General features: G+C 66.0%; 50 protein-coding genes and 1 tRNA gene. 19 read left to right on the forward strand and 32 right to left on the reverse strand.

Annotated elements, in window-relative coordinates:
* From rpoD to J0I42_RS19865, 4 genes are all read left to right on the forward strand, one after another.
* Positions 1–1,104, forward strand: a 1,104-nt coding sequence (gene rpoD / locus J0I42_RS19850; protein ID WP_291657353.1) for an RNA polymerase sigma factor RpoD, incomplete at its 5' end; no start/stop codon positions are given.
* A gap of 206 nt (positions 1,105–1,310) precedes the next feature.
* A complete protein-coding gene (locus J0I42_RS19855) occupies positions 1,311–1,871 on the forward strand; it encodes a hypothetical protein (protein ID WP_291657355.1) in 561 nt (186 codons plus the stop codon).
* A gap of 88 nt (positions 1,872–1,959) precedes the next feature.
* A complete protein-coding gene (locus J0I42_RS19860) occupies positions 1,960–2,571 on the forward strand; it encodes a LysE family translocator (protein WP_291657357.1) in 612 nt (203 codons plus the stop codon).
* A complete protein-coding gene (locus J0I42_RS19865; RefSeq protein WP_291657359.1) occupies positions 2,571–2,996 on the forward strand; it encodes a secondary thiamine-phosphate synthase enzyme YjbQ in 426 nt (141 codons plus the stop codon). The genes J0I42_RS19860 and J0I42_RS19865 overlap by 1 nt, the downstream gene beginning before the upstream one ends.
* Before the next feature lie 4 nt (positions 2,997–3,000).
* Here the strand turns inward: J0I42_RS19865 and J0I42_RS19870 are convergent, their stop codons facing one another.
* Positions 3,001–3,252 (reverse strand): DUF2798 domain-containing protein, encoded by a 252-nt coding sequence (locus J0I42_RS19870; RefSeq protein WP_291657361.1) that lies wholly within the window; start codon positions 3,250–3,252, stop codon positions 3,001–3,003.
* 236 nt (positions 3,253–3,488) lie between these two features.
* Here J0I42_RS19870 and J0I42_RS19875 point away from each other — a divergent pair, with 236 nt between their 5' ends.
* Both J0I42_RS19875 and J0I42_RS19880 read left to right on the forward strand, forming a co-directional pair.
* Positions 3,489–3,776 (forward strand): HlyU family transcriptional regulator, encoded by a 288-nt coding sequence (locus J0I42_RS19875; protein WP_291657363.1) that lies wholly within the window; start codon positions 3,489–3,491, stop codon positions 3,774–3,776.
* Between the two features lie 128 nt (positions 3,777–3,904).
* Positions 3,905–5,140, forward strand: a complete 1,236-nt coding sequence (locus J0I42_RS19880; RefSeq protein ID WP_291657365.1) for an MFS transporter — start codon at positions 3,905–3,907, stop codon at positions 5,138–5,140.
* Here the strand turns inward: J0I42_RS19880 and J0I42_RS19885 are convergent.
* Complete coding sequence (locus J0I42_RS19885; RefSeq protein WP_291657367.1) at positions 5,125–5,562, reverse strand: VOC family protein; 438 nt, start codon at positions 5,560–5,562, stop codon at positions 5,125–5,127. The genes J0I42_RS19880 and J0I42_RS19885 overlap by 16 nt on opposite strands.
* A 134-nt stretch (positions 5,563–5,696) precedes the next feature.
* Between J0I42_RS19885 and J0I42_RS19890 the strand changes: the two genes are divergently transcribed.
* From J0I42_RS19890 to J0I42_RS19900, 3 genes are all read left to right on the forward strand, one after another.
* Entirely contained in the window at positions 5,697–6,104 is a 408-nt protein-coding gene (locus J0I42_RS19890; protein WP_291657369.1) for an acyl-CoA thioesterase, read from the forward strand.
* Between the two features lie 314 nt (positions 6,105–6,418).
* On the forward strand, positions 6,419–8,827 hold the full coding sequence (locus J0I42_RS19895) for a methyl-accepting chemotaxis protein (protein ID WP_291657371.1): 2,409 nt from the start codon (positions 6,419–6,421) through the stop codon (positions 8,825–8,827).
* A 123-nt stretch (positions 8,828–8,950) separates the two neighbouring features.
* Positions 8,951–9,026: transfer RNA gene (locus tag J0I42_RS19900), tRNA-Ile, on the forward strand.
* Positions 9,027–9,448: 422 nt separating this feature from the next.
* Here the strand turns inward: J0I42_RS19900 and J0I42_RS19905 are convergent.
* The 3 genes from J0I42_RS19905 to J0I42_RS19915 form a co-directional block, all read right to left on the reverse strand.
* Positions 9,449–9,730 carry a hypothetical protein gene (locus J0I42_RS19905; RefSeq protein ID WP_291657373.1) on the reverse strand — a complete coding sequence of 94 codons (282 nt, stop codon included), beginning with the start codon at positions 9,728–9,730 and terminating at the stop codon, positions 9,449–9,451.
* 253 nt (positions 9,731–9,983) lie between these two features.
* Positions 9,984–10,937 (reverse strand): polysaccharide deacetylase family protein, encoded by a 954-nt coding sequence (locus J0I42_RS19910; protein WP_291657375.1) that lies wholly within the window; start codon positions 10,935–10,937, stop codon positions 9,984–9,986.
* Positions 10,934–12,226 (reverse strand): glycosyltransferase family 4 protein, encoded by a 1,293-nt coding sequence (locus tag J0I42_RS19915; protein ID WP_291657378.1) that lies wholly within the window; start codon positions 12,224–12,226, stop codon positions 10,934–10,936. The genes J0I42_RS19910 and J0I42_RS19915 overlap by 4 nt, the downstream gene beginning before the upstream one ends.
* Positions 12,227–12,310: 84 nt before the next feature.
* On the opposite strand from J0I42_RS19915, the gene J0I42_RS19920 reads away from it, so the two are divergent.
* On the forward strand, positions 12,311–15,154 hold the full coding sequence (locus J0I42_RS19920) for a phosphotransferase (protein WP_291657380.1): 2,844 nt from the start codon (positions 12,311–12,313) through the stop codon (positions 15,152–15,154).
* A gap of 77 nt (positions 15,155–15,231) precedes the next feature.
* Here J0I42_RS19920 and J0I42_RS19925 read toward each other — a convergent pair whose 3' ends face one another.
* The 6 genes from J0I42_RS19925 to J0I42_RS19950 form a co-directional block, all read right to left on the reverse strand.
* On the reverse strand, positions 15,232–16,179 hold the full coding sequence (locus tag J0I42_RS19925; RefSeq protein WP_291657382.1) for a glycosyltransferase family 2 protein: 948 nt from the start codon (positions 16,177–16,179) through the stop codon (positions 15,232–15,234).
* 62 nt (positions 16,180–16,241) lie between these two features.
* Positions 16,242–17,012: a hypothetical protein gene (locus J0I42_RS19930; RefSeq protein WP_291657383.1), complete on the reverse strand. Its 771-nt coding sequence runs from the start codon at positions 17,010–17,012 to the stop codon at positions 16,242–16,244.
* 7 nt (positions 17,013–17,019) lie between these two features.
* Entirely contained in the window at positions 17,020–18,996 is a 1,977-nt protein-coding gene (locus J0I42_RS19935) for a hypothetical protein (RefSeq protein WP_291657384.1), read from the reverse strand.
* Positions 18,980–20,065, reverse strand: a complete 1,086-nt coding sequence (locus tag J0I42_RS19940) for a glycosyltransferase family 4 protein (RefSeq protein WP_291657385.1) — start codon at positions 20,063–20,065, stop codon at positions 18,980–18,982. Before J0I42_RS19940 ends, J0I42_RS19935 begins: the two co-directional genes overlap by 17 nt.
* A gap of 28 nt (positions 20,066–20,093) precedes the next feature.
* The gene (locus J0I42_RS19945; RefSeq protein ID WP_291657386.1) at positions 20,094–20,870 is read right to left on the reverse strand and encodes a glycosyltransferase family 2 protein; all 777 of its coding nucleotides are present in this window, start codon (positions 20,868–20,870) and stop codon (positions 20,094–20,096) included.
* A gap of 85 nt (positions 20,871–20,955) precedes the next feature.
* Positions 20,956–22,335, reverse strand: a complete 1,380-nt coding sequence (locus tag J0I42_RS19950; protein ID WP_291657387.1) for a polysaccharide biosynthesis/export family protein — start codon at positions 22,333–22,335, stop codon at positions 20,956–20,958.
* A gap of 124 nt (positions 22,336–22,459) precedes the next feature.
* Between J0I42_RS19950 and J0I42_RS19955 the strand changes: the two genes are divergently transcribed.
* Positions 22,460–23,692: a glycoside hydrolase 5 family protein gene (locus tag J0I42_RS19955; RefSeq protein WP_291657388.1), complete on the forward strand. Its 1,233-nt coding sequence runs from the start codon at positions 22,460–22,462 to the stop codon at positions 23,690–23,692.
* Positions 23,693–23,779: 87 nt separating this feature from the next.
* Here J0I42_RS19955 and J0I42_RS19960 read toward each other — a convergent pair whose 3' ends face one another.
* Entirely contained in the window at positions 23,780–23,950 is a 171-nt protein-coding gene (locus tag J0I42_RS19960) for a hypothetical protein (RefSeq protein ID WP_291657389.1), read from the reverse strand.
* Positions 23,951–24,049: 99 nt separating this feature from the next.
* On the opposite strand from J0I42_RS19960, the gene J0I42_RS19965 reads away from it, so the two are divergent.
* Complete coding sequence (locus J0I42_RS19965) at positions 24,050–24,412, forward strand: hypothetical protein (RefSeq protein WP_291657390.1); 363 nt, start codon at positions 24,050–24,052, stop codon at positions 24,410–24,412.
* 9 nt (positions 24,413–24,421) lie between these two features.
* On the opposite strand, the gene J0I42_RS19970 is transcribed toward J0I42_RS19965, so the two are convergent.
* Complete coding sequence (locus J0I42_RS19970) at positions 24,422–25,123, reverse strand: metallophosphoesterase family protein (RefSeq protein WP_291657391.1); 702 nt, start codon at positions 25,121–25,123, stop codon at positions 24,422–24,424.
* 103 nt (positions 25,124–25,226) lie between these two features.
* Positions 25,227–25,850 (reverse strand): FMN-binding negative transcriptional regulator, encoded by a 624-nt coding sequence (locus tag J0I42_RS19975; RefSeq protein WP_291657392.1) that lies wholly within the window; start codon positions 25,848–25,850, stop codon positions 25,227–25,229.
* A gap of 75 nt (positions 25,851–25,925) precedes the next feature.
* On the opposite strand from J0I42_RS19975, the gene pdxR reads away from it, so the two are divergent.
* Positions 25,926–27,353, forward strand: a complete 1,428-nt coding sequence (gene pdxR / locus J0I42_RS19980) for a MocR-like pyridoxine biosynthesis transcription factor PdxR (RefSeq protein ID WP_291657393.1) — start codon at positions 25,926–25,928, stop codon at positions 27,351–27,353.
* Between the two features lie 3 nt (positions 27,354–27,356).
* Here the strand turns inward: pdxR and J0I42_RS19985 are convergent, their stop codons facing one another.
* Together J0I42_RS19985 and J0I42_RS19990 are read right to left on the reverse strand one after the other, a co-directional pair.
* Positions 27,357–27,983, reverse strand: a complete 627-nt coding sequence (locus J0I42_RS19985; protein WP_291657394.1) for a TetR/AcrR family transcriptional regulator — start codon at positions 27,981–27,983, stop codon at positions 27,357–27,359.
* Between the two features lie 5 nt (positions 27,984–27,988).
* Positions 27,989–29,182 carry a CaiB/BaiF CoA transferase family protein gene (locus J0I42_RS19990; protein WP_291657395.1) on the reverse strand — a complete coding sequence of 398 codons (1,194 nt, stop codon included), beginning with the start codon at positions 29,180–29,182 and terminating at the stop codon, positions 27,989–27,991.
* Between the two features lie 112 nt (positions 29,183–29,294).
* On the opposite strand from J0I42_RS19990, the gene J0I42_RS19995 reads away from it, so the two are divergent.
* Entirely contained in the window at positions 29,295–30,446 is a 1,152-nt protein-coding gene (locus J0I42_RS19995) for an acyl-CoA dehydrogenase family protein (RefSeq protein ID WP_291657396.1), read from the forward strand.
* Between the two features lie 9 nt (positions 30,447–30,455).
* Here J0I42_RS19995 and J0I42_RS20000 read toward each other — a convergent pair whose 3' ends face one another.
* Positions 30,456–31,151: a GntR family transcriptional regulator gene (locus J0I42_RS20000; protein WP_291657397.1), complete on the reverse strand. Its 696-nt coding sequence runs from the start codon at positions 31,149–31,151 to the stop codon at positions 30,456–30,458.
* 214 nt (positions 31,152–31,365) lie between these two features.
* Here J0I42_RS20000 and J0I42_RS20005 point away from each other — a divergent pair, with 214 nt between their 5' ends.
* Complete coding sequence (locus J0I42_RS20005) at positions 31,366–32,364, forward strand: glycosylasparaginase (RefSeq protein WP_291657398.1); 999 nt, start codon at positions 31,366–31,368, stop codon at positions 32,362–32,364.
* 31 nt (positions 32,365–32,395) lie between these two features.
* The gene (locus J0I42_RS20010) at positions 32,396–33,418 is read left to right on the forward strand and encodes an amino acid ABC transporter substrate-binding protein (RefSeq protein WP_291657399.1); all 1,023 of its coding nucleotides are present in this window, start codon (positions 32,396–32,398) and stop codon (positions 33,416–33,418) included.
* Positions 33,419–33,484: 66 nt separating this feature from the next.
* On the opposite strand, the gene J0I42_RS20015 is transcribed toward J0I42_RS20010, so the two are convergent.
* The 4 genes from J0I42_RS20015 to J0I42_RS20030 form a co-directional block, all read right to left on the reverse strand.
* Positions 33,485–34,357, reverse strand: coding sequence for an ABC transporter permease (locus J0I42_RS20015; protein ID WP_291657400.1), 873 nt, complete (start codon positions 34,355–34,357; stop codon positions 33,485–33,487).
* Positions 34,357–35,274, reverse strand: a complete 918-nt coding sequence (locus J0I42_RS20020) for an ABC transporter permease (RefSeq protein ID WP_291657401.1) — start codon at positions 35,272–35,274, stop codon at positions 34,357–34,359. Before J0I42_RS20020 ends, J0I42_RS20015 begins: the two co-directional genes overlap by 1 nt.
* 94 nt (positions 35,275–35,368) lie before the next feature.
* Positions 35,369–36,892, reverse strand: a complete 1,524-nt coding sequence (locus J0I42_RS20025; protein ID WP_291657402.1) for an ABC transporter substrate-binding protein — start codon at positions 36,890–36,892, stop codon at positions 35,369–35,371.
* Positions 36,893–36,971: 79 nt separating this feature from the next.
* A complete protein-coding gene (locus tag J0I42_RS20030; protein ID WP_291657403.1) occupies positions 36,972–37,646 on the reverse strand; it encodes an RraA family protein in 675 nt (224 codons plus the stop codon).
* 150 nt (positions 37,647–37,796) lie between these two features.
* On the opposite strand from J0I42_RS20030, the gene J0I42_RS20035 reads away from it, so the two are divergent.
* On the forward strand, positions 37,797–38,777 hold the full coding sequence (locus tag J0I42_RS20035; protein WP_291657404.1) for a LysR family transcriptional regulator: 981 nt from the start codon (positions 37,797–37,799) through the stop codon (positions 38,775–38,777).
* On the opposite strand, the gene J0I42_RS20040 is transcribed toward J0I42_RS20035, so the two are convergent.
* From J0I42_RS20040 to J0I42_RS20075, 8 genes are all read right to left on the reverse strand, one after another.
* Entirely contained in the window at positions 38,755–39,999 is a 1,245-nt protein-coding gene (locus J0I42_RS20040) for a Zn-dependent hydrolase (RefSeq protein ID WP_291657406.1), read from the reverse strand. The two genes, J0I42_RS20035 and J0I42_RS20040, sit on opposite strands and share 23 nt — an antisense overlap.
* Before the next feature lie 225 nt (positions 40,000–40,224).
* Positions 40,225–41,244 (reverse strand): GGDEF domain-containing response regulator, encoded by a 1,020-nt coding sequence (locus J0I42_RS20045; protein WP_291657408.1) that lies wholly within the window; start codon positions 41,242–41,244, stop codon positions 40,225–40,227.
* Positions 41,245–41,254: 10 nt separating this feature from the next.
* Positions 41,255–42,277: a chemotaxis response regulator protein-glutamate methylesterase gene (cheB, locus tag J0I42_RS20050; protein WP_291657410.1), complete on the reverse strand. Its 1,023-nt coding sequence runs from the start codon at positions 42,275–42,277 to the stop codon at positions 41,255–41,257.
* A gap of 22 nt (positions 42,278–42,299) precedes the next feature.
* Positions 42,300–44,570: a hybrid sensor histidine kinase/response regulator gene (locus tag J0I42_RS20055; RefSeq protein WP_291657412.1), complete on the reverse strand. Its 2,271-nt coding sequence runs from the start codon at positions 44,568–44,570 to the stop codon at positions 42,300–42,302.
* Positions 44,567–45,262 (reverse strand): chemotaxis protein CheW, encoded by a 696-nt coding sequence (locus J0I42_RS20060; protein ID WP_291657413.1) that lies wholly within the window; start codon positions 45,260–45,262, stop codon positions 44,567–44,569. Before J0I42_RS20060 ends, J0I42_RS20055 begins: the two co-directional genes overlap by 4 nt.
* Entirely contained in the window at positions 45,262–46,539 is a 1,278-nt protein-coding gene (locus tag J0I42_RS20065; protein ID WP_291657415.1) for a CheR family methyltransferase, read from the reverse strand. The genes J0I42_RS20060 and J0I42_RS20065 overlap by 1 nt, the downstream gene beginning before the upstream one ends.
* Positions 46,539–47,003, reverse strand: a complete 465-nt coding sequence (locus J0I42_RS20070) for a chemotaxis protein CheW (RefSeq protein WP_291657417.1) — start codon at positions 47,001–47,003, stop codon at positions 46,539–46,541. The genes J0I42_RS20065 and J0I42_RS20070 overlap by 1 nt, the downstream gene beginning before the upstream one ends.
* 27 nt (positions 47,004–47,030) lie before the next feature.
* Entirely contained in the window at positions 47,031–48,668 is a 1,638-nt protein-coding gene (locus J0I42_RS20075; RefSeq protein WP_291657419.1) for a methyl-accepting chemotaxis protein, read from the reverse strand.
* A gap of 501 nt (positions 48,669–49,169) precedes the next feature.
* Between J0I42_RS20075 and J0I42_RS20080 the strand changes: the two genes are divergently transcribed.
* The gene (locus J0I42_RS20080; protein ID WP_291657420.1) at positions 49,170–50,657 is read left to right on the forward strand and encodes a M81 family metallopeptidase; all 1,488 of its coding nucleotides are present in this window, start codon (positions 49,170–49,172) and stop codon (positions 50,655–50,657) included.
* Between the two features lie 20 nt (positions 50,658–50,677).
* On the opposite strand, the gene J0I42_RS20085 is transcribed toward J0I42_RS20080, so the two are convergent.
* On the reverse strand, positions 50,678–52,843 hold the full coding sequence (locus J0I42_RS20085; protein WP_465247702.1) for a TRAP transporter permease: 2,166 nt from the start codon (positions 52,841–52,843) through the stop codon (positions 50,678–50,680).
* A 233-nt stretch (positions 52,844–53,076) separates the two neighbouring features.
* On the reverse strand, positions 53,077–54,051 hold the full coding sequence (locus J0I42_RS20090; protein ID WP_291657443.1) for a TAXI family TRAP transporter solute-binding subunit: 975 nt from the start codon (positions 54,049–54,051) through the stop codon (positions 53,077–53,079).
* A 259-nt stretch (positions 54,052–54,310) separates the two neighbouring features.
* On the opposite strand from J0I42_RS20090, the gene J0I42_RS20095 reads away from it, so the two are divergent.
* Entirely contained in the window at positions 54,311–55,534 is a 1,224-nt protein-coding gene (locus J0I42_RS20095) for an MFS transporter (RefSeq protein WP_291657423.1), read from the forward strand.
* Positions 55,535–55,574: 40 nt separating this feature from the next.
* Here J0I42_RS20095 and J0I42_RS20100 read toward each other — a convergent pair whose 3' ends face one another.
* On the reverse strand, positions 55,575–56,321 hold the full coding sequence (locus J0I42_RS20100) for a superoxide dismutase (protein WP_291657424.1): 747 nt from the start codon (positions 56,319–56,321) through the stop codon (positions 55,575–55,577).

Genomic DNA, 56,321 nt, shown 5'->3' on the forward strand with positions numbered 1-56,321 from the left:
AAGCTCAAGGACGACATCATCACCGCGGTGAAGTCGCTCTCGCTCAACAACAACCGCATCGAGGCGCTGGTCGAGCAGCTCTACGACATCAACAAGCGCCTGATCGGCCATGAGACGCGCCTGCTGCGCCTCGCCGAGAGCTATGGCGTGGCGCGCGACGACTTCCTCAAGCAGCATGTCGGCGGCGAGCTCGACCCGAAATGGGTCCTGCGCGTCTCCAAGCTCGGCTCGCGCGGCTGGAAGGAGTTCGTCGCGGCGGAACTTGAGCGGATCAAGCAGCTGCGTGAGGAGGTGCATACGCTCGCCTCCGAAACCGGCCTGGAGATCCAGGAATTCCGCAAGATCGTGTTGATGGTCCAGAAGGGCGAGCGCGAGGCCCGGCAGGCCAAGAAGGAGATGATCGAGGCGAACCTGCGCCTCGTGATCTCGATCGCCAAGAAGTATACGAACCGCGGCCTGCAGTTCCTCGACCTGATCCAGGAAGGCAATATCGGCCTGATGAAGGCGGTCGACAAGTTCGAGTACCGTCGCGGCTACAAGTTCTCGACCTACGCGACCTGGTGGATCCGGCAGGCGATCACCCGCTCGATCGCCGACCAGGCCCGCACGATCCGCATTCCGGTCCACATGATCGAGACGATCAACAAGATCGTGCGGACCTCGCGCCAGATGCTGCACGAGATCGGCCGCGAGCCGACTCCGGAGGAACTGGCCGAGAAGCTGGCCATGCCGCTGGAGAAGGTGCGCAAGGTCCTGAAGATCGCCAAGGAGCCGATCTCGCTGGAAACCCCGATCGGCGACGAGGAGGATTCGCATCTCGGCGACTTCATCGAGGACAAGAACGCGATCCTGCCGATCGACGCCGCGATCCAGTCGAACCTGCGTGAGACGACGACCCGCGTGCTGGCCTCGCTCACGCCGCGCGAGGAGCGTGTGCTGCGCATGCGCTTCGGCATCGGCATGAACACCGACCACACCCTCGAAGAGGTCGGCCAGCAGTTCAGCGTCACCCGCGAGCGCATCCGCCAGATCGAGGCGAAGGCGCTGCGCAAGCTGAAGCACCCGAGCCGCTCGCGGAAGCTCAGGAGCTTCCTTGATAACTGACGGCTACGCCGCTTCCCGCGGCACAAGCAAGGCCCGCTTCCGCGCTGCGGAGGCGGGCTTTTCTTTGGCGCTCTCCCATCGGCCAGCCGATCTCCTCCTGCGAATGAAGGATGCTGTCGCGTCCGTGGCTGGTCAGTCTGCGGCCGCTCGATGATCGGGCAGGCGGGTCGATCATCGAGCGGCCGCCTTGTCCCAGGAGGCCGCCCATGCTCCCGTTCACCTATGACACCCTCGCCGAGCGCTTCGCCACCGTGCGCCCCTGGGCGAAGAGCGCGGTCGGCGATGCCACCAATCGCTGCGCCATCTGCATGGGCTATACGATGCGGATAACCCCTTCCGGGGACGACGCAACGATCCAGACCATCATGAACGACGAACTCGGGACCTCCTTCCGGGGCGCACGGGCGCTTGCGGGGGGGCCGCAATCCGGTGTTCTGCGCGGTTCGGGCGAGCCGTTGCGGGGGCTCAGCCAGATGCTCTTCATCCGGGCCGCGGAACTGCTGCCGCGCATCCGGAATGCATATGGCAAGCCCGATATCGAAGGCATCTGCAAGGATGTCACGCCCAAGGTGCTCGGCCGCAAGGGCGTGCTCTATCTGGAGAACTGCTACCAGACGACCGGGGACAAGCGGTTGTCCTTCCTGTTCATGCAATGGACCACCGGCGACCACTGGGACCTGTTCGACGGCACCAACATCGTCGCGCAGGAGGCGAAATTGGCCGGCAACAACCATGCCGGGCAGCTCTATTTCTGGCAGGCGCGCTGATGCCCAGGGTGTCGGGACAGGCTGATATCGGGCCTTGATCTTCCCGCGGGAAAGAGGCCTTCTGCGCGCCCAGCCTTTTGGAGGCGCCATGTCCCCTGAATTCCTGCTGACCTCGCTGATCATCGTGGCGTCGCCGGGAACCGGCGCGATCTACACCATCGCCGCCGGGCTGACGCGCGGTTCGCGGGCGAGCGTGCTCGCCGCCTTCGCCTGCACGCTCGGGATCGTACCGCATCTGCTCGCGGCGATGATGGGGATCGCGGCGCTGCTGCATGCCAGCGCGCTCGCCTTCGCCATCGTGAAATATGCCGGCGTCGCCTATCTGCTCTATATGGCCTGGCAGACGCTCAGGGAGCATGGCGCGCTCAAGGTCGAGACCAAGGCCGATGCGCGCTCGGCCTGGCTGGTGCTGCGTGACGGGCTTGCGCTCAATCTGCTCAACCCCAAGCTCTCGATCTTCTTCGTCGCCTTCCTGCCGCAGTTCATCGCGGCCGACGAGGCGGGCCCGATGGCGCAGATGCTGGAACTCTCCGGCGTGTTCATGGCCATGACCTTCATCGTCTTCGCGCTCTACGGGCTCTTCGCCGCGGCGATGCGCGACAAGGTCATCAGCCGCCCGGCCGTGATGGCCTGGCTGCGCCGGAGCTTCGCCGCCGCTTTCGTCGCGCTCGGCGCCAAGCTCGCGCTGACCGAGCGCTGATGGCGCGGCAGACGATCCTGAGCGTCGAGACGCGCGGGCCGGGTGTTTACGAGTTCACCGACCGCGTCGCCGCCTTCGTGAAGGCAAGCGGCGAGATGAGCGGCTTGCTGACGGTGTTCGTGCGGCACACCTCCTGCTCGCTGCTGATCCAGGAGAATGCCGACCCTGACGTGCGGCATGACCTCGATGCGTTCTTCCGCAGGCTGGTGCCGTCGGCCGACGATCCGGCGATGGCCTATCTCGTCCATCGCGACGAGGGGCCCGACGACATGCCGGCCCATATCAAGGCGGCGCTGACGCCCGTCTCGTTGTCGATCCCGGTGATGGACGGGCGCCTCGCGCTCGGCACCTGGCAGGGCATCTATCTGTTCGAGCACCGCCAGAGGCCGCATCGGCGCGAGGTCGCCCTCCACCTTTCCGCGTGAAGGATCAGGCCGGGGGCGCGACGACGAGTGCGACGAGGCGCCGGACGACCGGCAGGACGAGGAGCAGCGTCGGGAAGGCGACAAGCCAGGACAGGGCCCAGGCGCCGGGCCAGGTCTGGAGGAACGCGGCGTTGAAGCCGAGCGCCTTCACGGTCGAGATGCCGGAGACGACGAAGGTCATCAGCACGGACAGAAAGAACGGCATCACCACGCCGGCGTAGCGGGCAGGGAGGCGCGGGTAGGCAGAGCTTGTCATGTACAGGCTTTCGCAAGGGGCAGGCCGTTCGGACGCATCCGATACGGCTCATGCCGGATGGATGCGCTGCCTGACGTGAGACGCTTACGAACGGGTCGGAAAGCCCGATCGCGGCTCCATAGGGAAAGCCTCGGCTGCTGCCAAGCGATTTCTGGAGCATTCGCCGGTTGGCAGCGGCGGTCGTCGGGGCTACTTGTCCCGCATAGCCCTGACGCCCGGTTCGAGGAGCGCCCGCCATGTCCTTCCTGAAATCGCTGTTCGGCGGCCGCAAGCCGGCCGGGGAGAAGTCCGCCGGCCCGGTCAAGAGCATCGAGCACAACGGCTTCACCATCCATGCCACGCCCTATCAGGAAGCCGGTCAGTACCAGCTCTGCGGCGTCATCGAGAAGATCGTCGACGGCCAGACGAAGAGCTATCGCTTCATCCGGGCAGACCGTTTCCCGGGGCAGACGGAGGCCGCCGATTTCACCCTGGTGAAAGGCCAGCAGATCGTCGACATGGAAGGCGATCGCATCTTCCGCTGAACGGCTGAAACCAGGCGCCTGCCGCTGGCGCGCGGCAGGGCTGTCCCGCATGCGCTTGCCCGGCGGATTCCAGGCGCTAAAGCTGCCCGGAGAAGAGCCATCTCCGACGATGTGGCCGCTGAGGAAGCATGTCCCAGGACGCCGACCGCTATCAACCCGATTCTTCCTATGCCTGGCTGAGGCTCGCCGTCGCGCTGGTGATCGGCACGATCGCCTGTGTCGGCTCCTGGTCGGTCGTCGTCGTGCTGCCGACGATGCAGGGCGAGTTCGACACGCTGCGAGCGGGTGCATCGCTGCCTTATACCCTGGCCATGCTCGGCTTCGGCGCCGGCAATATCGTGATGGGCCGGATCGCCGATCGCTACGGCATCATGGTTCCAATCGTGATGGGGGCTGTTCTGCTCGCGGCGGGCTATGCCGCCGCGGCGATGTCGCAGTCGCTCTGGCAGTTCGCGCTGGCGCATGGGCTGCTGATCGGCATGGGCAGCGCCGCCGGCTTCTCGCCGCTGATCTCGGATCTGTCGCACTGGTTCCGCAAGCATCGTGGCCTCGCCGTCGTCTGCGGAGCTTCGGGCAGCTATCTCGCCGGGGTGTTCTGGCCTCAGGCCATCACCTGGGGCATGGCGAACCATGGCTGGCGCGCGACCCATTTCGGCATCGCGATCGTTTCGCTTCTGGTGATGCTGCCGCTGGCGCCGTTCTTCCGGCGCCAGCCGAGCGCGGCGACGTTTGCCGCGGCCGAGGCGAGCAGCGCCGGCGCGCGTGGCGATCTCGGCCTCAGCGCCGGCCAGCTTCAGTTCCTGCTCTGCGTCGCCGGCTTTGCCTGCTGCGTCGCCATGGCCATGCCGCAGGTCCATATCGTCGCCTATTGCGGCGATCTCGGCTATGGCGTGGCGCGCGGCGCCGAGATGCTCTCGCTGATGATGCTGCTCGGCATCATCAGCCGCATCGGCTCGGGCTTCGTCTCGGACCGGATCGGCGGCGCGGCGACGCTGGCGCTGGGCTCGCTGATGCAGGGCGTGGCGCTGTTCCTCTATCTCTGGTTCGACGGTTTGCAGTCGCTCTATGTCGTGAGCGGCATCTTCGGCCTGTTCCAGGGCGGCATCGTGCCGATGTATGCCGTCGTGATCCGCGAATACCTGCCAGCCAAGCAGGCAGGCATCCGGATCGGGCTGGTGATGTCGGTGACCGTGCTCGGCATGGCCTTCGGCGGCTATCTTTCCGGCGTGATTTTCGATTATTTCAGCTCGTACCGGATGGCCTTCCTCAATGGACTTGCCTGGAACCTCGTCAATCTGAGCATCGTCTGCTGGCTGATGATGCGGGCGCGGCGGTCGATGCCGCCGGTTCAGGTCGCGGGCTGAGCAGGCCGATAGGTGCCGAAGCACCAGACATGGCCCTCCGGGTCCCGGCAGATGAAGTCGCGGCTGCCATAAGGCTGGTCGGTCGGTTCCATGCAGATCTCGGCGCCGGCCTTGCGGGCGCGCTCGCAACGCGCGTCGATCTCGTCGGTGGCGATATAGGGCGAGGCGGTGGTGCCGCCGAGTTCGGCGGGGCGTGAGACCAGCTTGCCGAATTCGTTGCCCTCGGAGGAGCCGAGCATGATGAAGCTCGCGCCCATCCGCAGTTCGCCATGGAGCAACGTCCTGCCGTCCTCGGAGTAAAAGGCGGCGTGCTTTTCGAAGCCGAAGGCCTCGATCAGCCAGTCATACATCCGCGGCGCATCGGCGTAGCGCAGCGAGATGATGATCATGGGCTCGGGTTTGGGCGTGTCGGCGCTGGACATGGTGTCGATCCCTGTTCGCGAGGCTTCCGGATATTGTCGGCGACGTGGCAGGCAATGCAAAGCGCCGCTTGCGCGGCTGCCGTAGCGCCAGCATCATCGGCCAAGCGGATTCTCCGCCTGCCTGAAGGACGCCCATGACTTCTGCCGCCGACGGACCCGAGGACGCCCCGCGCGGGATGCTGACCGTGCGCACGATCGCCATGCCGGGCGACACCAACGCCAATGGCGACATCTTCGGTGGCTGGGTCATGTCGCGGATGGATCAGGCCGGCGGGATCGCGGGCGTCGACCGGGCGCAGGGACGCGTGGTCACGATCGCGGTCGACGCGATGACCTTCTTCCGGCCGGTCAAGGTCGGCGATGTCCTCTCCGTCTATACCGAGATCGAAACCATCGGGCGGACCTCGATGAAGATCCATGTCGAGGCCTGGGCCAAGCGCTTCCGTACCACGCTGCACGAGAAGGTCACCGACGCCACCTTCACCTTCGTCGCGATCGACGAGGAGGGGCGCCCGCGGCCGGTGCCGAAGCTCGAAGGTTAACCGAACTTAACCTCCTCTAACGCCTCATGAATCCCTCGGCTGTCGGAGTGATTCAAAAGAATCCACTTTTAAGCGTTCTTTAAGCGCATTCGGAGGATGCTGCGCTCCAGATCGGGGATACACCCCGGCCGGGGGACTTCCATGGCCTTTTTACGCCGCATGCGGATCCAGCCGCCTGGCTTGCACGCCGGGGGTGGGAGGGGATTCCCGCGACTGCCGGATGATCCGGGCTGCCTCAGGGTGAATCTGAGCGGGTCGCTCTTCCTGTTTCCCGAACTCCCCTCCAGCGTTGCGTGAATCCGGAGTACGACGTCATGACGAAAGCCAAGCCCGCGCGTAAGGGCAAGCCGTTGCGGATCGGTATCGCGCCTCGCATCTATGCCGCCCTCGGCGTGATGACGGCCTTGACCATCGTCTCGTCCTCGGTCGCGTGGTTCTCCTATAACAGTGTCGATCAGACGGTGGACGACCTGGTCGGGCAGAAGATGCCCGTGGTCGAGCTCGCGCTCGAACTCTCGCAGGCGGCGACGCAGTCGACCGCGCTTGCGGCCCGCTTCAGCGAGATCTCGACCCTTCAGCAGCGCGCGGCCCTGACCGGTGAGCTCGATGGCGTCGAAGCGCGCCAACTGGAATTGCTCCGGCGGATCGCCGAGCAGGGCAAGGTCGACAAGTCCAAGCCGCAATCGGCGATCGACGACCTGGCCCGCCAGATCAACGACATCAACGATCTGACGGGAGAGCGGCTGCGCAACGCCGCCGACACCTCCGCGGCGCTGGCCGCCCTGTCCAAGGCCCGCGAGGGTTTCAGCGCCATGGCCGATTTCGAAACGGCCGATGCCCAGTTCAACGTCAAGATGAACATCACCAGCGCGGCGCAGCTCACGGGTGCCGAGTTCGACGCCGCGTTGTCCAAGGTGCTGGATAAGGATCTCTCGTCGCTCCAGACTGCCCAGTCGCTCCAGCTCCAGATCAGCGAGACGGTCGGCCTGCTGCGCGAGATTTCCCAGGTCGACAGCGCCGAGAAGCTTGAATTCGCCAAGTCGCGCCTCAAGGCACAGCTCGGCCAGGTCCGCGGCCTGGTGATGGCGGCGGACATGCTCCAGGCCAACCCGGCGCGTGGCCAGGCGGTCAATGCCGTTACCGATCTCGGCGAGGGCGCCGGTGGTCTGGTCGCCATCCGCGAGCGCGATCTCGCGACGCAGGCCGCTATCGCGGCCGGACTGAAGAATCTCGACCAGGCGGCGGAGAAGGTTCGCCGCGAGGTCGGCGAGCTGGTGGCTTCGGCGCGCAGTGGCGCGATCGCCGGCCGTGACTCGACCAAGACCATGATCGAACGCAGCGAGCTGACGCTGGCGGCGATCGGCATCGCCTCGCTGCTGGTCGCGCTGGCGCTCTCCTTCTTCTTCGTTCGCCCGATGATCGTCGGCCGCCTCAACCGGCTCTGGGCTGCGACCAAGGCGATCGCCGACGGTGCGCTGGAGACCGTCGTCGACACCAAGGGGAATGACGAGATCTCCGATATCTCGAAGAGCGTCCTGCTCTTCCGCGACAATGCGGTGGCGCTGCGTGCCGCCGAACTCGCCAAGGTCGAGGACGAGGCGCGGGCGCAGGAGCAGCGCCGCGAGATGATGCGCGAGCTGGGCGAGGCCTTCGGTGTCGTCGTCGCGGCTGCCGCTGCCGGCGACTTCACCCAGCGCGTCGCGGCGCAGTTCGCCGATCCCGAGCTCAATGCGCTCGCCGGCTCGGTCAACACGCTGCTGGAGACGGTCCAGACAGGCCTGTTGGAAACCTGTGACGTGCTGGCGGAGCTGTCCGCCGGCCATCTCTCGACCCGGATCGAGGGGATGTATCAGGGCGCCTTCGCCGAGCTCAAGGACGGCACCAACGCGCTGGCCGACGAGTTCGAGAGCACGCTTGCCCGCCTCGCCGAGACGGTTTCGGCCGTCCGCAGCGCGACCAGCGAGATCCTCGACGGCGTGACCGATCTCGCCGAGCGCACCAGCGAGGAGAGCAACGCGGTCTCGATGGCGACCAACCAGCTCGGCGCCTTCGCCGGCACGGTGAAGAAGACCGCGAGCGAGGCCGCGCAGGCGACCGGAATGGCGCAAGGCGCGGAAGAACGCGCACAGCAGGGCGAGAAGGTTGTGGCCTCGGCGCTCGAAGCGATGCAGCGCATTCGCCAGTCCTCGAGCAAGATTTCCGAGGTCATCGCGATGATCGACGAGATCGCCTTCCAGACCAACCTGCTGGCGCTGAATGCTGCGGTCGAAGCGGCGCGTGCCGGCGATGCCGGCAAGGGCTTCGCGGTGGTCGCGACCGAGGTTCGCAGCCTGGCCAAGCGCTCGGCGGACGCCTCGAACGACGTGAAGAAGCTGGTCGAGGCGGCGCATGGCGACGTCAAGGTCGGTGTCGGCCTGGTCGAGGAGACCTCGGCGATGTTCGGTGCGATCGTCTCCTCCGTGAACGAGCTGACGGGCCTGATGAACGGCATCTCGCAGACCGCCCGCAGCCAGGCGAGCGACGTCTCGGCGATCAACACCGAGATCGACGGGATTGGCACGATGGCACACCAGAATGCTGCGCTGGTCGAGGAGACCAACGCCGCGCTCGCGCTCACCGACGAGCAGACCCGGGCGCTGACCGAGCATATCGGCCGCTTCACCTTCCGCCAGGGCCATGCCGCGGAAGAGCATGGCGAGCGCAGGCACGCAGCCGCGGCCTGAGGGGAAAGACGGGGCCGCCGCGCCCCCTCGAATCGAAAGGGCCTCCCGGCTTGCCGGGAGGCCCTTTCGATTCCCGCTTCATGTGCCTTGCTAGCCGGGCAGCGGCGATGCTAGGCGAGGAGCGGGCCGGTAGCTCAATGGTTAGAGCTCGCTGCTCATAACAGCGCCGGTGCCGGTTCGAGTCCGGCCCGGCCCACCATTCCTGGAATGCTTGATCACGCACCCGAGATAATCGGGGTGGTTCATCGAGTCGCTTTCTTCGACGCCTGATTCTCCTCCCTGCCAGAGGATGGATTTCAGGGGGGGACCAATTCTGCGGAGGAAGCGCTTCATCGACCAGATCTGCGACGCCGACGACGATGCTCCGCGGCCTGCGACCTCAGCCCTCGGCAGTTCGAGGATCAACATGCCCGGCTCACGATCAAAACCGTAGCCCGATCCCTCTCTACTCCCAGGGGCGCACTCCATCTGCCCATCCGATCCGAGCAGCCCCACGGCTCGACGCCGCCATCAGAGGCAGATCCACCGCTGCGCCGTCCGCAGCTATCCCGATGCTGCTGCCTCGCAGGGGCGGGCGCGCGCCGCAGCAGTTTAGAACGTCGCACGGCCCCCCCCGGAGACCTACTCCTTCGGGGGATATCTTGCGGGCGGCAGGCCACCGTGCTCCAGCCGCCGATGGTAGTCCTCGGAGGTTGCAACGTAGTCGTCGAGAAACGACTGCAGCCGAACCCGCTTGTTCCCCAGTTCGAGCTGCTGCTGTTCGTCGCTGGTTTCGAGCCCGACCAACTGGGCGTCGAGCAGGGCGATCTGGTTCTCGATCGCTGCAATTACGGCTTCGGTCGTCTTGCGATCAAAAGCGGGGGCGGAGGCACCTCCCGGAAACGCGTCCTTGGGGCTTGGCATGAGCTTGGATTCCCATGTTTCTAACATATGACGTCCGATCGCTGCGTAACAGGGGCCCTGGGGAGCGGTCTTGCTCGCCGGACGAAACGCAGGGGCCACGCCCCGACCTGCACGCCAACTCATCCGCGGATAACGCTATCCGAGAGACGTTTCAAATCAACGGGCGACGTTCTCAAGATCAGAGCTACTGCAGCGAGATGGCTGCAACTGGGCAAGACGAGGGGAGTACGCGGACAGGGAGACTGGTAGCAGATCAGAGCGACAGACGCATGGCAAAGTCATCCGCCTGCCAGTTTCCCACATAATAGCGCGGCAGCGTCAGCGGGTGCTCGCTCGCTCTCACCTTGCGCTTCTCGGTCGTCACGGCCGCGGAAATCCCAGCGGATGCCGCCGCGTGAACGGCCCTGGGATCATGATGGCCATAGGGATAGGCGAAGCTCGTCGGAGCTTCCCCTGTCAGGGCAGCGCAGGCGCGGCAGCTCTCCGCGATCTCGGCGTGCTGCGCCGCAGCGGGGAGCGCGGTCAGCGAGGCATGGCTGACCGTATGGGCGCCAATGTCGAACATGCCCTTTCTATGCCACTGCAGAATCTCCTCCGGCGTCATCAGGCGGTCGCTCGAAATATCTTCCCGGCCGCCGCGGATCTGACGCGCCAGATCCTCCACGACCGCGTCGCGCGCAGCGGAGACCAGGGGGCGCACCGCTTCCGAGATCCAGCCGTAGGCTCTTGCTCTCGAGCGGGCGCTGCCCTGTTCGATCGCGATTCGATGGCGACGCCCGGGCAGAGCCACCTCGATCTCGGCCGGCAGCGTCTCGCTGGCGAGAAGAAGACGGGCGAGGACGTCCCACCACATATTCGTGACGGTTCCGATCGTCCCGGTGGCCAGGAAAATCGTTGCCGGGCAATCAAGCCTGGCGAGCACGGGCAGGCCGTTGTGGAGCACATCCGCATAACCGTCGTCGAAAGTAATGACAGCCGTCCCGTCGACCGGCAGGCCACGGGCGCGGCGCTCGGCAAGCCAGCCGAGAGGCACGATGGTTCGCCGCGCTTTCAACGCCTCGATCTGCTGCGCGAGGTTATCGGCGGTAACGGCCAATTGCGCGGGATCGCAGGGCGGCGCCCCGACCCGGTGGTACATCAGGATGATCGGCCCATCCCGCGGCGCCAGCAGGCGCTTCAGCAGGTTCGAGGCGCGCTGGACGATCATGCCCGGCCGACGGCTGCCTGCCGCCTGTCCGCGAGGAGATCGTCATAGACTTTTTCGATGCGACCGATGACGGATGCTGCCTGGAACAGCGGCGCGCGGCGGGCGCTGCCTTCTGACAGACGCTGCCGCAGCCCGGCATCGCCTATGACATCGGTCAGCGCTGCGGCGAGCGCCGCGACATCGCCGGGCGGGAACAGCAGGCCGGAGACGCCAGACTCGACCAAGTCGGTGTTCCCGCCGATCGCCGAAGCGAGGACCGGCTTGCCGAAGCTCATGGCCTCGATGATCACGGTTGCGCAGGCCTCGCGCAGCACCGATGGCACGACCCCGACCAGGCAGCGCTGCCATGCGGCGAGCACGTCCTCATGCGGCCAGCTCTCGAACAGGTGAACGCCGGGCGGGAGCTCCGCCGGCGTATCCGGCAGCCGCCGCCCGATCAGGACGAGCGGCGGGGGCGCGCGCAGGTTGCGGTAGGCGTCGAGCAGGGTGCCGACCCCCTTCAGCAGCATCAGGTCACCGACGAAGAGAATGAAGGGCTGCTGCGGCAGAAGACGGGTCCGCTCATTGGGAGCGGGCGAAGCCTCCAGGTGATCCGGCACGAAATTCGGGATCACCTGATGCCGCAACCCGGCCAGGCGGTTGTCGCGTGCGACCGCCTGGCTGACGGCGATGAAGACGTCGATCGCACGCCTTCCGAAGGGCCGCATCGCCGAGAGCCCCGCATAGGTCACGACCCCCTTCAGCGCGCCGTAGTGATCGCTCGCGCAGGGCAGGCACTTTCCCAAACCCGGTCCCGTGCACGGGGTATAGGCGCGCATCAGATTTTTCTTCGCGCAGATCAGGCTGTAATCGTGCAGCGTCAGCACGAGCGGGATGCGGAACAGAGCCTTCAGCGGCAGGCACGCATATACCATCCAGTTATGCGCATGTATGATGTCGGGCCGGACCTCATCCACCAGCTGTTTCATTGCCAACGAGAGTTCCGGGTCGGGAAGAGGCGGGGCATGCGTGCGTTGGCTGTCAGCGTGAAGTCCCGACATGCGCCGAATGGTCGCGGGCAGCCGCCTAATCTTGACGCTTCCGTTGTTGTCCCGAGCGGGAAATCCGTTCTGCGCGAGTGTCGCCACCGTCACATCATGGCCGCGCGCCGTCAGACCATGGGCAAGATTTCTGACATGGCGCTCTTCACCGCCGATGATCGGCGGATAGAACTGCGTTGCGAGGAGAACGCGCATGGCTCCTCCGGTTTGACCGGCATGGATGCAGCGAATGCTGAGCGCGAGACCCACAGCCGATTCAACCGTATCACATGGTTGCTTCAAATGTCGGTATAAAAAGCTAAGGTAACTGGAGTTCTCTGAAGAGAGGCCCCTATGCGCGAGGCAGGGACAGGTGTCTTCATCACTCGTCTGCTTCACCGCGCCTATGGCAGCCTGAGATCTGATCTCTTCGCGCAGGGCTATGTCCTCGTCGCCAACCAGCTTCTGTCCGCGGCGCTCGGCCTCGTCTACTGGGCCGTTGCGGCGCGGTTGTTCGCCCCGCCGGAGATCGGCCTCGCCTCCTCGACGATCTCCGGGATCATGCTGCTCGGCATGGTCTCTGAACTGGGCATCAAGGCAGCGCTGACCCGCTATACCGCCCAGGTCGGCGCATCGTTCCGCGGCTTCGTGATCGCCTGCTACAGCCTGAACGTCTTGGCCGGCATTGCTGTCTGGGCCGTGCTCTCGATCTCGGGGCTGATCACCTACATGATCCCCCATATCGGCGAGAACCGGCTTCCGCTTCTCGCCGCCATCGTCATCTCGACGCTCTTCTACGTCCAGGATGGTGTTCTCGCCGCCTGGCGGAAGACCTGGATCGTCCTGATCGAGGGCCTGCTCTACAATCTGGTCAAGCTCGTCCTGCTGCTTGCTCTGGCCCGGTTCGGCGCCAACGACCCCATCGTGCTGTCATGGTTCGCGCCGATGCCCTTCTTCCTGGCAGCGGTCAGCCTGATCGTGTTCAATCGTTCCCTGCATCAGCGCGCGATCGACAGCCATGATCGCGAGAGCGCGGCCGACTACCGGGAACTCGTCTCCGTCGTTGGGTACGACTATATTGGCGGCCTCCTCAATGAGGCCTCGATCCGGCTTCTTCCCCTGATCGTCTTCAACGACCTGGGCGGCGCCGCAGCGGCGTTCTTCTTCCAGGCCTGGCTGATCGCCAACACGATCCGGCTGGCATCGGGTAGTCTGACGACGTCCTTCACCGTGGTCGTCGCTGCTTCCCCGCAAACTCTCGCGCGCAATGGCCGGCGCGCGCTGGTCCACCTCCTGCTTCTTGTCGTTGCGGCGGTGGCCGGGCTTATCCTGACGGCGCCGTTTCTGCTGTCGATACTCGGCAAGGCCTATATCGAGAACAGTGTGGGGATACTGCGCCTGCTCGCCCTCTCCTCGATCCCGATGGCCGTCAATCTCTGGTTCATCGCCTATGCCCGCCTCCGCGGCTGGGGGCGTTCGATCATGATCAACTATGCCATCCAGGGCATCGTGACCGTGGCGGCGACCTTGCTTCTGGCTCCTCACTTCGGCCTGGAAGGCGTCGGGTTCGGCTGCATCCTGGGACAGCTGGCAGCGATGCTCCAGACGGTCGGAGCACTGAGGGAAGTGTTCGATGCCGGGCCGACGAGCTCGTCCGGCTTCAGCAACGCCTCGCAGTTGCTGCGGCAGGTCGATTGGCGCTTCCTGACCGAGAGACCCTGGCCGGCTCGCGCAGCCTGTGTTGATCCGGAGGTCGGAGAGGCTCTGAAACGCTGCGGAGCCGATGTCGTGCCGCTCGGCAGCGCCGGCGCTCAGTGCGAACTGGCTTTCGTCGGCGATCTGTCCGCTGCGACACTTGCCGCTGCCTCCTCGTCGCTGGCTTCACACGGGGCGCTGTTCTGCAGAACCCGCTTCGTGCCGGTGTCGCTGGCGCGGCGGCGCCTGCGACGGGCCGGCTTTCTCCTGCAGGGCGTCTATGTCGGTATCCCTTCGGTCCGCCGTCCCCGCTTCTTCCTCTCGATCCCGCCGCGCCGACAAGTGGTCGATTTCCTGGTCGCCCGCGCATTGGGGGAGCCGTCCTGGCCAACGCATCTGCTCTCGCGGCCGCTGGGTTGGCTGCTCCGCATGCTGGGCGCGGCGGGCGCCCTGCCGTCTGTCGGCCTTGTCGCCATCCGAGGGACGCGGGACGAGGCCGACGCCGACGCGACGGTCCGCTATTGCGAGCTCGGACTGGAGGGCCTCGTGACGACACCCGGCCAGCAGGCCATGAGTGCCGTCTGCGCGTTTCGGTGGAGCGAAGCGCAGGAGGACTTGCCGCACATGGTGGTCAAGCGCGCACGCACCCAACAGGGAGAGGCTCTGCTCGAGCGCCGCGCCGACATCCTCACACGCCTCGCCGAGCTTGACCTCGATACTGCGGCCGAGGTGCCGCGCCTCGCATTCCTCCAGCGGGTAAGAGGATCGCTCAAGCTCGGGGAGAGCTTCGTCAGCGGGCGGGAGCTGTCGCCGGGGACGATCGGTGAGTTTGCGGAACTCGCTGAGCGGATCACCGACTTCGCCATCCGACTCGGCAGGGCAACATTGGCACCGCCGGCGGCGCGCAAACTGTCGCCCGTTTGCCTCGTCGATCACCTCGAACGACAAGGCCTGTGCGAGCCGCAGATGGCGCAGATCGCCAGGTTGAGGCTGGCCGCAGTTGAAACGCTCCCCTGCGTGCTCACGCATAACGATCTGACACCCTGGAACGCCGTCACGAACGGGAAAAGACTCGGTATCATCGACTGGGGGGAGGCCGATGAGGCAGGCGTCCCCGGGGTCGACCTCGTCTGCATGCTGTTCCATCTCGCGTTCCGGAGCATTGCGGCCGACGAGCGGCAGGCGATGGCTCCGGCTTACCGCTCACTGCTCGACCAGCCGTCGAGCGAAGGGGAGATCATCCGCGCCTGCCTCATGCGCTATGTCGAGGCTCTGGGCATCGATCCTGCCACGCTGCCGCTCATCCGCCTGCTGACCTGGCTCTATCACGCGGAAAGCGAACTCGCCTATGTCGAGCAGGAGTTCGGCCTGTCCGCCATCGGCAAGCTGAAGGAAGGCAGTGCGATGCTCGGCCTGCTTCAGGTCGAATTGTCTCCTGTCGGCGAAGGCGAGAGAGCGGGTGTGCCCGGTGCCGGGCAAGGGAGGGCGACCTCGTCGGACTGACGCTGCGCGGCCGGCATTTCGGGCCAGCGCGGCCTCCAGCCTCGATCTTCCGACAAGCAGATGCAAACCTGCGGAATCTACGCGTTCCCCTCGAAAGACGGGGTGGTCTCCCGCCGCGCTGCCGGAACAACCCTGGCTCCCGCATAGCCCAGCGTCGCGGCCGCGAGGCCGAGCATGATTGCTGCGGCACGACCCAGCGCGCCTCCATCCAGACGTGTCAGGCCAGTCAGCAGGGCCTGTGCGGCAGAAGGGATGAGGCTGCTCAGCACATAGCTGCGTTCTGTCTCGAATGCGGCGCCTGATCGCATCAGGGCGCGCAGTCGGCCCTTTGACAGACCTTCGGCATAGCAGCGGATCAGGAAATATCGCCAGGTCAGCCGCGCTGCCGGCACCTTGTGATCGACCAGAGCACCTTCGTCGCGCACGAAACCCTGTCCCGGAAAGCGTTCCAGGGCGCGGATGCAGAGCTCGGTCTCTTCGCAGCTGACGGGGATCCGGCCTTTCCCCCTGCCAAGTACCTGCGAGAAGGTTCCGCAGACGACGAACACCTCGCGGCGAAACAGACAGGCCGCGCCGGTGACGTTGCGGACATTGACGATGCGCCCCGCCGCCGGCTCGTGCGTGCAACCCACCGTCCAGAGATAGGCGTCAGGGAACCAGCGCGGACGCCGGCCGATCCAGTCGGGCCGGATATTGGCCGTCGCGCCGAGCGTTCCCGGTTGTCGTGCTGCCGCCGCCAGCCTTGCGATGACGTCCGGTGCGATCACCGCGTCGTCATCGATGAAGGCGACGAACGCGCCGGTCGATTCCGCTATCCCCGTATTCCGTGCGGTGGAGAGGCCCTGTCCGAGTTTGTTGGGGACCACGTTCACCCCGGCGAAGCGAGCCCGGGCCCGTTCCAGCAAGGCGTCGTTGTTGTCGATCACCAGGGTGATCTCGCCAGGCTCGGGTCTTTGCGCCAGGAGCGAGCCGATCGTTTCGCACAGATCGTTCCAGCGCGCCTCGGAATAGGCGCAGACCACCACGGAGATGCTTTCCGCGGCCATGCCACCTAATCGCTCGGACTGGGGCCGCGTCCTGTCTTTGCTCATTCGTCCGGCTCCTTCTCGATCCGGCCTGCTGCCAAGACGTCACCGATCGTGACATGGGTGCGCCGCAGGACGCGGTTCTCGGTGTCGAAAAGCAGGGCTTCGATGCGTTCGGGCGCCTGTTCTGGCGTGGGCGGGATGATGAAGCTGCGCGTGACCGTCTGCCCTGGCTTCAGGATCATCGGGGTTCCGACATGGATCAGTCTCCGCTCGCCGCGGATCTCGAGTCTCACGACACGCTCCTGCAGGTCGCCGTTATGGAGTCCGACACGCAACTCCGCGGCGTCGTTCCTCAGACGCATCCAGAGCTCCAGGACCTCGAACGGGCGATAGAAGTGCTCCTGCCATGCGGCGAGGCCGACCGAGCCGATGGTCAGGACGAGCGCCAGAACGAAGCCGCTCAGGGCGATCACGTCGATATGGGGGCGGTAGGAAAGGAGCCGAAGCCGCTTCGCCGACCCTGCCGGCGCAAGCCACGCGAGCAGCGCCATCGCGCCGCCGGTCGCGATCAGCCAGCCCGTTTCGTCAAGCGCTCCGAACGGATTGAGGGCGAAGCCGCAGGCGATCAGGATCGTCCAGCTCAGCGCGATGGAGAAAAGCAGTATCTCGAGACCGCGCAACTCGATGCGGAGCGCCCTGAGCAGCAGCCATCCCGGGAAAAAGGACAAAACAGGAATAACCAGCAAGGCGCTCAGCGGCGCGAGCGGCTTGTTCTGCGCGCATAGCCAGACGGCTCCCGCCCACAGCAGCACGAGCCCGATCCGCTTCACTGCGGCGCTATTTCCGGATCTTGCTGACATCGTACACCAGGATCGCTCCGGCATCGAGGACGCGGTCGATCTCGTTGGAATGGTCGAATTTCGTCAGATCGCGTTGCCGAGGCGGCAGATCCTCGTTCTGCTGGAGGTCTCCCGGCTCGTAATAGTGCCCAACCTTTGGCGCGGCCGAGGGCAGGCGGCGGTCGACAAGGATGAAGTTCACGAAGCCGTTCGAGATGATGTTGCGCTCGTAGTAGCCGAACCTGTCGCCGAAATAGAGATCTGCAGTGGCGGGATCGCCGTTCAACGTGGAAAGCACGATCTGTCGCCCGAAGGTGCTCGCGAAGATCGCATTGGTCCTGTCGGCAACGAAACGGTTGCCCTCTCCCAGGACCTCCCGGGACCATTCAGCGACGGCCAGCCCCAGGGGTTCCATCGAGAGCCCGTCGCCGGCCACCTGATAGCCCGAGCGCAGCGCCGCGCCCCAGCCGTTGAACATTCCGCCGACGATGGTGAGGGAAAGGACCGTCGCCAGACCAATTCTGCCGGCGCGTTCCGGGAGGCGCTGGTGCCAGAAATGAGTGACGCTCAGTCCGCAGACGAAGGCCGCGCCGATCATCGCGAAAGTGCCGAGCCGATTGCCAACCTCCCAGCCCGCGCTGGTGAGCTTGAAGATCACGGTTGCGGGGAAACTGGCACCCAACAGGGCAAGGAGCACGACGGCGCTAGACGGCCAAGTCCGGAAGCGCCGCCCGGTCTCGGCTGTGCCAGGACGCCGGAAGGTCAGTGCGCGGAAGAAGCCGAAGAGCAGGCCGATGCCGATCACCAGGATCGACATGATCCCGATCACGCGCAGGACCAGCGGTGCCTGAACGCCGTCCACCCCGATGAAAAGCTGGCGGCCGGAATGTGTACCGGAGAGAAGCGCCTTCAGGTCGCCGAAGGCCGTCAGCAGATGCGGGCCGACATAATCGCCCATCGGGGCGGACACGATCAGCTTCCAGAGCGGCGGCATGATGCATGCGGCGGCTGCGACGAGAAGAGCCAGCGCGCGCGGCTGGCCGGGAACAGGGCGCAGTACCATCAACAAGACCGCGCCCGTGACCAGTGCCGCGGTCAGGTAGGAGGTCAGGTGATGGGTGATCGAGATGGCCGGAAGCAGCAGCAGCGCGAGAGCCGCCAGCCGGCGTCGCTCATACGGCGTCGCGCTCTCCAGGCGCAAAGTGCAGTAGAGAACCAGCAGGAAGAAAGCGAAAGCGAGCGTCTCATAGGCGTATTGGCCATGGAAGCTGACGAAGCTGGTGCTGCTCATCGTCACCAGGACGCCGATGGTGGCGAGCCGGCTCGACCCGGACACGGCTTCGAACAGAAGAAAGCATGTGGCGACCGAGACGAAGCGGATCAGGGCGACCAGAATGATCGCGACCGGAAATATGCCCAGTCCGGTCAGCGCGGCCATGGATACCGTCACCAGTTCGAGCCCGGGATAAAGCGGGCTGACGGGCAACAGCGGATTGTTCGCGAACAGGGCGTGCAATTCGAAGATATCGAGCGCCGTCCGAAAATGCAGGTACTCGTCGAAACCGGCAAAGATCGTCGGGGAGTAGATGATCTTCAGCAGGTGCAGCGATTGGCCGAGAACAATCAGGTTGATCAATCGCTCGAGCCGCCCGCTCTCAGGTCGCAGTGCCGCATAGGTACAGGTCAACACCAGGGCGAGCGATGCCGACCAGAATACCGGGGCAGCATGCTCGCTGCCCGCGCGGCCCAGCCCCTGGCCCACCGCGATCAGGACGAGGCTGAAACCGGCCAGAACGGCGGTGCCGGCAAGCCGGCGCCAGTTCGGCGGAGCGCTCGTCTCGTCGTCGGCTTGTGCGGGCGCGCGCCCGATCAACGTCCAGATCGCGGACCAGAGGCGACCAAGCGTCCCCTGCACGGACTCGCGCCGGAGATCAGGCGCCGCCGTCCGGTCCTGACGCTCAGCCGCGAACAGCATCGCTGTAGACCTCGAGCAGCGCGGCAACGGCCTCGTCCCAGCTCGGAAGCGTCACCTGCGGCATCGGCGGGGCGGCAAGCCGCTCCAGAACGGCCCGGGCGATGGCGTTCCCGTCGGCGGCCGGCGGCACCGTTGCCAGCCAGCCGAGGTCGGCTAGTTCGGCAAAGCCTGAATCATAGGTGGTCAGCACCTTGCGCCCGAGGCCGAGCGCTTCCATCACCGCAACGGGATGAGCCTCGTAGTCGCTCAGAAGCACGAACAGACCGCATGTCGCCAGGTGCCGGGCGAGCCCGATCCGGTCGCGCGGGTCCCAGGCGAAGATCCTGACCGCCTGGCCGAGGCCCGCCTGGTCCACCATCCGCTTCAGCTCGTGCTCGAACGGGCCGGCGCCGATGATGTCGAGCCGCGCATTCGGTCGCTGGCGCAGGATTTCCGGCATTGCGGCGATGACGCGGTGATGCCCCTTGTAGCGTTCGAGCCGCCCTAAGGAGATGATCAGGTTCGGGTTCTCCTGCACGGGCTCGGCCACGCCCTGGGGGAGCTCCGCTCCGTTGCGGATCATCCGGAAGCGGGTGGAGGGAATGGCCATGCCGTCGCTGAACCGGGTGACCTCCGATCGCGATACCCCGATCAGGGCATCCGCCCGACGTGCCAGCGGAGCGAGCAGCCGCCACTGGAACCGACGGATCGCATTTCGAAACGGCGAGGAATGGCCGCCGCTGTGGAAGGTGAGGACATAGGTCTGCCGCGACATCAGCGCCGCCAGCATCGCGAAGAGCGGCACGAACGTATGGTAGCCTTGGACGTGGACCACATCCCAGCGCCTGCTCAAGATCGTCTTGAGGATGCCCGGCGCGATGTACCAGTCCCGCGATCGGGGCCAGGCCCGGACGCGGATCACTTCGATTCCTCCGGCGCTGTCGTGAGCAGGCAGGCGGCCCGAGCGATCCGTCGTCAGCACCATCACCTGGTGCCCAGCTTCGATCAGGCGCTGGGACACCTCGTGAATATGGGTCTCGATTCCGCCCATCTCCGGGAAGAAGCGAGCCCAGACCATCAGAATGTTCATGGCTGCGGCTCCGAGCTGCGAGGCTCCGTCAGCCCAGGCGCAGCGAGTGCTCGCGCAGGATCGTCTTCAGCACGCGCCAGCCGTCGGAGACCGCATGGAGATTGCTCACGCCGAAAATCCGGTTCGCCTCGAAGCTCGGTACTTCCGAGATCTTCAGCCGCGATCTCAGGGCGCGCACATTGAGATGCGTCTCGACTTCGAAGCCGTTGGTGGTCGGGCGCAACAGGTCGAGATGCCTGCGCCAGAAGGCGAGGTATCCGTAGCAGAGATCACTGAAATGGCTGCCGAACAGGAGGCGTACCAGCATGGTCAGCCCCCAATTGCCCGCCATCCGGATCAGGGACATGTCGTCGGTGCCGCCGCCCTGGATGAAGCGCGAGCCCTTGACCATGTCAGCGCCGGCGATCAGCCCGCCGACGAAAAGGCTGATCTCTGCCGGGTCCATCGAGCCGTCGGCGTCGAGAATCACGATGATATCGCAGGTCGCCGCGTCGAACCCGGCCCGCAGCGCGGCGCCCTTCCCGGGTGTCTCGTCGAGGACGATCTTGACGCCGGGGTAGAGCTGTCTGGCAACTTCGACCGTCCGGTCGCTGGAACGGCCGTCGACAACGATCACCTCGTCGACCCAGGGCGGAATGCGCGGAAGTACGAATGGCAGGTTGCGCTCTTCATTCAGCGTCGGGATGACAACGGAGACCGTCGGCAGGTTATCGAAACCGAAATGCAGGGCGACGCTCTTCTGTCGCGTGGCGCTTTCGGCGCCACGTTCAAAAGGGATTGCGGATTTTTCCACGAGAGCTGCCATGATACGCTCCAACTTTACTGAATAATTGCCGCATCATTCCGAGCGCGACCAAGAGGGGCCGCGCGAATACCAAGATTTCAGGCTGCTATTGGTTCGCGGCTGTCAGGCGCCCGCGATTGACGTCTATCCGGATGAGATCACCGGGTTTTACGATGGTGGCCGTTGTCGCCGATATGGTCCTCCAATAGGTTCCGCTCCGCCTGACGATCTCGAAATCCAGCGATGCTAAGGCTGCCGAATCCGGCTCGATTTCCGGGGCCAGCAAGGTCACGACCGCTTCCGAGGAATTCAGGGCCGCGGCTGCGTCGGCGCTTTCCTGCAAGCGCTGAGCAAGCAAGCGGTCGATCTCCATCTTCGTCTCCAGATCGAAGCGCGACTGATCGATCTGTGCCGATGCGACCCGCAGCTTGGCTTCGGTGACGAGACCCGCGGCCGCCAGCTTGCGCTCACGCGCGTCGCTCAATTGAACGCTGGCCTCGAGGAAGACGGGCCTGCCTATCGCGTTCCGGTCAGCCAGGAGCTTGAGCGCACGCACCCGCTCCTCTCGCTGCTCCACTGCTGCATCCGAGGCCTCCAGGCGCTCGCGGGACAGCACGAGGGCTTCCTTCGCGGCCTCCATCCCAGCCTCCAGCGCCGCCTTGCGCTCGAGATAGGCTTGGCGGATATGCCTGCGCCCGGCGCCGACCTCGGCGATCAGCGCCGGGGAGAAATTCGCCAGCCCTTGCAGGCTCTCGGCATCGCCGAGCCCGTCCCGCTCGGCGCGCAGGAGCTGCGCTTCGATATGGAGGCGCTGGAAACGCTCTTTCGCCGCAGGCAGCTTGGCCTGTTCCTTCGCGTATTCGACGCGCGTCCAATTGTCGTCCGTACGGCGCAAGCCACCCGCAAGCGCAAGCACATGCAGGATGGACATGCCGTCCGTGTACTTGAACATGCCCGGCTGGCGGACGGGACCGACGATCGACACCGCCGGGCGCTCGACCAGCGCCTGGGTCACACGCGCCGGGCGCGCGACCATCGCCTGGAAGGCGGTCGCAATCGCTTCGGCGACCATGGCTCCCGTTTGTCCTTCCGCCGGGACATTCCCGAGCAGCGGCACGGGAAGGGTTCCGTCCGGTTGGACGACGAATTCCCCGGTCAGATCCTGCCTCGGGTAGAAACTCTGGTCGGGGCGACCGACACGCTTGCGTGCCGCCCATTTGTCGTCGTCCTGCTCGACGCGCTCGAAGACGCTGATCCTGAGCCTGTCGCCGACGACGAGCGTCGTGCTGTCGGCCTGGTTCGGCGTTTCCGGCTGTGCAGTAGCGGTATCCTGGGCAATCGCGGCGGGAAAAAAACTGGCGTCGCATAACGTCACGGCGGCAAACGCCACGCCGGCGGCTATGAGACTGGGTCGGCAGAGCTGAGGCATGGGCAACCCCCTGCATAATATTAACGCAACGTTAATATCGGGGCTCTGGGCTGTCAAAATATTTTTATATACGGTAACTGATATTTGCTTTTGAGTTGCCTGAAGGCCTGTCCGAGGATTATCATCTGGCCGGAATGATTTACTTTTGTATCATGGTGGTATGTTACGAAAGGCATGTATTATGTCGATCGAATTAAGTAATAAATTCTTTGACAAGAATGTAATTTCTGTATTCTATGTAAATATTAGAAAATTCATATTCGTTTTTATTGCAAGTTTTTTGGGATTAAATGTTATATCATTTAATTCTATAGCTAAAACTGAAGAGTTGGAATTTGTAAAAACATCGGGAGATAAGTTTTTAAGCAACGGAAAGGAATTTAGAATAGCCGGCGTAAGCAATCATTACCTTGCGTTTGGGAGCGAGCAGGAGGTAAGGGCTGTTCTTGATGACGCCGTTGCAATGGGCGCCAACGTGGTCAGGACGTTCCTGCAACCGGTTATTGGCTCGCTCGACGATACGGTTCCAACGATCTGGGATTTCAAAAGCACGCAGGATGCGAGCAATCTGGGCGTGAAGGGGGCCTATCTCCTCTATTTCGACCCGGCCAGCAAGGGGATGGCGATCAATGCTGAGGGTTTCCGGAAAATCGATTTCGTGATCGCCGAGGCCTCGAAGCGTCATCTCAAACTTGTGATCTCCTTCCTCGATTTCTGGGCTTACACGGGCGGCGCCCAACAGATGCGGGCCTGGTACGGCAGCACCGACAAGAACGCATTCTTCTTCACCGATCCGCGTACCAAGGCCGATTATCGGGCTTGGGTGTATTATGTCGTCAACCGCCGCAACGTGCTCACCGGACGCGTCTACAAGGACGATCCGACAATCATGGCGTGGGAGCTGATGAACGAGCCGAGCGCCAAGCCGGACGAGCTGCGCGAGCCCTGGATCGCCGAGATGGCTGCCTTCGTGAAGACCGTCGCGCCCAACCAGTTGCTGACTTCGGGGCACGCCAACATCAGGCAGAAGATGTCTGATATCCGCCTCAAGAATATCGATTACGGAACCTGGCATGGATATCCGATATTCTATAATCAGACGGTTGCTGAATTCCGCGATCAGATCGTCGAATACTGCGCGATTGCCAAAGCAGCGAACAAGCCTGCAATTTTAGGAGAATTCGGCTGGGCGCGGAGCAATCCCGACCAGGTGGCAGTCTATGACAATTGGCTGAAGACCCTGGATGCTCAGGAGGGGTGTGCCGGCTGGATCGTTTGGCGGCTGGTGTCGCGACAGGACCATGGCCGTTTTCCCAAAGACGAGCATGACCAATTCGACATCCGCAACGATGGCTCGCCGATGTGGAACTTGATGCGCATGGCGACAGCGCGCACCTTGCGCAAATCGGAGTGAGCTGAGGCCAAAAGCCAGCGAGACTGCTCAAGCACCATTGCAGCTTCGAACAGAAGGATGCAGCGTCGCGGCACTGGTCCGGCCCGCTCATTTCGGCGTGGCTTTCGCGGTTTGCAGCGATCGAGCCGTGATCTTGGCGATGCCGGCGGGACGGGTGGGCCGCGCCGATGTCAGGAGAGAAACGGCGCCCAGGCTGATGGCCTCCATTGCTCCGCGCGCTCGATCCTGAAGGCCGGAGCCGTCGCGCAGGCGATCCACGCCACAACATCTCCTCAAAATGACCAGAGCGGCTTCAGCCTGAGACCGCATTTCGGCTGTCCTATGGCTGCTCTTCGCCAACAGACAGGAGGATGCTCCATGCGAAAGGCCATGATCGCCATCGGTACCGCGCTGCTCGTCTCGGGCAGCGCCATGGCGCAAGCGCCGACTACGCCGACCCCGCCAGCTCAATCCGAGCCCTCCGACAACGGAAAGGCAGGGACGATCAAGTCGGTCAGCGTCATCGACATGGATGCCTTGCCGGCGGCCGCCCAGGAGCAGGTGACGCAGCGGTCGAAGGCACAGCCAGCCGGTCAGATTCAACGAATCCAGGCCACGATCGAGAACGAGCCGAAGCTGAAATCAGCTCTTGCCACGAAGGGCTTCACCTCCCGTGACGTCGTGCTCGCCTCGCTCGACGATGACGGCGAACTGACCATCGTCGCCAAGCGGGCTTCGTAAGTCGGCCGCTTAGCCCTCCCGGAGGATGCGGATGAGTTCCGCCTCGACTTCCGGGGGGTGGTCGAGCTTCTTGAGCTTCGCAACCGTCGTTTCGATCGGATAGTCGTAACTGCGGAGCTCGATGGCGCCATCCTGCCAGATTGCGTAGCTCGGCCGCGGCTTGCCGCGGCGCGGCTGGCCGATGCTGCCGGGATTGACGACCGTCTTGTTGCCGATCTCGCGGATGAAGGGCGTATGCGTGTGCCCGACGAGCAGGACGTCGGCATCGACGCTGTCCAGTTCGGCCGCCCAACCGTCCGCATCCGCCAGCAGATAGCCGTAATGCGGATCCGACGGGGTCGCATGCACGAGCTGGAAGCGCGTGCCGCCGCGCTCGACCCGGGCGGTCAGCGGCAAGTCGCGCAGATAAAGCTTCTGCTCGTCGCTCAGCTCGGCGGAGGTATGGCGGCGCGTCGCTTCGGCCATGGCACGGAAGGCGGGCGTCCAGCGGCTGTCGTCATCGAAGCCGACGGCGTGGTCGTGATTGCCCTGGATCGCGATATCGGCCCTATCGCGGAGGACTTCGACCACTTCCCGCGGCTGCGGCCCGAAATTGACCTGATCGCCAAGCACCCACAGCTCGTCGAAATTTTCGGAACGCGCTTCGTGCTCGAAGAACAGCTTGAGCGCATCGAGATTGCCGTGGATGTCGGAGATGATCGCGATTTTCATGGAGCCGGCTCGTCAAGGCTGTTGCGGATCGTCCATGCCCGCAAGGACCATCCATCATCCCTGCTTAGGCTGGGCAGCTCGCGAACGCGAGCCTTCGCCGGGTTCAGACTGGAATCAACGTCGCGACTTGGCGGTCCGTCGGCCGCTCGCTTTCGGCGAGACCGGTGGCCACCCCGGCGCGATCAGCCGCGCTGCGGTTCTGGCTGAGCTTGCGCTTGCCTTCGAGCGACGCGATCGGCATGCGCAGGCCGACGATGCCGCGCAATTGCGCCTGGATGAACTCGGCCGGCGCATCGGAGACGGCCCAGGGCGTGGCGCGCTCGCCCTCGTGCAGGTCGGTGAGCCGGGTTACCGCATCGAGCAGCCGGGCGGGGTCGTCGAAGAATTCGACCGGGCCGGAAGCGTGGACCGTCACGTAGTTCCAGGTTGGCACGACCTTGCCGGTCTCCTGCTTCACCGCATACCAGCTCGGCGTCACATAGGCGTCCGGACCTGCGAAGATGGCGAGGCCATTGCCAACGGCAGGCACGCGCCATTGCGGGTTCGCCCTGGCGACATGGCCGTAGAGCACGCCATGCTCGCCCTCCCTTTCATCGATGAAGAGCGGGAGCGGCGTCGCCAGCGGACCTTCCGCTGTCGCGGTGATGAAGGTTGCCAGCCGTGCGGCGCGGATCGTCGCCAGCAGGCTCGTCCTGTCCTCGTCGCGAAAGGCCGGTGGGGTGTACATGCGGGAACTCCTTGTGCGGCCGTCGTCATGCCCGCAATCTGGACCGATCGGAATATCCAGTTCCAGGGGTTTTGAGTGGTCCAGTTGGAAGAGCAGGGGATCGCACGCCGGATCATCGCCGCGATCAAGCGGCGCATCCATGGCGGGGAGTATCGCCCCGGCGACCGCCTGCCGTCGAGCCGGGCGCTCGCGGCCGAATGGGGCGTGTCGCGCACCACGGTCACGGCCGCCTATGCGCAGTTGATCGCGGAGGGCTATCTGCTCAATCGCCCCGGCGCGCGGGCCGTCGTTGCCCATGGCCTTGCCACGATGCCGGCCCCCAAGGTTGCCGCGCCCAAAGGCACGAGGGTCTTGTCCGATTTTGCCGAGCGTCTGCTGTCCTTGCCCGCGCCGGCCCGGTTCCAGACCTATCGCGTCGCTGATCTGCGCTATGGCGACCTGAGCGGCGCGGATTTTCCGATGCTGGCCTGGCGCCGTGCGCTCAACCGGGCGAGCCTGCGACGAGCCGAGCGATTGCGTTACAGCGACCCGCAGGGCTCAGCTCCGCTTCGCGAGGCCTTGCAGAGCTATCTGTGGCGGTCCCGCGGGATCAGTTGCGCGCCGGAGCAGATCGTCGTCGTCAACGGTTCGCAGCAGGGGCTCGATCTCTGCGCCCGGCTGCTGCTGAATCCCGGCGATCGCTTCATCATGGAAGATCCGGGCTATGTGCTGGCGCGGCATGCCTTCGCGGCCTCCGGTGGCGTGATCGTGCCCGTTGCCGTCGATCGCGAGGGCATCCCGACGGAGGGACTCCCGGTGGCGCGGCTGGCCTATGTCACGCCGTCCCATCAGTATCCGCTGGGCAGCGTACTTTCGGCGGCAAGGCGGCGGAGCTTGCTCGACTGGGCTGCGAAAGCCGGGGCCGTGATCGTCGAGGACGATTATGACGGCGAATATCGGCATGGCGTCGCGCCGATCCCGCCTCTGCAGGCTTCTGCGCCCGACAGGGTCATCTATCTCGGCACCGTCTCGAAGACGCTCTCGCCGACATTACGATTAGGTTATCTTGTCGTGCCGTCTGATCTCGGCCATGCCTTCGCGGAGGCCAAGCGCCTGACCGACCGGCACACCCCCTTGCTGGAGCAGGAGGCCTTGGCCGAATTTCTGTCGAGCGGTGGCTACGAGCGCCATATCCGCAGCATCCGCCGGCGCAACGCGGAGCGCCGGGCGGCGCTGCTGCAAGCTCTGGCGGCCGAATGCGGCTCCCGCCTGACCGTGACCGGCGCGGATACGGGCCTTCATGTCGTCGCCTGGCTGAACGGCGTCCCGGCGGAGCGGGAGGCGGCCATCGTCGAGGCGGCTCGCGAGCTTGGGGTCGGCCTCTACCCGATCGGGCCACTCTACGCGTCGGGGATGGAGCGGCCGGCCGATGCCGGTTTCGTCATCGGCTACGCGGCGCACGAGGTCGAGGTGATCCGGCGCGGCGTCGCCGGGTTGGCCAAGGTGTTTGCGGCCGCAGGCTGACGGTCAGCCGCGCAGGCCGCCGAGCATCAGGTCGTAATAGTCCTGCGCGAAGGCGGCAGCGCGGCGGCCCTTGCCCGGCTTGAACCAGCGCACCATCCAGTTGAGCATGGAGAGGACGGCGCGGCTGGTCGTGTCGATGTCGACCTGCCGGAAGGCGCCTTGGGCAATGCCTTCGGCGATGACACGCCTCAAGGCGCGCTCGTGCTCGTCGCGCAGCTTCTGCGCCTCGGCGAGCATCACGACATTCTCCATGCCGCCATAGCCGACGAGCATGGTGAGGAAGCCATCATAGTGGTCCTCGAAGAAATCGGCATGGGCGGTCATGAAGCGGGCCAGCGCCTCTTCCGGCCCGGAGGTTGCGGCTGTGGCCTGCGAGACATGGCGGCGCAGCCCTTCCAGGGTGCGCACGATGATCGCCTCGTAGATCTCCTGCTTGTTGGGGAAGTAGTGGTAGATCGCTGCCTTGGTGACGCCAACAGAGGCCGCGAGCTCGCCAAGCGACGTACCGTCATAGCCGTCGCGGGCAAAGAGGCGGGCGGCGTCGTCGAGGATGCGGTCGCGCGCATTCGCGATGGTGGGCGGACGCCCCTGGCGCTTCGGTTTCGCTTCGATGCTGCCGGACGCCGCCATGGGTCTCAGCCGATCGCGCCGGCAGCGCGCAGGCGCTCGATCTGCTCAGGCCCCAAGCCGAGATGCTCGGCCAGGACCGCATCGGTATGCTCCCCGACCGCGGGTGGCGGCGTCGGCTTGCGCGAGGGGCTCGCGGACAGGCGCAACGGGCTGCGCACCGAGCGGAAGGTGCCGATCATCGGCGCCGGCACCGAGACGACGCTCTGGCGCAACTCCGCGATGTCGCTCGTCAGAGCCTGCCCGACGCTGCGGACGTCACCGGCAGGGACACCGGCCGCGCGCAGGTCGGCCAGCACGTCGGTCAGGTTCAGGCCCGCGAAATGCGCTTCGAGCAGGGGGAGAAGCGTCTCGCGATGCTCGGTGCGCTTGCGGTTGGTCGCATAGCGCGGGTCGTCGGACAGATTCGTCAGGCCGAGCACCCGGCAGAAGCGGCGGAACTGCTCGTCATTGCCGACCGCGATGGCGATCCGGCCGCCGATGCAGGCGAAAATCTGGTAGGGCGCGATGCTGGGATGGGCATTGCCGTAGCGCCCCGGTTCCTTGCCGGTGTTGAGATGGCCCGAGGCGATATTCGCGAGGAAGAACAGGGCGCTGTCGTTGAGCCCGATGTCGAGCCACTGTCCCTCGCCGGTGCGCTCGCGCATATAGAGGGCGGCGAGCACCGCCTGCACCGCGTTCATGCCGGTGACGAGGTCGATGAAGGCGACGCCCAGCCGCATCGGCTCGCCGTTGCGCTCGCCGGTGATCGCCATGAAGCCGGATTCGGCCTGGATGATGAAGTCGTAGCCGGGGCGATCCTCCTGCGCGTGGCCGCGGCCATAGCCGGAGATCGAGCAGACGATCAGGCGCGGGTTTATCGCCTTGAGATCCTCATAGGTTAGCTTGAACTTGCGCAGCGAGGCCGGCCGGAAATTCTCGACGAGGATATCGGCCTGCTTGGCGAGCGCGACGATGATCTCGCGCCCTTCTGCGGAGCCGATATCGACGGCGAGGCTCTTCTTGTTGCGATTGGCGCCGAGATAATAGGTCGAGATGCCCTCGACCGAGGGCGGCATCCAGCCGCGCGTGTCGTCGCCGGCGCCGGGCTGCTCGATCTTCCAGATCTCGGCGCCGAGATCGCCGAGCGTCATGGTCGCCCAGGGGCCGGCGAGGACACGGGTGAGATCGAGGACCTTGATGCCGTCCAGTGCCGCGCCCATCGCCTGCCGCCTCGTGCTCTCGATATTTACTTACCGGCTGGAAGGTATTTAACTGCCGCGCCTTGTCAAGGAAGCCCCCAGGTGCCGGGCGAGGCAAGCGAGGGAGATGGCGATGGCTTTGGACAGCGAGACGATGCAGGGATTGCTGGACAGTGTGACGCGCTTCGTCCGCGAGCGCCTGCGGCCCCTGGAGCATCAGGTCGCGCAGGAGGATCGCATTCCCCCCGAGATTCGTCGGGAGATCGCCGATATGGGCCTGTTTGGCCTCTCGATCCCGGACGAATATGGCGGCCTCGGACTGACGATGGAGGAGGAGGTCCGCGTCGCCTTCGAGCTGGGCCGGACCTCGCCGGCTTTCCGTTCGCTGATCGGGACCAATAACGGCATCGGCTCTCAAGGGCTGATCATGGATGGTACGGAAGAGCAGAAGCAGCGCTACCTGCCGCGACTGGCCTCGGGCGAGTTGATCAGCTCCTTTGCCCTGACGGAGCCGGAGGCGGGCTCGGATGCCGCCTCGCTGAAGACCTCTGCGCGAAAGGTCGAGGGCGGCTATGTCCTCAACGGCACCAAGCGCTTCATCACCAATGCCCCGCATGCCGGGTTGTTCACGGTGTTTGCGCGCACCGATCCATCGCAGCCCGGGGCGAAGGGCGTTTCGGCCTTTCTCATCGAGGCGGGTACGCCGGGGCTCTCGCTCGGGCCGGTCGACAGGAAGATGGGCCAGAGCGGTGCGCATACCTGCGACGTGATCTTCGAGGATTGTCGCGTCCCGGCCGACGCCCTGCTCGGCGGGCGCGAGGGGCAGGGTTTCCGCACGGCGATGAAGGTGCTCGATCGCGGGCGCCTCCATATCTCGGCGGTCTGCGTGGCGATGGCCGAGCGCGTAATCGAGGACAGCCTGCGCTACGCCGTCGAGCGCAAGCAGTTCGGCCAGCCGATCGCCGAGTTCCAGCTCGTGCAGGCGATGCTCGCCGACAGCCGGACGGAGGCCTATGCGGCGCGCTGCATGGTGCTGGAGACGGCGCGGGCCAAGGACCGGGCTGAGGATGTCGCGACCGACGCCGCCTGCTGCAAGCTCTTCGCCAGCGAGATGGTCGGGCGGGTGGTCGACCGGGCCGTGCAGATCCATGGCGGGGCCGGCTATATCGCCGACCACGGCATCGAGCGCTTCTACCGGGACGCGCGCCTCTTCCGGATCTACGAGGGCACCTCGCAGATCCAGCAGATCGTCATCGCCCGCAACATGGTGAAGGCGCTGGGCTGAGCGCCGCGTTCAGGTCGCGCTTTTGCCCTGCCGGCGCAGGGCCTTCAGCCGGTTGATGAGGTGGCGCGCGCCCATCAGGATGTGCTGTTCCAGATGGTCCTTCGCGCGCTCGATATCGCCCTGCCTGCACAGGTCGAGCAGCAACTGGTGCTCGCGGTTCATCCTGTCGCGGCCGCCGGTCAGACGGATCGGCAGCGGGAAATGGCGATAGGCGTTGAGATAGAGCTTGCGGACGAGTTCCAGCGTCTGCGGCCGGTTCGCCGGGGTGTAGAGCGCGGCGTGGAAATTCCAGTTCTGGCTCGACCAGGCTTCGTCCTCGCGGTCGACCGCCATCCGCACCAGCAACTCCTCCGCTCTGGCGTAATGCTGGGGGCCGAGCAGGGGGATGGAGAGTTCGAGCAGCCAGGTCTCCAGTCTGGCGCGGATCTCGTAGGTTTCCTCGAGATCGTCGATCGACAGGCCCGAGACCACCGCGCCCTTATGAGATTCCTGGAGAACGAGGCCCTCGGCCTCGAGCTGGTGCAGGGCCTCGCGGATCGGCACCCGGCTGACGCCGAGCTCGGCCGCCAGTTTCTCCTGCCGTAATTGCAGGCCTTCGGGGAGCGCCCCGGAGAGAATCTGGTCGCGAAGCAGCGCCACGACACGCGCAGTCGCCGTTTTGCGCTCGAGCGCCGTGGTCTTGGTCGAGAGGATCGGCGCGGTCATCGCTGGGGCATGCTTCATCGATTGCGTTTGGCCCCAATCCTTGCCCCGAACCGCCCGCGCTTTCAATCGGAGCTGCAGTCATATCAGTGCGATGTCATTATTGTATCCAATCATTGTCGGCTTTGACCATACAAGTCGGTGATGATCTGCATTCCAGGCCCTCTTGCGCGCTCAAGGGAGTCGTCGTATCCAAAAATTGGATTCAATATTCAATTTGAGTGGACGTCAGCCTGTGATCGCGATCTGCAACAACGAGGGAGCCTGTGGAATCGCGGCGACGGGCGCGGCGCTGGCCCGTGGCGATGCGGCGCTGGACGCGATCGAGGCCGGTATCCGGCTGGTCGAGGCGAGCGAGGAGGTCCGGACTGTCGGGCGCGGCGGCTGGCCGAACTTGCTGGGGGAGGTCGAGCTCGACGCCTCGGTGATGGATGGCACGACGCTGCGCACCGGCTCGGTCGGTTCCCTGACCGGCTATCTCCACCCGGTCAGCATCGCCCGGCAGGTGCTTGAAAGGCTGCCGCATGAATTGCTGGTTGGGGAGGGCGCGCGCCGCTTCGCCGCCGAGATCGGTGCCGAGGCCGGCGAGTTGCTGATGCCGCATGCGCGGACGGCCTGGCAGCGCTGGTTCGAGACGGAGGTCAGCGCGGCCGAACAGGCCCGCTGGCCTGACGTGCCGATGGCGGAGCTGTGCCAGCAGGCGATCGACCCGGAGATCGGGCGCGATACCACGGTCTTTCTGGCACAGGATGCCGGAAGCCATATCGGCGCGGGCACGAGCACCTCGGGCTGGGGCTGGAAGTATCCCGGCCGCCTCGGCGACAGCCCGATCATCGGCGCGGGCTCCTATGCGGATAGCCGCTACGGTGCTTGTGCCTGCACCGGTGTCGGCGAGATGAGCATCCGTGCCGGCACGTCGCGCGCGGTCGTTCTCTACATGAAGATGGGGATGAGCGTCGAAGCGGCCGTGCGCGAGGCGGTCGAGGATATGCGCGCGCTCAAGGGCGGGCTGATCGGCCGCGTGACGATCCATGCGATCGACCGGGAGGGCGACCACAAGGTCGTCGCCGTCAACGGCTTGCCCGAGAACCATTACTGGCTCTGGCGCCCGGGTGACGCCGCCCCGTCGAGCCATCCTTGCGAGATCATCGCGATCAGCGATGTCCCCGCCCCGAAGCCGACGGCGCATCGCCGCTACGAGCAAATGGGGCTCTGAGCCCGCCCTCCCGTCAGCAACAGGACAGACCATGACAGCGTCACGCCATCGCCTTTTCGCAGCATTCGCCGGCCTGCTGCTGGCCGGGACCGCCGCGCAGGCTCAAACCACGCTCGAACGCGTCAAGCAGCGCGGGCAATTGATCTGCGGCACCAGCACCGGCATCGCCGGCTTCAGCATGGCGGACGGGCAGGGCAACTGGTCGGGGCTCGATGTCGATGTCTGCCGGGCGCTGGCGGCAGCGATCTTCGACGATCCCGCGAAGATCAAGTTCATCCCGCTGGCGAGCAAGGACCGGCTCACCGCGCTGCAGAGCGGTGAAATCGATGTGCTGCCGCGCACCACGACCTGGACGCTGAGCCGCGATGCCGGGCAGGGCCTGAACTTCACGGCCGTGAACTATTATGACGGCCAGGGTTTCCAGGTTCGTGCCAAGAGCGGCGTCAAATCGGTCAAGGACTTGAACGGCGCTTCGATCTGCACGGTGCAGGGCACGACCAACGAGCTGAACCTCTCCGACTATTTCCGCGTCAACAAGATGAAATACGAGGTCGTCGCCTTCCAGGGCATCGACGAAACGGTGAAGGCCTATGAGAGCGGTCGCTGCGACGCGATCTCGACCGACATGTCGCAGCTCGTTTCCTACCGCCTGAAGATGTCCGATCCGGCCGAGCACGTGCTGCTGCCCGAGGTGATCTCGAAGGAGCCGATCGGCCCCTATGTCCGCCAGGGCGACGACGAATGGTTCGACATCGTGCGCTGGACCGTCTTCGCGCTGGTCAATGCCGAGGAGCTCGGCGTGACCAAGGCGAACCTCGCCGAGATGCTGAAATCGGAAAATCCGGAGGTCCGGCGGCTGCTGGGCGTCGAAGGCAAGTTCGGCACGGGGCTCGGACTGACGCCGGACTGGATCGCCCGGATCGTCAAACATGTCGGCAATTACGGGGAATCCTACGAGCGCAATCTCGGTTCCGGAAGCCCGATCAACCTGCCGCGTGGCATCAACAATCTCTGGTCGAAGGGCGGCATTCAGTTCGCGCCGCCTGTCCGCTGAGCGAGCCAGCAATCTTCATCGGAAACAGTGACGGCCCCGTGAGGGGCCGTCATCGTTTGAATATGCTCAGCGCCGTTCGTCGAGCGCGTCGCGGACGCCGTCGCCGAGCAGGTTCACCGCCAGGATCAGCAGGCAGAGCCCGGCGCCGGGCAAGGCGATCAGCCAGGGATCGAACAGGATGTGTTCGCGCCCTTCCGCGATCATCAGGCCCCAGGAGGGCGTCGGCGGCTGGGCGCCGAGGCCGAGGAAGGAGAGCGCCGCTTCGAGCAGGATGACGTTCGCGATCTCCAGCGTCGCGACCACGATCAGCGTGTTGCGCAGGTTCGGCAGGATGCCGTGCAGCATGATGTAGAGATGCGAGGCGCCGAAGGACTGGGTCGCCTGCACGAATTCCCGGCTGCGCAGGCTCTGCGCCGCGGCCCGCACGACCACGGCAAAACGGTCCCAGAGCAGCAGGCTCAGCACGATCGCGAGCGTCTTCAGCGAGGCGCCGCCCAAGGCCACGGCCGCGAGCGCGACCAGCACGATCGGCAGCGAGAGCCGCGTCGTCACGATGAAGCTGATCAGCATGTCGGCGCGGCCGCCGAAATAGCCGGCGGCGAGGCCGAGCATCGTGCCGATGAATCCGGCGCAGAGCGTGACGCCGAGCCCGATCAAGATCGAGACGCGGGCGCCATAGAGCAGGCGGGCGAGATAGTCGCGGCCGAGATGGTCGGTGCCGAGGAGATGCGCGGGATCCGAGCCCGGATACCAGAAGGGCGGGATCATGCGCTTGCCGAGATCCTGCGCGATCGGATCATGGCTCGAAAGCCAGGGCGCGAAGATCGCGACGAAGACGATGATGGCAAGCAGGCCGCCGCCGATGCGGATGGCGCTGCTGGCGCTCAGGCCCTTGAAGAGTTTGCGCCGGCGGATGGCGGGGCTGTCGGCGATCGACATCAGGCGCTCCTCAGGCGGGGATCGAGCCAGGCATTGATCAGGTCGGCCGCGGTGGTCAGCGTGACGTAGATCAGCGAGAGGATCAGGATGATCGCCTGCACGACCGGCAGATCGCTGCGCAACAGCGATTCCCAGGCGAGGCGGCCGAGTCCGTTGATGGCGAAGACGCTTTCGATGACGATCGAGCCGGAGAGCATCAGGCCGAACTGGACGGCGGCGAGCGAGACCAGCGGCAGTACGGCGTTGCGCAGGGCATGGACCAGCAGGACGCGTGGCTGCGAGGCACCCTTTGCGCGAGCGGTGCGGATGTAATCGGCGGTGAGCACGTCGATCATGCCGGCCCGCGTCAGGCGCATCAAAGCGGGCATCGCGTAGTAGCTGAGCACCACGACGGGCAGGATATAGCCCTGCCAGCTCTCGGTGCCGGAGATCGGCACGAGCCCGTACCAGACGCCGAAGACCACGATCAGGATCAGGCCGAGCCAGAAGCTCGGGATCGCCTGGCCGAGCACGGCGAGCATCAGGGCGATGCGGTCGATCGTGCCGCCGGGCTTGAGCGAGGCGAGGATGCCGAGCGGGACCGCGACCACGAGCGCGAGCAGGAAGGCGGCCGAACCGAGGATCAGCGTGACCGAGAGCCGCTCGGCGATGATCGGCGCCACCGGCAGGTTGAAATAGAGGCTCGTGCCGAAATTGCCGGTGAAGGCATTGCCGATCCAGCTCAGGAACTGCAGCGGGATCGGCCGATCGAGGCCATAGGCGTGGCGGATCAACTCGACATCCTGTGCCCGGCCGGCCTGTCCGGCGAGGACGACGGCGGGATCGCCGGAGACGAACATCAATCCGAAGGCGACAGCCGAGACTGCGAGCGCCACGAGGGCGGCGACGATCAGGCGGCGCGCGAGAAAGGGCAGCATGACGGCTCCGGGGATAGCGGGTCGGCCTGCCTGGCAGGAAAGGCGCCGCGACCAGCCATGGACTGGAAGCGGCGCGGCGATGCGGAAGAGGCTGTTACTTCCAGCTCGACAGCCACCAGCGGGCGAACTCGTCCGGATGGGGCTTGAAGGTCAGGTCTTTGGACAGGCCGTAATTGATGTTGAAGTCGTACATCGGCAGCCAATAGGCCTGATCGGCGATCTTCTTCAGCGCCTTGGCGTAGTTCGCCTCGCGCAGCGCGCGGTCCTGCGAGGTGTCGGCCGTATTGACCAGCTCCATCACTTCCTTGTCCTGGACGAGGTCGTCGGCACCGCCGCCGAAGAAGTTGGAGATGATGAAGGCGACGTCGCCGGTGCCGTAGCTGCCCCAGTTGGTGAAGAAGGCCGGCAGTTCGCCCGCGCGCCACTTCTGCACGCCGGCGGCATATTGCTGCTCGTTCAGCGTGGTGCGGATGCCGACCTTGCCGAGATCGCTGGCGATCGCCTCGGCGACCGGCCGCGGCATGGCAGCGAAGACCATCTCGATGTCGACGCCGTTGGCGAAGCCGGCCTCAGCCAAGAGTGCCTTGGCCTTGGCCGGGTCATAGGCGTATTTCGTCACGTCCTGCGCGCAGCCGAACTGCTTGGGGTTGCAGGCGGCATTGAGGACCTGCGAGGCGCCGCCGGCGAAGGCCTTGACGATGGCCTCGCGGTTGACGGCGTGGTTGATCGCCTGGCGGACCTTGAGGTTGTTGGTCGGGTAGTCCTTGCCCTTGCCGGTCACGGTCATGCCGACATAGGAAATGCGCATGATCGGGCCGTTGACGATCTGCACCCGGCTGGCGAGGCGGGCGGCCTGGTCCGGCGGGATGCGCCAGGTCCAGTCGAGCTTGCCGGCCATCAATTCGGCGAACTGGGTGTTGAGCTCGGGGATGGTGCGCACGACGATCTTGCCGATCGCGGGCTTGCCCTTCGGGCTGCCGGCATAGTGGCCGTCGAAGCGCTCGAAGGCGTAGCGGATGCCGGGTGTCATCTCGACGAGCTTGTAGGGGCCGGTCCCGACGGGCTTGGCCGCCATGCCGGCGGAGCCGACTTCCTTGAAATAGGCCGCCGGGTAGATCGGCAGCGCATCGGCCAGCATCTCGACCGCGCCGGCGAAAGGCTTGGCCATCTTGATGCGGACCTGGAAATCCGAGACCTTCTCGACCTTGTCGATCCAGTCGACGGCGATGCGAAAGCGCGTGCCATAGGCGGGGTCGAGCACGGTGGTCAGGGTGTAGACCACGTCGTCGGCGGTGAACTTGGCGCCGTTATGGAAGGTCACGCCCTCGCGCAGGTCGAACTCCATCGTCGAGGCGTCGACGAAGCGCCAGGCCTTGGCGAGCGCGGGCTTGATCTCGCCGGTGTCGAGATCCTTGTAGAGCAGGCCGTCATAGATGTGCCGGGCGAGGATCAGACCCTCGCGGCCGGCGATCTTGTAGGTGTCGAGTGCTTCCGGCTCGAGCGCGAAGGCGGCGTTCAGCGTATCGTCGGCCTTGCCGGCCAGGGCCGGAGCCGGGGCCAGCGCGAACGAGGCGGCGAGCAGCGCGCCGGCCAGTGCGGTCGTTCCCAAAATCTTCATCGGTCTGTTCCCCTGTGTTTTCTGGATGATCCATCCGGCCGGAGCGCGCCTCTATGGGCGATTCGGTGGCCGGAGTCTGTTAGAGGCTCTTGGAGCCCCGCAGCTTTTCCCAGAGCTTCCGCGCGCCGTTGATCTCGTCGATGCGCTCGCCCTTGCGGACTCGCTCGATGACGCCGGGCTCGGCCGCCTGCATGGCGGCGCAGGTTCCGGCGAGAGTCTCGGCCTGCGCGGGATCGATGACGCAGACACCGTTCTCGTCGGCGAGGACGAGGTCGCCGGGGCGTACCGTCACGCCGCCGCAGTTCACGCTCTCGCCGATCACGCCGCCCTTGCCGAGGAGCTTCGTCGTCAGGGGCGAGCGGCCGCGGCACCAGACCGGCAGGCCCGAGGCCCGGATCGCAGCGACATCGGTGACGAAGCCGTCGATGACGACGCCGACGATGCCGGCGGCCTGCGCTGCTGCGGTCATCACCGCACCCCAGCAGGCGTGGCGGTCGTCGCCCTGGCGGTCGATGACCAGGATGTCGCCGGGCTTTGCTTGGGTCAGGGCGCATGAGAGCACCGCGCCGTCATCGGCGGGGACGCTGACGGTGAGGGCGGGGCCACAGACGCGCGGGCCTTCGATGACGCACTGGATCGCCGGAACCATGAAGCCCTCGGTCAGGATATGGCCGAGCGTCGCGGTCTCGATCTCACGGAAGAGCGCGGCGCGCTGCGCGATCGATGCTTCCGCAGATGATCCGGTCGCGGTCATGGTCGTCCTTGCGCTGGAGAATGTCCGTTCTGCCGAACGTAGGGAAGCGGTGAAACCGGGTCCAATAGACAGTTCCTATGCTAAGCATAGGCTTGCCACGGCAGCGGGTTTGCATAAGGGACCGAGACCACCAAGGGAAGAGAGGCTCGCTTGAGCGGAACGAAGCCGAAGCTGCACCATCTCAACTGGAATCTGCTGCATACCTTCCTCGTCATCGTCGAGGAGCGCAGCATCACGCGGGCGGCCGACCGTCTGCTCGTGCGGCAGCCGACAGTGAGCGCGGCCCTGCAGCGACTGGAAGAGACGCTTGGCGGCCAGCTCATCCAGCGCGACAGCCGACGCTTCGTCCTGACCAAGCGCGGCGAATTGCTCTACAAGGAATGCGTCGACATCTATCGCAGCGTGGCGCGCATCGGCGACCGGCTGTCGGAGGATCATGACGATCTGACCGGGCTCGTGCGCCTGCTCGTCGTGACCCATGTCGTGCTGCCGCCACTCGATCGGACATTGACGCTGCTCAACCGCAAGCATCCCGGGGTGAATGTTCGGATCGACGTCGCCAACAGCCAGGACATCGTCCGCGCGGTCTCGCAGAAGCTCAGCCCCTTCGGCTTCTGCCTGCTCGCCAAGCCTTTGGCCGGGCTCGACTGCCGGCCGCTATTGCGCGAGGAATTCGGCATCCTGTGCGGGCGCGGGCATCCGCTCTTCGGGCTCTCGGACGTGCCGCTGGCGGAGCTGCGCGACGAGCCCTTCGTCGCGCTCGCCTGCGGGCAGGACGGCGCGCTGGAGCCGATGGTCTCGGTCAGGGAAGGGGCAGGGCTCGGCAGCCGCGTCGTCGGCTCCAGCCCCAATCTCGAGGAGGTCACGCGGATGATCGCCGCCGGGCTCGGCATCGGCATCCTGCCGCTGGCCTCGGTCGCCGAGGCGCTGGAGAGCCGTAGCCTGTGGAACCTCGCGCGACCCGAGGACCTGCTCGGCGCCGATCTCTACTTCGTCTCCAATCCGGCCATGCAGCTCAACGCCGCGGAAGAGGCCTTCCTGCGGCTGTTCGAGCAGCAGCTCGGCGCGGCCGAAGAGGAGCCGGCGGCCGAGGCCACCGAGGTTCTGCTCAGCGATCCGCCCGTGCCATGACGCTGTGCAGGAGCACGTTGAGGCCGGGTTCGAGGTCCTCGCGCGTGCAGAGTTCTGCGTTGTTATGGGTGATGCCACCCTTGCAGGGCGCGAAGATCATCGTCGTCGGCGCATGGCGGGCGACGAAATAGGCGTCGTGCCCGGCCTGGCTGAGGATGTCCTGCGTGCGATAGCCCAGGGCGAGCGAAGTCTGGCGGACGCTGTCGATCAGCTCCTGCGCGAAGATTTTTCCGCCCCATTTCCAGACATCGAGGATTTCGGCGGTGCAGCCGGCGCGTGAAGCGGATTCCCCGACGGCGCGGCGGACGCGCTCGGCCATGACCTCGGAGGTCTCCGGATCGGGATGGCGGACGTCGCAGACGGCCTGCGCCCAGTCGGACAGGATGCCCGGCTTGTTCGGCCAGGCGGCGAGGCGCGCGGCGGTCGCCTTGCCGCCGCCGGCGGCATAGGTCCAGCCGATCTCGTCGGTCGCGACCAGCAGGCGGGCGCCGGCGAGCAGGGCGTTGCGGCGGCGCTCCATCGGCCAGGGACCGGTATGGGCGGTCTCGCCCTTGAACTCGACGAGCATGCCGGTGCTCGGGAAGCCGCCGGTGACGACGCCGACCTGCATGCCGTCGCGGTCGAGGTAGTAGCCCTGCTCGATATGGAACTCGAAATAGGCGTCGAAGGCGTGGGGCGCAGTTTCCATCTCGCCGCGATAGCCGATCCGCTCCAGCTCCTGGCCGATCGTGCGGCCCTCCTCGTCGGTGCGCCCCTGTGCGAAGTCGAGCGTGTAGGCGCCGACGAAGCAGCCGGAGCCGACCATCGGCGGCGAGAAGCGCGCGCCTTCCTCGTTGGTCCAGTTGACGATCTCGATCGGCCGGCGCGTGCGATGGCCGAGCGCGTCGAGTGTGCGGCAGACTTCGAGCCCGCCGAGCACGCCGGCAATGCCGTCGAAGCGACCGCCATTGATCTGGGTGTCGAGATGGCTGCCCATCACCACCGGCGGCAGGCTGTCGTCGGTGCCGGCGCGGCGGGCGAAGATATTGCCGATGCCGTCGACGCGGACCTGAAGCCCTGCCTCGCGGCACCAGCCGACGAACGTGTCGCGGATGTCCTTGTCGGCATCGGAGAGGGCGAGGCGCGAGAGGCCGCCCGGCCGGCCGGGGCCGATCTCGGCCGAGCGCTCGATCGTGGTCCAGAAGCGCTCGATGTCGATACGGGCCGTGTCGAGGCTGGGCATGACGGTCTCCTCTCCGCCGGGCTTGGCGGGAGCTGCTGCGGGGCAATGAAACGACGCGTTCGCGCCGCAATTGCGGGCGGACCGTCAATCCCAGGATTTCAGGCGAGGGGCGGCGCAGGCAAATAGATATTGCCTATGCTTGCCATCGGCGCGCCCGCGCCAGCCGGAGAACCACGCTCGGCCGGCCTTTCGCTGATCGGATGCCGGCTGCCTTGCAGGAGCCGGTCAGCCGTTCGGCAGCTCCGCATAGACCAGACGGTCGCGGCCCTCGTTCTTGGCGCGGAACAGGGCGAGGTCGGCGGCATTGACGAGCCTGGCGGGATCGCCCTCGGCATCCGGCCAGGCCGTCGCGACGCCGACGCTGATCGTCACACGGTCGGCGCCATGGGCGATGTTGAGGTCGCGCACGCCCTGCACCAGCCGCTCGGCGACATGGCTCGCCCCTTCCTGGGGCACGCCGGTCAGGATCACCACGAACTCCTCGCCGCCGAAACGCGCAGCGAGGTCGGTCGAGCGGGTCGAGCCTTCCTGGAGCACGCGTGCGACTTGTTTCAGCACATCGTCGCCGGCGAGATGGCCGTAGGCATCGTTGTACCGCTTGAAATGGTCGACATCGATCATCAGGACCGAGAGCGGGCTCTGGGTGCGCTGGCAGCGCTTCCACTCGGCCGTGAGATATTCGTCGAAATAGCGGCGGTTGCCGAGACCGGTCAGGCCGTCGATCCGGGTCAGGCGCTCGAGCTCGAGATTGGCCCGCATCAGTTCGCGCTGGCTTTCGCGCAGCGCGCGATAGGCCTCGTCGCGCTGGAGATGATCGAGATAGGCACGGGTATGGTAACGCACGCGGGCGATCAGCTCGATCCTGTCCGGCAGCTTGACGAGGTAGTCGTTGGCTCCTGCCTGGAAGGCCTCGCTCTTGGTGGCAGGATCCTCCTTGGTGGAAAGCACGATGACGGGCACGGCATGCAGAGCCGGATGCTTGCGGTATTGCCGGACGAGGTCGAGCCCGTCGACCCCCGGCATGACCAGGTCCTGCAGGATCACCGTCGGCTTGACACGCTGGGCTACCGCGACCGCTTCCAGCGGATCGGTGCAGTAGTGGAAATCGATATCGCCATGGTGCGCCAGCGCCCGCCGCACCGCCTCGCAGACCATGACCTGGTCGTCGACCAGCAGGATCATTGACAGGTAGCTGTCGGCCGGGAGCGGGACGTCGGGCAGGGAGGATTTCATTTCGCCTGTCATGGGCCAACCTTCATGAGGACGGCGGAGCGCACGCCGCGGTCAGGCGCGGTGCGATCCCGGCCAAAGGCAGAATTTCGGCGGCAGCGCCGATATCTGCCGCAGCCTTGGGCATCCCGTAGACCGCGCTTGTGGCTTTGTCCTGTGCGATCGTCAAACACTGCCTGTCGCGCAGGAGTTTCAGGCCTCGGGCGCCATCGCGGCCCATGCCCGTCAACAGGACGCCAATGGGTGCTCCCTGCCAGCGTTCCGCGACGCTCTCGAAGAACACGTCGATCGACGGGCGGTAGGGACAGTCGAGCGGCTCGGTCCGATAGCCGAGTTCGCCGCCTGACCTGAAAACGAGGTGATCGGCGCTCGCCGCGATCAGAACGGTGCCGCGCTGCGGCCGGTCGCCCTCTCGGGCCGGCTGGACCGGCAGGCGGCAATGCTGGCTGAGCCAGCCCGCGAAGCCCGGCACGAACTGCTCGTCGAGATGCTGGACCAGGACGATCGCGGCCGGGAATTCGGGCGCCAGCCCGCCGAGCAGGGCCGCCACGGCGGCCGGTCCGCCGGCGGAGGCGCCGATGGCGACGAGACGCTGGGATGGCGAGTTCGTCGCGGGAGGGCGGTGCTGGGGCAGGTTCACCGTCGGCACGCTGCGCGACAGGCGGCCGATCGTCGCGATCCGCGCGAGCAGGGCGGCCGTCTGCGCCGAGGTATGGCCGCCTGCGCTGACGGTGGGAATATCCACCGCATCGAGCGCGCCATGGCCCATCGCCTCATAGACTCCGGAGACGTTGGCATCGACGCTGGCGGTAACCAGCAGGATCGGACAGGGCGTCTCGGTCATGATCCGGCGCGTCGCCTCCACGCCGTCCATTTCCGGCATGTTCAGATCCATCAGGATCAGATCGGGCCGGTCACGCCGGCAGGCCTCTACGGCTTCACGACCATTCATGGCGACCCAGGCGACCTCATGCTCCATTGCGGAAACGATGACGCGTCGCAAAAGCTCGACCGCCATCGGCAGGTCATTGACCAGACCAACTCTCATGGAACGCCCCCACAGCGTATGCTCATCCCCATGGTTCGCCGATCAGGTCGACCACGGCATGGATCAGAGCTTCGTCGTGGAAGCTGCCTTTGGTCAAATAGTAATCCGCGCCGGCATCGAGGCCGCGGCGGCGATCCTCCTCGCGGTCCTTGTAGGAGACGATCATCACCGGCAGGTCGCGCAGGTTCGGGTCGTGCTTGATCAGGGTGACGAGCTCGATGCCGTCCATGCGGGGCATGTCGACGTCGGTAACGACGAGGTCGAACGGACCGGAGCGCACCGCGTTCCAGCCGTCCATGCCGTCGACGGCGACCTCGGCCTCGAAGCCGTGATGGTCGAGCAGCTTGCGCTCGAGCTCGCGCACAGTCAGCGAATCGTCGACGACGAGCACGCGCTTGCGCCGCTTCTGCCCCATGCGCGCCACGCTGCGCTCCAGCGTCCTGAGGCGCCCGCCCGAAACCAGTTTCTCCATCGAACGGATCAGGTCCTCGACATCGAGGATGAGCACGGGTGAGCCGTCGTCCATCAGGGCGGCGGCGCTGACATCCTTGACCTTGGCGAGGCGTGGATCGAGCGGCCGGACCACGAGTTCGCGCTCGCCGAGGAAACGGTCGACGACCAGCGCATAGAGATCGTCGCCCTCACCGACGACGATCGTCGGCAGTTCGGCCCCTCCGGCGACAGCTTCGCCCCGGCCGAGAATCTCATGCGCGGTGACGAGGCCTACCTGCTGTTCGCCAACGCGGAAATGCGGGCGGCCTTCGAGGAATTCGATCTGGTCCTGCGGCAGCCGCAAGGCACGTGCGATCGCGGTCAGCGGTAAGGCGTAGGGCTCGCCGTCGATCTCGACGAGGAGGGCGCGGATCACCGACAAGGTCAGAGGGAGCTGGAGCTGGAAGCGGGTGCCGATACCGTGCTCGGAGGCGACGGTGACCTGGCCGCGCACCTGCCGGACCATGGCCTGGACGGCATCGAGGCCGACGCCGCGGCCTGAGATGTCGCTGACCGTCGCCTTCATCGAGAAGCCGGGCAGGAAGAGGAACTCGAGCAGTTCCTCCTCGCTGAGGTCCCAGGCCGTTTCGGTCGTGGTGAGGCCCCGTGCCAGCGTCGCCTGCCGGAGCGCCTCGATGTCGATGCCGCCGCCATCGTCCGAGACGATGATCTGGAGCAGGCCGGCATTGTGCCGTGCTTCCAGCCTGACCAGGCCTTCCGCCGGCTTGCCGGCGGCGCGGCGCCGCTCGGGCGCCTCGATGCCGTGATCGACGGCATTGCGCAGGAGATGGCCGAGCGGTGCGTCGAGCTGGTCGAGGATGTCGCGGTCGATGCTGGTGGCGCCGCCGACGATGTCGAGGCGCACGGTCTTGCCGAGCCCCCGGCCGATATCGCGGAGATTGCGCTGGAAATGCCGGACGCCGTCCTCGAAGGGCCGCATGCGGCTCGCGAGCGTCTCGTCATAGAGCCGGTTGGCGAGATCGCTCGCGCGCCGGTCGACCGTGTCCATCTCGTCGAGGCGCTGCGCCAGGAGAGCCTGCCCCTCCGCCAGCTTGAGCTGCGCGGCCGCCAGTGCCTGCGCGGCGCGGTCGTCGACCGCGGCGGGCATCGCTGCACGCAGTTCCTCGAAGCTTTTGGCGAGCTCGGCCTGAACGCGCCGCAGCCTCAGCAGTCCTTCATTGAAGGGCCGCAGCCGGCGCGCGGACATCAGCGATTCACCGGCAAGGCCGAGCAGGCGGTTCAGGCTGTCGGCGGTGACCCTGACCATGCGCTCGCCCGTCGCGCCGTCTCCGGCGGCCGGCGCTTCCGGTGAAGTGGCGATCGCCGGGGCCGCGGCTTGCTCCACAGGCTCTGCGCTGGCCGGTTCGGCATTGCCGCGGGGGATGTCGGGCACAGCCATGTCGGTTCGTTCGGAGGCGTTGCGCAGGGTCTGCGCGAAGCTTTCTATCTGTTTCCCTGTTTCTGTTCCCGGCTCGTCCGGGCCGGCGGAAATCGCAGCGAGAAGGTCGATGCCGGCGAGCAAAGCGTCGATATGCCGTTGGTTCAGCCGGATCTTGCCGTGCTGGGCGGCGACGAGGCATTCCTCCATCTCGTGCGCGACCAGCACGGCGGGTTTCAGGTCGATGATGCGGGCAGCGCCCTTCAGCGAATGGGCGGCCCGCATGCAGGCTTCCAGGTGAACGGCCGCGGCCGGGTCGCGTTCGAGGGCGAGCAGGCCGGCCGTGAAGACTTGCGACTGTGCCGCAAGCTCGGCCCGGAACAGTTCGAGCATGGAGAGGTCGCTCAGGTCCCCGGCGCTCATGCGATGCTCCGGTCGATCAGGTCGAGCAGGCGCCCGGCGGCCAGGCAGCCGACCGTATGGCCGTTCCAGGGGATCATCGTCTCGACGACGCTCCCGGCCGCGCGGCCGACCGTCGCCGGCACCGGACCACGCTCATGGGCGCGATAGCCATGCAGGCCGTGGACCTCGTCGACCTCGAAGGCGACGTGTCGCGCTTCCTCGCCGATGACGACAAGGCGGGGGAAGATCGCGATCCGCCCGCTCCCCCGGGAGAAGGCGGTTGCACCGATGCCGAGCAGAGCGGGCAGCGAGATGCAGATCAGCAATTCGCCGCGGACATTGACGATGCCGCGGACGGCTTCGTGGCGGCGATGGGGCAGGGAGTGGACCGGGCGTGGCTCGGCGATCTCGCGGCAGATCCCGGCCGGCAGGCCGAGCCATTCCTCACCGATGCGGAAGATCAGGACGCTGTCGATCTCCTCGCCTTCGGGGGCCTTCTCGTCGCGCCGGGCGAAATGCTGTGTCCACGCGTCGCGATAGCCCGGCGGCAGGGGCCGGTCGAGCAGCTTGCGGGCGACCTCCGCATGGGTCGGGCAGTTGCGGCAGTGCAGGTGGGTGATGAGTTCCGGACAGGAGCGGTCGCCCCTGACGCCGATCTCGCGCCAGCATTCGGCGATGCCGTCGTCCATTGTCCGGTCGGTCACGGCGGACATCAGATATCGCTCCGCTTCGCCAACCGGTCGAGCCGGTCGGCCAGGGCCTTGGCGCCGCTATGGTCGCCCCGGCGCTGCTGAAGCAGCCGGAGCTGTGCGAGCGCCCGCTGGTGGTCCGGCGCGAGATAGAGCGCCTTGCGGTAATTGCGCATCGCGTCTTCCATCGCATCGGCGGCGTCGTGGGCCAGTCCGAGCCAGTAGAACGCGTCCGGCGAGGGGCCGAATTCGGCGAGATGGCGCTCGACGGCCGCATTCACCTCGGTCAGGCGCCCGGCATCGGCTGCGCTCTCGATCGCAGCGAGGCTGGCGGCAGCCCGATCCGGCGAATCCGTCTGTGGCTTCTGGGGAACCGGTTTCTGCGCGAAGGGGCGTGGTGCGGGACGCTTGCTGGCCGTCTGCCTCTGCGGCGCGCGGGCGGCCTTTGCCGGAACGGGCCCCGGTTTCCGCGCGACGGGCGGCTCGACGCATTTCATCGGTGAAGTTTCGATCTTGGCGAAGGCGAAGGCTCGCGGAAAGCGCACCGAGGCAAAGCCGTGCAGGGGAGGCAGTCCGGCTTCGGCCGGGCCGACCAGCAGCAGTCCGTCATCGGCCAGCATCTGCCGCAGGCGGGTCAGCGCCGCTCCTTGCGTTTCGCGGTCGAAATAGATCAGCAGGTTCCGGCAGAAGACGACGTCGTAGTTGTCTTGCCCGGCTTGCGGTTTTGCGGCGAGTAGGTTGCCGAGGTGGAAGCGAACCTGCCGGCGGATGATGCCATGCGGCCGGAAGCCGCCGTCGCAGGCCTCGAAATAGCGGTCGCGAAAGGCGATGTCGGTGCCGCGGAAGGAGTTCTTGCCGTAGGTTGCGCGCTCGGCATGGACGAGGTTGCGACTGCTGACGTCGATCGCGTCGATCCGGAAGCTGCCATCCGGAAAACCTGCATCGAGCAGGGCCATCGCGATGGAATAGGGCTCTTCGCCGGTCGAGCAGGGCAGGCTGAGCAGTTTCAGCGGGCGATTGCCGCTCCGGTTCCCGGTGACATGCCGGACCATGGCGCTGAAGGCCTCTCGGTCGCGGAAGAACCAGGTTTCGGGGACGATGACGGCATCGACGAGCTCCTGCCGCTCGGCCGGGCTGCTCGTTACGAAGGCCCAGTAGGCGTGGAGATCGGGGATGGCGCAGGCCGTCATCCGCCGTTTCAGGGCATGGCGGATGACGGAGGCGCCGACCGTCTCCATGCTCAGGCCGATGCTTTCCCTGAGCAGTTTCTCGAAATCCCGGATCGGAGCGGCTTCGTCCATCACGGCTCCGTCGCCAGTTCACGGAACAGGATGCCGCGGATTTCCGGCGAGAGCAGGGCCTCGCCCCGGATCCATTGAATCAGGCCGCGCTCATCGCTCGCGACCGGGCCGAGATAGGGCGGCATGCCGGCCTCGACGCCGGAGGTGGTGAAATCCGCCGCATCGCGCTCGATCGTCTCGACCGCCTGTTCGACCAGCAGGCCTAGAAGGTCGTCGCTGCCGGGACCGGAGGGATAGCGCAGCAGGATGATGCGGGTGCTCAGGCGTGGCTCGGCCGGGCGCCCCAGCGCCAGCAGCGCGAGATCGACCACGGGCACCGGCCGGCCGCGATAGCTGATCGCGCCGGCGACGCCGGCAGGGGCGCCGGGCAATTGCTTGGTCGTGAGCAGCGGCAGCACGGCCTCGACCTGCCCGGTCTCGAGCACGTAGCGATCCCGCCCCAACTGGAACATCAGAAACAGCATCGCGCGGTCCCGTTCCGCCCTTCCTCGTCAGGCGCGCAGCTTGAAGCGCGAGATCGAGCTGCGCAGCCCGTTCGAGACCTGGTTGAGCTCGTCGATGGCGAGCGTCGACTGCTGCAGGGATTCGACCGTCTGCTGGGCAGCCTCGCTAAGCTGGGAGAGTGCCTCGCTGATCTGTCCAGCGCCGGTCGCCTGCGCCTGCATGCCCTCGTTGGCGCCCTCGAAGCGCGGCACCAGCCCCTGGACCTGCTCGATGATCTCCGAGAGCTGGCCGCCGACCTGCTGCACCTCCTGCATGCCGCGGCGGACCTCTTCGGAAAACTTGTCCATGCCCATCACGCCGGCTGCGACCGCCGACTGGATGTCCTTGACCATCTGCTCGATATCGTAGGTCGAGACGGCCGTCTGGTCGGCCAGCCGGCGGATTTCGGTCGCGACCACCGCGAAACCGCGGCCGTACTGCCCGGCCTTCTCGGCCTCGATCGCGGCGTTGAGCGAGAGCAGATTGGTCTGGTCGGCGACCTTGGTGATGGTGGTGACGACCTGGTTGATGTTGCCGGCCTTCTCGCTGAGGATCGCGAGCTTGGCGTTGATCGCGCCGGCTGCTTCCATCACCTGCCGCATCGTGCTCTCCATGCGCGCGAGCCCGGCCTGCCCGCCATTGGCGAGCGTCGCGGTCTGCTCGGCGACCGCCGAGACCTCGTCCATCGTGTGGGCGAGTTCATTGGAGGTGGCGGAGATTTCCTTGGCCGTCGCGCCGATCTCGGTCGTGGTGGCGGCGATCTCGTTCGCGGTCGCCTGCTGCTCCTTCGAGGTCGCGGCAACCTCGGTGATCGAGGTGTTGACCTGGATGCTCGATTTCTGGATCTGGCCGATCAGGCCGGCGAGATCGTCGGCCATGGCGTTGACGCCGTCGGCCAGCGTGCTGAACTCGTCGCGCCGGGCGAGCGTCAGACGCTCGCTGAAATCGCCTTGCCGCATATGGTTGACGATGCCGAGCAGCTTGCCGAGCGGCAGGGTCACTGCCCGGAACAGCAGCACGCCGCAGAGGATCGCGAGGACGAGCGCGATCACGAAGCAGACGATCAGGCCGAGTTCGGCAGCCCGGACGATGTCGACGATCTGGCGTGTCGAATCGTCGGCCTCGGCCTTGTTGAAGTCGACCATCTCGCGCAGCGTGCCACGCAGTTTGATGGCGATCGGGTCGAGATCGCTGCGGATGGTCGCGGCCTGATCGGTCATCTGGCCGTTCGCGACCGCCTGCCTGCCTGCCGCCATGATCGCATCTTCGGCTGCCGCGAATTGCTGGGCGAGCTGTACCACCGCAGTGTGATTGCGCCGGTCGGTTTCCGTTGTGATTGCGCTCTCATAGGCTTTGAGCAGCTCGCGTATCCGCGTCCGGTTGGCGAGGATCGCCTCGGCGGCCTGGTTTTTCGCCGCCACTGTATCGGCGCGCCCGAAATCGCGGGAAAACCGCGTCGAATCCGCCCAGACCACCATCAACTGTGCGCTGTAGTAGAGGCCGGGGACGGTCTTGCTTTCGAGCTCGACCACCTCGCGCTCCGTCTGCAGGAACCAGAGATAGCTGGCTCCCGCCATGGCGGTCATCACCGCGAGGACAGCAGCGAAGCTGATCAGGATTCGGCGGCGTATCGTCAGGCTCTTCATCGCTCAATCCATCGTCGCGCTGTGCACCGGCGGCAGGGCTCGGCTGCATAAGCCAAATCGTTCGCAGATCATCGTTAGCGACGAGTTATTGCGGTTCCATTGAGGAAACACCGAGCAATGAAGGCGCCTGGATGGAGCTCCGGCGCGCAAGCTCGCCTGCGGGGGCTGCTCGATTGCCGGAGGCGCGGGCAGGACGTGCCGGGCGGCGAAGGGCGCGGGGCACACAGGGCGGCCCTATGCCGAAGCCGCGATTGCAGGTCTGCGCGGGATCGACAAGGTTGAGATGGTCGACGAATTGACGTTACGTTTCCCTGTGAAGCATCCCGATTTGAAGCCGCTGTTCGATCTGGCCAGCTCCTTGATGCGTATCCGGGAGCCAAAATCCCGCCGGGCGCCGGGAGAGCCGTTCCGCGACGCGCCGATCGACGCTGCCGATGTCCGCCCTCCGCCCCGGGACGGCCGAAGCCTGCAACAACGTGCGACAACAGCCAGAGGAACGCCATGAGCTTCACCGTCCTGACCGCCGAGTTCTCGCATGAGAGCAACACCTTCAGCCGTTGCCCGGCCGATTATGCGGCTTTCCTCGATCGCGGGGTCAGCCTTGGCGAGGACGCGATCGCCGCACGGGCCGAGGCCAACACGCCGATCGCAGGCTTTCTCGATATCGGCCGCCCTGCCGGCTGGACGATCGTCCATGCGATCAGCGCCGCTGCCCAGCCCTCCGGGCCGGTGACGCGCGATGCCTTCGACCGGATCGCCGGCGTCATCATCGAGGCCGCGAAGGCTCACGCCGGCAAGATAGACGGCGTTCTGCTCGGCCTGCACGGCGCGATGGTCACGGAGTTCTGCGAAGACGGCGAGGGCGAGTTGCTGGACCGCGTCCGCGCTGTGCTCGGACCGGAGGTGCCGATCGGCGTCACGCTCGATCCCCATGCCAACGTCACCCGCAAGATGACCGATCTCGCCGATATCGTCGTCTCCTACAAGACCTATCCGCATGTCGACATGCGCGAGATCGGCAGGCTCGCGGCTGGCATCATGCAGAGAGCGATGAGCGGCGAGATCAGGCCGGTGACGCTGCGGGCCGAGCGGCCGATGCTGGAGGAGGCCAATGGCGGGCGCACCGATATCGGCCCGATGGTCGAGCGCATCGCCAGGGCCAGAGCCTATGAGAAGGAGGCCGGCGTCTTCGCCGTCAGCGTCAATGGCGGCTTCGGCAATGCCGATATCCGCGAGGTCGGCCCGACCGTTCTGGTCACCTGCGACGGCGACCGCGAGAAGCACCAGGCCTTTGCCGAGGCGCTGATGGACGACATGTGGCAGCGTCGCTTCGAGAAGATCACGCAATTCCGCTCGGTCGAGGACGCGGTGGCGGAAGCCAGGTCCTATGCGGCGACTTCCGGCCCGCTGATCATCGCCGACTATGCCGACAACCCGGGCGGTGGCGGCTATGGCGATGCCACAGGCCTGCTCAAGGGCATGGTCGAGGCCGATCTCGCCGACGCCTGCTTCGGGCCGATGGTCGATCCCGAAGTCGCCGCCGAACTGCACAGGAGCGAGCCGGGTTCGACGGTCTCGGTCCGGCTCGGCGGCAAGACCGATCCCGAGATCGGCGGCGGGCCGCTCGATCTCACCGGCACGCTGGTCAGCCTCAGCGACGGCGACTACGTCGGCGACGGCCCGATGATGGGCGGCTTGCAGGCGAGCTGGGGTCCCTGTGCCGTGCTGCGCGTCGGCGATATCGAGATCCTCGTCACCACGATCCGTGCCCAGATGAACGATCTGCAGCAGTTCCGCGCTTTCGGGATCGATCCGGCGGGCAAGCGCGTCGTCGGGCTGAAGTCGATGCAGCATTTCCGCGCCGCCTTCGAGCCGATCGCCGGCAAGGTGATCGTCTGCGACAGCGGGGCGCTGTGCACGCCCGATCTCGGCAAGCTGCCCTATCGCCGGGTGCGGCGGCCGCTCCATCCGCTCGACAAGATGGCGTGAGACGGCCGTCGCGCTCCCGCTCAGGCAGGAGCGGGAGCCGCCTTGCGGGCTATGGCCTGCCGCAGCAGGACGGGCGCGCCGATGACGAGCCCGGTCACGATCGAAGAGGGCGTGGCCAGGATCATCGGCAGCGCCGCGAGCCCGATGACGAAACGTTCCCACATGACCAGCGGTGCCAGCAGCCAGCCCGAGAAGGCGGCCGAGAGCAGCGTGATGCTGGCGAGGCAGGCCGCGGTGGAGCCGATGAACTCGATCCAGGTGAAGCCCGGCGCCATGATCAGCATGGACGGCGAGAACACGAAGACGAAGGGCACCAGCACCTTGCCGAGCGCGAGCCGGAACGCGGTGTTGCCAGTCTTGAACGGATCGGCGCCGGCCATGCTGGCGCCGGCATAGGCGGCGATCGCCACCGGCGGCGTGATGTCGGCGAGGACGCCGTAGTAGAACACGAAGAAATGCGCCACGAGCGGGTTGACGCCGAGCAGGCCGAGCGCGGGCGCCGCCACCGTCACCATGATGATGTAGTTGGCGGTGGTCGGCACGCCGCAGCCGAGCAGGATACAGACCATGCCGGTCAGCAGCAGCGTGAAGAACAGCGTCGCGCTCTTGATGTCGAAGGGCAGGAACGGAACGATGTCGAGCAGGCCCTTGGCCCATTGATCGGCGAGCGAGGTCACGATCCAGGAGATCTTGAAGCCGACGCCGGTCAGCGTCACCACGCCGACGATGATACCGACGGTCGCGGCCGCCGCGCCGACGCCGATCGCGTATTTCGCGCCGAGAACGAAGGCATCGACCATGTCGTTGACGCGCTTGCGGCCTTCGGCGGTGCGCAGCAGCACGCCATGCGCCATGAGGGCGAAAGCGGCGACGACCAGCGCCGCATTGACGCCCGGCACGCGCAGCAATTCGGTCGGCGCGGCGATGCCGATGGCGAGCGCGAGGGTCAGCGCCGCCGGCGCCCGGTAATGCGCGAGGCCGACCAGCATGCAGCCGGTGATGCCCCAGAAAGCGGCAAGATAGGGCGTGTAGCCGGTGAAGAGCACGACGATGAGCGCGAAGAGCGGCGCGATGGTCGGCCAGTCGCGCGCGAAGACCTCGCGCAGTTTCGGCGCATCGGCATCCGTCATGCCGCCCATGCCGGTGCGGCGCGCCTCGAAATGCACCTGCATCAGCACGCCGAAGAAATGCATGAAGGCCGGCACGATTGCGGCGATGACGATGGTCGCATAGGGCAGGTTGAGGAACTCGACCATCAGGAAGGCGGCGGCGCCCATGATCGGGGGGGTGATCTGGCCGCCTGTCGCAGCGGTCGATTCAACGGCGGCCGCGAAATGGCGCTGGTAGCCGAGGCGGATCATCATCGGGATGGTGAGCGATCCGACGGTCACGGTGTTGGCGACGGAGGAGCCCGAGATCATCCCGAACAGGGCCGAGCCGAAGATCGAGACCTTGGCCGGGCCGCCGGCGAAGCGCCCGGCGACTGCTGCGGCGACGCCGAGGAAGAGGCGGCCGAGGCCGATGCGCGTCGCCAGCACGCCGAACAGCACGAAATGGAAGACATAGGTCGCGACGACGCCGAGCGCGACGCCATAGACGCCCTGGCTGGTCAGATAGAGGTGGTTGACGAGGTTCGACCAGGTCGCGCCCGGATGCAGGAAGATGCCGGGGAACCAGTTGCCGAAGAGCGCATAGACGATGGCGAAGAGCGCGATCAGCGGCAGGCCCCAGCCGATGGCGCGGCGCGTCGCCTCGATCATCAGGACGATGGTGATCGTGCCCATCGTCACGTCGAGCGGCGAGGGATTGCCGACCCGGAAGACGAGATCCTCGAAGATCCAGGGCACATAGAGGCTGGCGACGGCGACCGCGATCGCGAAGACCCAGTCATAGAGCGGCACGCCGCCGGGGCGGAAGACGGTCGAGGCGTGGACGGTCGCGGCCGTGCTCTTGCGTGCGGCGAAGACGAGGAAGATCAGCCCGAGCACGAAAGCCAGATGGATGCCGCGATGCGTGGTCTCGCGCATCAGGCCGAAGCCGGCGGTGTAGTAGTGGAAGGCCGAGAGGGCGAGCAGCAGACCGCCGATGAGCAGAGCGGTGCCGTGCGGAACCTTGCGGAACTGCATTTCCGGATCGAGTTCTTCCTCGAGCCTGGCGAGTTCGGCGGCGGAGGGCTGATTGGCCATGGGACACTCGACGGAGAACCCCTCTCCCGGACGGGAGAGGGGCAGGGGTGAGGGAAGGACGGCGAAGAAAAGGACGAGGACGCAGACGTTGCACCTGTATCGGCAACGGCAGGCCCTCACCCCAACCCTCTCTTCCGATCCCGGGCATGCCCGGGATCAGCACTTAAAGTGTCGAAATCGGGCCAGCCCGACTTCGATGCGGGAAAGGGAACGCCGACGGTGTTTCGCGCGCCTTACTTGAGCAGGCCGGCTTCCTTGTAGAACTTCTCGGCGCCCGGATGCAGCGGCACGCCCTGCAGGCCCGAGAGCGCGGTTTCCTTGCGGATCGCCTTGCCCTTGGCATGGCCGGCATCGAGCGCGGCGCGGGCCTTGTCGCTCCACAGCCCCTTGGTCACGGCATAGACCGTGTCGGCCGAGATCTTGGAGGAGGTGACCCAATGGGCGCCCACAGCGACGGTCTTCACCGCACCGACATCCTTGTAGGTGCCGGCCGGGATGTCGTCGGCGGCGAAGAAGGGCGATTCCTTGGCGAGCTTCTCGGCCGGGGCGCCGGTGATCGGCAGGATGTCGATGCCCGAGCCGGTCGAGGCGAGTTCGGAGATGGCGGCGGCCGGATAGCCGCCGGTGAAGAAGAAAGCGTCGACCGAGCCGTCCTTCATCTTCTCGGCAGCCTGGTTCGGCTTCAGATACTCGGCGCTGATATCCTTCTCGGTGACCCCGAAGGCTGCGAGAATCGCCTTGGCGTTGAGCAGCGTGCCGGAGCCCGGTTCATCGAGCGAGACCTTCTTGCCCTTGAGATCGGCGACGCTTTTCACGTTCGAGGCCTTGCGGACGACGAGATGGACGCTTTCGGGATAGAGATTGGCGATCGAGCGCAGTTCCTCGACCTTCGGCTTGCCCTCGTAGACGCCGGTGCCGGAATGAGCCCAGAAGGCGACGTCCGCCTGCACGAAGCCGGATTCGGCCGCGCCGCCGACGATCGCGTTGACATTCGCGACGGAGCCGTTGCTGGCGACCGCGGTCGCGACGAGTTGCGGCGGGGCCGAGATCGCGTTCGCGATCAGGCCGCCGATCGGATAATAGGTGCCGGCCGTGCCGCCGGTGCCGATCCTGAAGAAGGCCGGAGCCTGGGCAAAGGCGAGGCCCGCCGCTACCGCGACGGCGCCGAGCGCGAGGCTGGCGGCGGCGATTTTCGAACCATGACGCAGAGACATTCAGTCAACCTCCCATTAAAGGGGGCAATCTCGGCAGGATTGGGCGCGGGATCAATCGGAAAATCGGTTCGGTCGCCTCGATCAACAGCGATATGGCGACTTTCAGGGCGTGCGAGAGCCGGCCAGGCATGCAGTGAGGGCATTGCCGTGGTGCCGGCTCATGAAATTGTGCGCGCGCCGGCGATCCTCTAGAGCCTTCGACCGCGTCACGAGGCAGGAATCAGCCTGCGGCGGGCGCCGCGGAAACAGCCAGATGACCGCCAGCGTGCCGACCGCCTCCCTGCCGCAACGGGCGATGATGCCGGTGCTGATCGCGCTGAGCCTCACGCATCTGCTCAACGACATGATCCAGTCGCTGATCCCGGCGATCTACCCGATCATCAAGGAATCCTACCGGCTCGATTTCGGGCAGATCGGCCTGATCACGCTGACCTTCCAGGTCTCGGCCTCGCTGCTGCAGCCGGCCGTCGGGCTTTATACCGACAAGCACCCGATGCCCTATTCGATGGTGGTGGGCATGGGTTTCACGCTCGCCGGTCTCATCGGCCTCGCCTATGCCGGAAGCTACGGATTCCTGCTGCTCTCGGCCGCCTGCGTCGGCATCGGCTCCTCGATCTTCCATCCCGAAGCGACCCGGATGGCCCGCAACGCCTCCGGCGGCCAGCACGGGCTCGCGCAGGGCATCTTCCAGGTCGGCGGGCAAACGGGCGGCGCGCTCGGGCCGCTGCTGGCCGCGTTCATCATCGTGCCGCGCGGGCAGGGCAGCCTTGCCTGGTTTTCGGTCGCGGCGCTGGTCGCGATGATGCTGATGATCTGGACTGCCGCGAGCTATGCACGGCTCGACAGGGCGCGGCCGCCCAAACCTGCTGCGGCGAGCGCGCCGCCGGCGCGCCCGGGCAAGCGCTCGGTCGCCTTCGCGATCGCGATCCTGATCATCCTGCTATTCTCGAAGAACGCCTATTCGGCGAGCTTCTCGTCGTTCTACACCTTCTACCTGATGGGCAAGTTCGGCATTTCGATCCAGAATTCGCAGGTGATGCTGTTCCTGTTCCTCGCCTCCTCGGCGGCGGGCGCGCTGGGCGGCGGCATGCTGGGCGACCGGATCGGCCGCAACAAGATCATCTGGTTCTCGATCCTGGGCGCGCTGCCCTTCACGCTGATCCTGCCCTATGCCGACCTGTTCTGGACGGGCGTGCTGACGATCGTGATCAACCTGATCATGTCGAGCGCCTTCGCCGCGATCCTGATCTATGCGCTGGAATTGCTGCCCGGCCGCGTCGGGCTGGTCGGCGGCTTCTTCTACGGGCTGTCCTTCGGCCTCGGCGGGCTTGCGGCCGCGCTGCTCGGCGAATTCGCCGATCATCTCGGCATCGAGATGGTCTACAAGATCTGCTCGTTCATTCCGCTGATGGGCCTGCTCGCGTGGTTCCTGCCGCGCCTCAGCGAGGGAACGAAGGGCGCCAAGGTCGGGCATTAGACCATCCCCCGGCCTTGTCGTCTTCGCCGGGGTTCAGCGCTCAGAGCGCGAGCTTGCCGGCCTTGGCGGCGGCGTAGCGCTCGTTGACCTTCTTCCAGTCGACCACGTTCCACCAGCCCTTGAGATAGTCGGCGCGGCGGTTCTGGTACTTCAGATAATAGGCGTGCTCCCAGACGTCGTTGCCGAGCAGCACCATCTGCTTGTCCATGATCGGGCTGTCCTGGTTCGGCTTGCCGAGCAAAGCGAGCTTGCCGGCCTTGTCGACGGTGACGAAGACCCAGCCGGAGCCGAAGACGCGCAGGCCCGCCGCCTCGAAATCCGCCTTGAACCTGTCGAAGCCGCCGAGATCGCGCGTGATCGCCTCGGCGACCTCGCCGGTCGGTGCCCCGCCGGCGCCCGGGCCCATGATCTCCCAGAACATGCTGTGATTGGCATGGCCGCCGCCATTGTTGCGAACGAGCGTGCGGATGCTTTCGGGCACCTGACCGAGATCGGCGATCAGTTCGCCGACCGAGGCCTTGGCGATGACGCCGTTGTCCTTGGCGGCGTTGTTCAGGGCCGCGACATAGGCGGCATGGTGGCGGTTGTAGTGAATGTCCATGGTCGCGGCGTCGATATGCGGCTCCAGCGCATTGGCCTCATAGGCGCGCTTCGGCAGCGAGAACGGGCCGGAGGGCGCTGCCGGGGCGGTGGCCTGCGCCCAGACCCTCGGCGCTGCTCCGACGGCGAGGGCAGCCGCGCCCAGGCCGATCATGCGGCGGCGGGATACGGCGGAAACTGCAGTCAT

It is taken from the genome of Allobosea sp., from assembly GCF_017308015.1.
GTDB lineage: Bacteria > Pseudomonadota > Alphaproteobacteria > Rhizobiales > Beijerinckiaceae > Allobosea.

What these genes read in the sequence shown, in the direction of transcription:
- J0I42_RS19995 (WP_291657396.1), top strand. Translation starts at nt 29,295, where the DNA reads ATGGCTTTGGACAGCGAGACGATGCAGGGATTGCTGGACAGTGTGACG.
- J0I42_RS19905 (WP_291657373.1), bottom strand. Translation starts at nt 9,730, where the DNA reads ATGCCAAGCCCCAAGGACGCGTTTCCGGGAGGTGCCTCCGCCCCCGCT.
- J0I42_RS20080 (WP_291657420.1), top strand. Translation starts at nt 49,170, where the DNA reads ATGAGCTTCACCGTCCTGACCGCCGAGTTCTCGCATGAGAGCAACACC.
- J0I42_RS19940 (WP_291657385.1), bottom strand. Translation starts at nt 20,065, where the DNA reads ATGAACATTCTGATGGTCTGGGCTCGCTTCTTCCCGGAGATGGGCGGA.
- J0I42_RS20065 (WP_291657415.1), bottom strand. Translation starts at nt 46,539, where the DNA reads ATGGACGAAGCCGCTCCGATCCGGGATTTCGAGAAACTGCTCAGGGAA.
- J0I42_RS19910 (WP_291657375.1), bottom strand. Translation starts at nt 10,937, where the DNA reads ATGATCGTCCAGCGCGCCTCGAACCTGCTGAAGCGCCTGCTGGCGCCG.
- J0I42_RS19875 (WP_291657363.1), top strand. Translation starts at nt 3,489, where the DNA reads ATGTCCTTCCTGAAATCGCTGTTCGGCGGCCGCAAGCCGGCCGGGGAG.
- J0I42_RS20020 (WP_291657401.1), bottom strand. Translation starts at nt 35,274, where the DNA reads ATGCTGCCCTTTCTCGCGCGCCGCCTGATCGTCGCCGCCCTCGTGGCG.
- J0I42_RS19880 (WP_291657365.1), top strand. Translation starts at nt 3,905, where the DNA reads ATGTCCCAGGACGCCGACCGCTATCAACCCGATTCTTCCTATGCCTGG.
- J0I42_RS20040 (WP_291657406.1), bottom strand. Translation starts at nt 39,999, where the DNA reads ATGCCCAGCCTCGACACGGCCCGTATCGACATCGAGCGCTTCTGGACC.
- cheB (WP_291657410.1), bottom strand. Translation starts at nt 42,277, where the DNA reads ATGAGAGTTGGTCTGGTCAATGACCTGCCGATGGCGGTCGAGCTTTTG.
- J0I42_RS20045 (WP_291657408.1), bottom strand. Translation starts at nt 41,244, where the DNA reads ATGACAGGCGAAATGAAATCCTCCCTGCCCGACGTCCCGCTCCCGGCC.
- J0I42_RS20025 (WP_291657402.1), bottom strand. Translation starts at nt 36,892, where the DNA reads ATGAAGATTTTGGGAACGACCGCACTGGCCGGCGCGCTGCTCGCCGCC.
- J0I42_RS19895 (WP_291657371.1), top strand. Translation starts at nt 6,419, where the DNA reads ATGACGAAAGCCAAGCCCGCGCGTAAGGGCAAGCCGTTGCGGATCGGT.
- J0I42_RS19885 (WP_291657367.1), bottom strand. Translation starts at nt 5,562, where the DNA reads ATGTCCAGCGCCGACACGCCCAAACCCGAGCCCATGATCATCATCTCG.
- J0I42_RS19865 (WP_291657359.1), top strand. Translation starts at nt 2,571, where the DNA reads ATGGCGCGGCAGACGATCCTGAGCGTCGAGACGCGCGGGCCGGGTGTT.
- J0I42_RS19955 (WP_291657388.1), top strand. Translation starts at nt 22,460, where the DNA reads ATGTCGATCGAATTAAGTAATAAATTCTTTGACAAGAATGTAATTTCT.
- J0I42_RS20070 (WP_291657417.1), bottom strand. Translation starts at nt 47,003, where the DNA reads ATGCTGTTTCTGATGTTCCAGTTGGGGCGGGATCGCTACGTGCTCGAG.
- J0I42_RS20030 (WP_291657403.1), bottom strand. Translation starts at nt 37,646, where the DNA reads ATGACCGCGACCGGATCATCTGCGGAAGCATCGATCGCGCAGCGCGCC.
- J0I42_RS19965 (WP_291657390.1), top strand. Translation starts at nt 24,050, where the DNA reads ATGCGAAAGGCCATGATCGCCATCGGTACCGCGCTGCTCGTCTCGGGC.
- J0I42_RS20075 (WP_291657419.1), bottom strand. Translation starts at nt 48,668, where the DNA reads ATGAAGAGCCTGACGATACGCCGCCGAATCCTGATCAGCTTCGCTGCT.
- J0I42_RS19935 (WP_291657384.1), bottom strand. Translation starts at nt 18,996, where the DNA reads ATGCTGTTCGCGGCTGAGCGTCAGGACCGGACGGCGGCGCCTGATCTC.
- J0I42_RS19945 (WP_291657386.1), bottom strand. Translation starts at nt 20,870, where the DNA reads ATGGCAGCTCTCGTGGAAAAATCCGCAATCCCTTTTGAACGTGGCGCC.
- J0I42_RS19920 (WP_291657380.1), top strand. Translation starts at nt 12,311, where the DNA reads ATGCGCGAGGCAGGGACAGGTGTCTTCATCACTCGTCTGCTTCACCGC.
- J0I42_RS19860 (WP_291657357.1), top strand. Translation starts at nt 1,960, where the DNA reads ATGTCCCCTGAATTCCTGCTGACCTCGCTGATCATCGTGGCGTCGCCG.
- J0I42_RS19990 (WP_291657395.1), bottom strand. Translation starts at nt 29,182, where the DNA reads ATGGGCGCGGCACTGGACGGCATCAAGGTCCTCGATCTCACCCGTGTC.
- J0I42_RS20055 (WP_291657412.1), bottom strand. Translation starts at nt 44,570, where the DNA reads ATGAGCGCCGGGGACCTGAGCGACCTCTCCATGCTCGAACTGTTCCGG.
- J0I42_RS20015 (WP_291657400.1), bottom strand. Translation starts at nt 34,357, where the DNA reads ATGTCGATCGCCGACAGCCCCGCCATCCGCCGGCGCAAACTCTTCAAG.
- J0I42_RS19855 (WP_291657355.1), top strand. Translation starts at nt 1,311, where the DNA reads ATGCTCCCGTTCACCTATGACACCCTCGCCGAGCGCTTCGCCACCGTG.
- J0I42_RS20100 (WP_291657424.1), bottom strand. Translation starts at nt 56,321, where the DNA reads ATGACTGCAGTTTCCGCCGTATCCCGCCGCCGCATGATCGGCCTGGGC.
- J0I42_RS19970 (WP_291657391.1), bottom strand. Translation starts at nt 25,123, where the DNA reads ATGAAAATCGCGATCATCTCCGACATCCACGGCAATCTCGATGCGCTC.
- J0I42_RS19890 (WP_291657369.1), top strand. Translation starts at nt 5,697, where the DNA reads ATGACTTCTGCCGCCGACGGACCCGAGGACGCCCCGCGCGGGATGCTG.
- J0I42_RS19975 (WP_291657392.1), bottom strand. Translation starts at nt 25,850, where the DNA reads ATGTACACCCCACCGGCCTTTCGCGACGAGGACAGGACGAGCCTGCTG.
- J0I42_RS20095 (WP_291657423.1), top strand. Translation starts at nt 54,311, where the DNA reads ATGACCGCCAGCGTGCCGACCGCCTCCCTGCCGCAACGGGCGATGATG.
- J0I42_RS20000 (WP_291657397.1), bottom strand. Translation starts at nt 31,151, where the DNA reads ATGACCGCGCCGATCCTCTCGACCAAGACCACGGCGCTCGAGCGCAAA.
- J0I42_RS19985 (WP_291657394.1), bottom strand. Translation starts at nt 27,983, where the DNA reads ATGGCGGCGTCCGGCAGCATCGAAGCGAAACCGAAGCGCCAGGGGCGT.
- J0I42_RS19870 (WP_291657361.1), bottom strand. Translation starts at nt 3,252, where the DNA reads ATGACAAGCTCTGCCTACCCGCGCCTCCCTGCCCGCTACGCCGGCGTG.
- J0I42_RS20010 (WP_291657399.1), top strand. Translation starts at nt 32,396, where the DNA reads ATGACAGCGTCACGCCATCGCCTTTTCGCAGCATTCGCCGGCCTGCTG.
- J0I42_RS20085 (WP_465247702.1), bottom strand. Translation starts at nt 52,843, where the DNA reads ATGGCCAATCAGCCCTCCGCCGCCGAACTCGCCAGGCTCGAGGAAGAA.
- J0I42_RS20060 (WP_291657413.1), bottom strand. Translation starts at nt 45,262, where the DNA reads ATGTCCGCCGTGACCGACCGGACAATGGACGACGGCATCGCCGAATGC.